Annotated in this window: 56 protein-coding genes, 1 tRNA gene, 1 pseudogene, 1 riboswitch and 1 other annotated feature (2 of these 60 only partly in view); of the genes and pseudogenes, 55 read left to right on the top strand and 3 right to left on the bottom strand. The window is 56.8% G+C overall.

The annotated features are described in order from the left end of the window. The 6 genes and pseudogenes from mutL to rsmA all read left to right on the top strand — a co-directional run. Nucleotides 1–1,427: pseudogene (gene mutL, locus C6362_RS12255) on the top strand (DNA mismatch repair endonuclease MutL) (it extends 768 nt beyond the left edge of the window). Further along, a complete protein-coding gene (locus C6362_RS11690; RefSeq protein WP_106699308.1) occupies nt 1,424–2,233 on the top strand; it encodes a class I SAM-dependent methyltransferase in 810 nt (269 codons plus the stop codon). The pseudogene mutL and the gene C6362_RS11690 overlap by 4 nt, the downstream one beginning before the upstream one ends. After that, on the top strand, nt 2,221–3,159 hold the full coding sequence (gene miaA / locus C6362_RS11685; protein ID WP_014016464.1) for a tRNA (adenosine(37)-N6)-dimethylallyltransferase MiaA: 939 nt from the start codon (nt 2,221–2,223) through the stop codon (nt 3,157–3,159). The genes C6362_RS11690 and miaA overlap by 13 nt, the downstream gene beginning before the upstream one ends. A 241-nt stretch (nt 3,160–3,400) precedes the next feature. Beyond that, complete coding sequence (locus tag C6362_RS11680; RefSeq protein ID WP_173364615.1) at nt 3,401–4,651, top strand: methionine gamma-lyase family protein; 1,251 nt, start codon at nt 3,401–3,403, stop codon at nt 4,649–4,651. Further along, nucleotides 4,644–5,189, top strand: a complete 546-nt coding sequence (gene rnmV, locus C6362_RS11675; RefSeq protein ID WP_014016466.1) for a ribonuclease M5 — start codon at nt 4,644–4,646, stop codon at nt 5,187–5,189. Before C6362_RS11680 ends, rnmV begins: the two co-directional genes overlap by 8 nt. After that, nucleotides 5,190–6,041 carry a 16S rRNA (adenine(1518)-N(6)/adenine(1519)-N(6))-dimethyltransferase RsmA gene (gene rsmA, locus C6362_RS11670; RefSeq protein WP_014016467.1) on the top strand — a complete coding sequence of 284 codons (852 nt, stop codon included), beginning with the start codon at nt 5,190–5,192 and terminating at the stop codon, nt 6,039–6,041. 234 nt (nt 6,042–6,275) lie between these two features. Here rsmA and C6362_RS11665 read toward each other — a convergent pair whose 3' ends face one another. Then, a complete protein-coding gene (locus C6362_RS11665; protein ID WP_014016468.1) occupies nt 6,276–7,856 on the bottom strand; it encodes a DEAD/DEAH box helicase in 1,581 nt (526 codons plus the stop codon). A gap of 239 nt (nt 7,857–8,095) precedes the next feature. Beyond that, nucleotides 8,096–8,342: a binding site (T-box leader), on the top strand. A 76-nt stretch (nt 8,343–8,418) separates the two neighbouring features. On the opposite strand from C6362_RS11665, the gene C6362_RS11660 reads away from it, so the two are divergent. From C6362_RS11660 to C6362_RS11620, 9 genes are all read left to right on the top strand, one after another. Continuing rightward, nucleotides 8,419–10,161: a 2-isopropylmalate synthase gene (locus C6362_RS11660; protein WP_014016469.1), complete on the top strand. Its 1,743-nt coding sequence runs from the start codon at nt 8,419–8,421 to the stop codon at nt 10,159–10,161. Between the two features lie 148 nt (nt 10,162–10,309). Beyond that, a complete protein-coding gene (gene leuC, locus C6362_RS11655; protein WP_014016470.1) occupies nt 10,310–11,569 on the top strand; it encodes a 3-isopropylmalate dehydratase large subunit in 1,260 nt (419 codons plus the stop codon). A 2-nt stretch (nt 11,570–11,571) separates the two neighbouring features. After that, the gene (locus C6362_RS11650; RefSeq protein ID WP_014016471.1) at nt 11,572–12,060 is read left to right on the top strand and encodes a 3-isopropylmalate dehydratase small subunit; all 489 of its coding nucleotides are present in this window, start codon (nt 11,572–11,574) and stop codon (nt 12,058–12,060) included. A 1-nt stretch (nt 12,061) separates the two neighbouring features. Further along, a complete protein-coding gene (leuB, locus tag C6362_RS11645) occupies nt 12,062–13,132 on the top strand; it encodes a 3-isopropylmalate dehydrogenase (protein WP_014016472.1) in 1,071 nt (356 codons plus the stop codon). A gap of 192 nt (nt 13,133–13,324) precedes the next feature. Continuing rightward, nucleotides 13,325–15,595, top strand: a complete 2,271-nt coding sequence (gene topA / locus C6362_RS11640) for a type I DNA topoisomerase (RefSeq protein ID WP_014016473.1) — start codon at nt 13,325–13,327, stop codon at nt 15,593–15,595. Beyond that, complete coding sequence (gene trmFO, locus C6362_RS11635; protein ID WP_014016474.1) at nt 15,585–16,910, top strand: methylenetetrahydrofolate--tRNA-(uracil(54)-C(5))-methyltransferase (FADH(2)-oxidizing) TrmFO; 1,326 nt, start codon at nt 15,585–15,587, stop codon at nt 16,908–16,910. The genes topA and trmFO overlap by 11 nt, the downstream gene beginning before the upstream one ends. Beyond that, nucleotides 16,898–17,449: an ATP-dependent protease subunit HslV gene (gene hslV, locus C6362_RS11630; protein ID WP_014016475.1), complete on the top strand. Its 552-nt coding sequence runs from the start codon at nt 16,898–16,900 to the stop codon at nt 17,447–17,449. The genes trmFO and hslV overlap by 13 nt, the downstream gene beginning before the upstream one ends. Nucleotides 17,450–17,464: 15 nt before the next feature. Then, nucleotides 17,465–18,868: an ATP-dependent protease ATPase subunit HslU gene (gene hslU, locus C6362_RS11625; RefSeq protein ID WP_014016476.1), complete on the top strand. Its 1,404-nt coding sequence runs from the start codon at nt 17,465–17,467 to the stop codon at nt 18,866–18,868. A 12-nt stretch (nt 18,869–18,880) separates the two neighbouring features. After that, nucleotides 18,881–20,107 (top strand): class I SAM-dependent rRNA methyltransferase, encoded by a 1,227-nt coding sequence (locus C6362_RS11620; RefSeq protein ID WP_014016477.1) that lies wholly within the window; start codon nt 18,881–18,883, stop codon nt 20,105–20,107. 40 nt (nt 20,108–20,147) lie between these two features. On the opposite strand, the gene C6362_RS11615 is transcribed toward C6362_RS11620, so the two are convergent. Next, entirely contained in the window at nt 20,148–20,462 is a 315-nt protein-coding gene (locus C6362_RS11615) for a DUF6693 family protein (RefSeq protein WP_014016478.1), read from the bottom strand. 92 nt (nt 20,463–20,554) lie between these two features. Here C6362_RS11615 and C6362_RS11610 point away from each other — a divergent pair. Further along, nucleotides 20,555–20,638, top strand: a tRNA-Leu gene (locus C6362_RS11610). A gap of 12 nt (nt 20,639–20,650) precedes the next feature. Here the strand turns inward: C6362_RS11610 and C6362_RS11880 are convergent. Then, on the bottom strand, nt 20,651–20,821 hold the full coding sequence (locus C6362_RS11880) for a hypothetical protein (protein WP_157868802.1): 171 nt from the start codon (nt 20,819–20,821) through the stop codon (nt 20,651–20,653). A gap of 108 nt (nt 20,822–20,929) precedes the next feature. Between C6362_RS11880 and C6362_RS12350 the strand changes: the two genes are divergently transcribed. The 39 genes from C6362_RS12350 to cbiD all read left to right on the top strand — a co-directional run. Further along, nucleotides 20,930–21,112 (top strand): type II toxin-antitoxin system HicA family toxin, encoded by a 183-nt coding sequence (locus C6362_RS12350; RefSeq protein WP_014016479.1) that lies wholly within the window; start codon nt 20,930–20,932, stop codon nt 21,110–21,112. Between the two features lie 50 nt (nt 21,113–21,162). Beyond that, on the top strand, nt 21,163–21,615 hold the full coding sequence (locus C6362_RS11600; protein ID WP_014016480.1) for a type II toxin-antitoxin system HicB family antitoxin: 453 nt from the start codon (nt 21,163–21,165) through the stop codon (nt 21,613–21,615). Nucleotides 21,616–21,826: 211 nt separating this feature from the next. Continuing rightward, on the top strand, nt 21,827–23,446 hold the full coding sequence (locus C6362_RS11595; protein WP_041647043.1) for an IS1182 family transposase: 1,620 nt from the start codon (nt 21,827–21,829) through the stop codon (nt 23,444–23,446). Between the two features lie 374 nt (nt 23,447–23,820). Continuing rightward, complete coding sequence (locus tag C6362_RS11590) at nt 23,821–24,450, top strand: ECF transporter S component (protein WP_014016481.1); 630 nt, start codon at nt 23,821–23,823, stop codon at nt 24,448–24,450. 206 nt (nt 24,451–24,656) lie between these two features. Further along, complete coding sequence (gene mreB, locus C6362_RS11585) at nt 24,657–25,697, top strand: rod shape-determining protein (protein ID WP_014016482.1); 1,041 nt, start codon at nt 24,657–24,659, stop codon at nt 25,695–25,697. Nucleotides 25,698–25,699: 2 nt separating this feature from the next. Then, nucleotides 25,700–26,620 (top strand): rod shape-determining protein MreC, encoded by a 921-nt coding sequence (gene mreC, locus C6362_RS11580; protein ID WP_014016483.1) that lies wholly within the window; start codon nt 25,700–25,702, stop codon nt 26,618–26,620. Further along, complete coding sequence (gene mreD / locus C6362_RS11575; protein ID WP_014016484.1) at nt 26,617–27,126, top strand: rod shape-determining protein MreD; 510 nt, start codon at nt 26,617–26,619, stop codon at nt 27,124–27,126. Before mreC ends, mreD begins: the two co-directional genes overlap by 4 nt. A gap of 17 nt (nt 27,127–27,143) precedes the next feature. Then, a complete protein-coding gene (gene mrdA / locus C6362_RS11570; RefSeq protein ID WP_014016485.1) occupies nt 27,144–29,045 on the top strand; it encodes a penicillin-binding protein 2 in 1,902 nt (633 codons plus the stop codon). 43 nt (nt 29,046–29,088) lie between these two features. Beyond that, on the top strand, nt 29,089–29,916 hold the full coding sequence (locus C6362_RS11565) for an AAA family ATPase (RefSeq protein WP_014016486.1): 828 nt from the start codon (nt 29,089–29,091) through the stop codon (nt 29,914–29,916). A gap of 9 nt (nt 29,917–29,925) precedes the next feature. After that, nucleotides 29,926–31,029, top strand: a complete 1,104-nt coding sequence (gene rodA / locus C6362_RS11560; protein WP_014016487.1) for a rod shape-determining protein RodA — start codon at nt 29,926–29,928, stop codon at nt 31,027–31,029. Between the two features lie 24 nt (nt 31,030–31,053). Then, nucleotides 31,054–32,943 carry a TIGR03960 family B12-binding radical SAM protein gene (locus C6362_RS11555; RefSeq protein WP_014016488.1) on the top strand — a complete coding sequence of 630 codons (1,890 nt, stop codon included), beginning with the start codon at nt 31,054–31,056 and terminating at the stop codon, nt 32,941–32,943. Continuing rightward, nucleotides 32,918–33,628 carry a TIGR03936 family radical SAM-associated protein gene (locus tag C6362_RS11550; RefSeq protein ID WP_014016489.1) on the top strand — a complete coding sequence of 237 codons (711 nt, stop codon included), beginning with the start codon at nt 32,918–32,920 and terminating at the stop codon, nt 33,626–33,628. The genes C6362_RS11555 and C6362_RS11550 overlap by 26 nt, the downstream gene beginning before the upstream one ends. A gap of 6 nt (nt 33,629–33,634) precedes the next feature. Beyond that, on the top strand, nt 33,635–34,330 hold the full coding sequence (gene cobI, locus C6362_RS11545) for a precorrin-2 C(20)-methyltransferase (RefSeq protein WP_014016490.1): 696 nt from the start codon (nt 33,635–33,637) through the stop codon (nt 34,328–34,330). A 45-nt stretch (nt 34,331–34,375) separates the two neighbouring features. Further along, nucleotides 34,376–35,815 carry an Rne/Rng family ribonuclease gene (locus tag C6362_RS11540; RefSeq protein ID WP_014016491.1) on the top strand — a complete coding sequence of 480 codons (1,440 nt, stop codon included), beginning with the start codon at nt 34,376–34,378 and terminating at the stop codon, nt 35,813–35,815. A gap of 127 nt (nt 35,816–35,942) precedes the next feature. Further along, a complete protein-coding gene (locus C6362_RS11535) occupies nt 35,943–37,589 on the top strand; it encodes a sensor domain-containing diguanylate cyclase (protein ID WP_014016492.1) in 1,647 nt (548 codons plus the stop codon). A gap of 313 nt (nt 37,590–37,902) precedes the next feature. Next, on the top strand, nt 37,903–38,097 hold the full coding sequence (locus C6362_RS11875; RefSeq protein ID WP_041647217.1) for a hypothetical protein: 195 nt from the start codon (nt 37,903–37,905) through the stop codon (nt 38,095–38,097). 216 nt (nt 38,098–38,313) lie between these two features. Further along, the gene (trkA, locus tag C6362_RS11525) at nt 38,314–39,660 is read left to right on the top strand and encodes a Trk system potassium transporter TrkA (protein ID WP_014016493.1); all 1,347 of its coding nucleotides are present in this window, start codon (nt 38,314–38,316) and stop codon (nt 39,658–39,660) included. A gap of 2 nt (nt 39,661–39,662) precedes the next feature. Continuing rightward, nucleotides 39,663–41,117, top strand: coding sequence for a TrkH family potassium uptake protein (locus tag C6362_RS11520; RefSeq protein ID WP_014016494.1), 1,455 nt, complete (start codon nt 39,663–39,665; stop codon nt 41,115–41,117). Nucleotides 41,118–41,127: 10 nt separating this feature from the next. Further along, nucleotides 41,128–42,582: a TrkH family potassium uptake protein gene (locus tag C6362_RS11515; protein WP_014016495.1), complete on the top strand. Its 1,455-nt coding sequence runs from the start codon at nt 41,128–41,130 to the stop codon at nt 42,580–42,582. Between the two features lie 93 nt (nt 42,583–42,675). Beyond that, nucleotides 42,676–42,825, top strand: coding sequence for a hypothetical protein (locus C6362_RS11935; protein ID WP_014016496.1), 150 nt, complete (start codon nt 42,676–42,678; stop codon nt 42,823–42,825). Nucleotides 42,826–42,924: 99 nt separating this feature from the next. Continuing rightward, a complete protein-coding gene (locus C6362_RS11510) occupies nt 42,925–43,974 on the top strand; it encodes a GspE/PulE family protein (protein WP_014016497.1) in 1,050 nt (349 codons plus the stop codon). Beyond that, complete coding sequence (locus tag C6362_RS11505; RefSeq protein WP_014016498.1) at nt 43,965–44,927, top strand: type IV pilus twitching motility protein PilT; 963 nt, start codon at nt 43,965–43,967, stop codon at nt 44,925–44,927. Before C6362_RS11510 ends, C6362_RS11505 begins: the two co-directional genes overlap by 10 nt. Beyond that, on the top strand, nt 44,924–45,973 hold the full coding sequence (locus tag C6362_RS11500; protein WP_014016499.1) for a type II secretion system F family protein: 1,050 nt from the start codon (nt 44,924–44,926) through the stop codon (nt 45,971–45,973). The genes C6362_RS11505 and C6362_RS11500 overlap by 4 nt, the downstream gene beginning before the upstream one ends. A gap of 17 nt (nt 45,974–45,990) precedes the next feature. Then, nucleotides 45,991–46,356, top strand: a complete 366-nt coding sequence (locus C6362_RS11495) for a competence type IV pilus major pilin ComGC (protein ID WP_014016500.1) — start codon at nt 45,991–45,993, stop codon at nt 46,354–46,356. A 4-nt stretch (nt 46,357–46,360) separates the two neighbouring features. After that, a complete protein-coding gene (locus C6362_RS11490) occupies nt 46,361–46,813 on the top strand; it encodes a prepilin peptidase (RefSeq protein ID WP_014016501.1) in 453 nt (150 codons plus the stop codon). Beyond that, nucleotides 46,807–47,232, top strand: a complete 426-nt coding sequence (locus C6362_RS11485) for a hypothetical protein (protein WP_014016502.1) — start codon at nt 46,807–46,809, stop codon at nt 47,230–47,232. Before C6362_RS11490 ends, C6362_RS11485 begins: the two co-directional genes overlap by 7 nt. Next, on the top strand, nt 47,171–47,686 hold the full coding sequence (locus C6362_RS12250) for a hypothetical protein (RefSeq protein ID WP_255411299.1): 516 nt from the start codon (nt 47,171–47,173) through the stop codon (nt 47,684–47,686). Before C6362_RS11485 ends, C6362_RS12250 begins: the two co-directional genes overlap by 62 nt. Continuing rightward, the gene (locus C6362_RS11480; RefSeq protein ID WP_255411298.1) at nt 47,592–48,053 is read left to right on the top strand and encodes a hypothetical protein; all 462 of its coding nucleotides are present in this window, start codon (nt 47,592–47,594) and stop codon (nt 48,051–48,053) included. The genes C6362_RS12250 and C6362_RS11480 overlap by 95 nt, the downstream gene beginning before the upstream one ends. Continuing rightward, nucleotides 48,050–48,484, top strand: a complete 435-nt coding sequence (locus C6362_RS11475; protein ID WP_014016504.1) for a hypothetical protein — start codon at nt 48,050–48,052, stop codon at nt 48,482–48,484. The genes C6362_RS11480 and C6362_RS11475 overlap by 4 nt, the downstream gene beginning before the upstream one ends. A gap of 16 nt (nt 48,485–48,500) precedes the next feature. Continuing rightward, nucleotides 48,501–49,256: a hypothetical protein gene (locus tag C6362_RS11470; protein WP_014016505.1), complete on the top strand. Its 756-nt coding sequence runs from the start codon at nt 48,501–48,503 to the stop codon at nt 49,254–49,256. 12 nt (nt 49,257–49,268) lie between these two features. After that, complete coding sequence (locus C6362_RS11465) at nt 49,269–49,784, top strand: hypothetical protein (protein WP_014016506.1); 516 nt, start codon at nt 49,269–49,271, stop codon at nt 49,782–49,784. Continuing rightward, on the top strand, nt 49,759–50,208 hold the full coding sequence (locus C6362_RS11460; protein WP_014016507.1) for a hypothetical protein: 450 nt from the start codon (nt 49,759–49,761) through the stop codon (nt 50,206–50,208). The genes C6362_RS11465 and C6362_RS11460 overlap by 26 nt, the downstream gene beginning before the upstream one ends. A gap of 34 nt (nt 50,209–50,242) precedes the next feature. Next, nucleotides 50,243–50,420: riboswitch (cobalamin riboswitch) on the top strand. Between the two features lie 125 nt (nt 50,421–50,545). Then, nucleotides 50,546–51,160, top strand: a complete 615-nt coding sequence (locus tag C6362_RS11455; protein ID WP_041647221.1) for a MotA/TolQ/ExbB proton channel family protein — start codon at nt 50,546–50,548, stop codon at nt 51,158–51,160. Between the two features lie 2 nt (nt 51,161–51,162). Next, nucleotides 51,163–51,576 (top strand): ExbD/TolR family protein, encoded by a 414-nt coding sequence (locus tag C6362_RS11450; protein WP_041647543.1) that lies wholly within the window; start codon nt 51,163–51,165, stop codon nt 51,574–51,576. After that, nucleotides 51,573–53,897, top strand: coding sequence for a TonB-dependent receptor plug domain-containing protein (locus C6362_RS11445; RefSeq protein ID WP_014016510.1), 2,325 nt, complete (start codon nt 51,573–51,575; stop codon nt 53,895–53,897). Before C6362_RS11450 ends, C6362_RS11445 begins: the two co-directional genes overlap by 4 nt. Nucleotides 53,898–53,911: 14 nt before the next feature. Further along, complete coding sequence (locus C6362_RS11440; protein WP_014016511.1) at nt 53,912–54,868, top strand: ABC transporter substrate-binding protein; 957 nt, start codon at nt 53,912–53,914, stop codon at nt 54,866–54,868. Beyond that, a complete protein-coding gene (locus tag C6362_RS11435; protein ID WP_014016512.1) occupies nt 54,861–55,859 on the top strand; it encodes a FecCD family ABC transporter permease in 999 nt (332 codons plus the stop codon). The genes C6362_RS11440 and C6362_RS11435 overlap by 8 nt, the downstream gene beginning before the upstream one ends. Nucleotides 55,860–55,862: 3 nt before the next feature. After that, nucleotides 55,863–56,678 (top strand): ABC transporter ATP-binding protein, encoded by an 816-nt coding sequence (locus C6362_RS11430; RefSeq protein ID WP_014016513.1) that lies wholly within the window; start codon nt 55,863–55,865, stop codon nt 56,676–56,678. A 37-nt stretch (nt 56,679–56,715) separates the two neighbouring features. Continuing rightward, nucleotides 56,716–57,671: the 5' portion of a cobalt-precorrin-5B (C(1))-methyltransferase CbiD gene (cbiD, locus tag C6362_RS11425; RefSeq protein WP_014016514.1), read on the top strand. The gene runs 181 nt beyond the window's last position; the window shows 956 of its 1,137 coding nt (coding positions 1–956); its start codon is at nt 56,716–56,718; its stop codon lies beyond the right edge, outside the window.

Here is a 57,671-nt window from a genome sequence, read left to right as displayed (position 1 = left end):
CACCGCATCGTCCATAATCCTTTGATGTTCAAAGCCATCGACAATGCTTATCACGCCATGCTGCCGAAATCGGGCTATCCCTTTGCCATGCTCCATCTCCATGTCGACCCGGCGACGATCGACGTCAATGTCCATCCTGCCAAGACGGAAATCAAATTCTCCGATGAACAAGCCGTTTATCGGGCCATTTACCACAGTATCGTCACGGCCTTGGTGGCCCAGGAAAAGCCCGAAGCCATCGCCAAGACCATCGGTGTCGATGTAGGGGCCGTCCCAAAGGGCGGCCCGCAGGAAAAAGCAACCTCCGTAGGGGCCGTCCCAAAGGGCGGCCCGCAGGAGAAAGCAACCTCTCAGTCCGCTACGCGGACAGCTCCCCTATCAGGGGAGCCTCTTGTGTGGGGCGCCCGCCCGCAAGAGGGTGGCAAAACAACCACCGTAGGGGCTGTCCCAAAGGGCGGCCCGCAGTGGGAGAAAGCAACCTCCGTAGGGGCCGTCCCAGAGGGCGGCCCGCAGCGGACAGCTCCAGCCGGCCCGCAGGAAAAGACAACCTCTCAGTCCGCTGCGCGGACAGCTCCAGCCGGGCTCTCCGTTTGGGCAGCCGGCCTGAACCCTCCTGCGGATGGTCCTGACCGGGCCCAAAAGGGCCTATCAGGGGAGCCTCTTGCGGATGGTCCTAACCGGGCCCAAAGGGCCTATTAGGGGAGCCTCCTGCGTGGGGTGCCCGCCAAGAACGTGGGGGAGCCGATCAACCCAGTCTCTTTTCCCAGGCTTTGGCCCAGCATGGACAAGGCGGCCCGTCAGAGGCGACATCTGTCGTTTCCGAGGCAGGGGCGCCGAAAATCGTCTTTGATGGCGATGACGACGTCTTCATTCCTTTGGGAGAAGTGGCGGACTGCTTCATCATTGCCAAGAAGGGCCAGGATTTATATATCGTCGATCAACATGCCGCCCACGAACGGATCCGCTATGATACCTTTTGTAAGCGTGTCGAACGGATGCCGAGCCAGCAGCTGCTGACGCCGGAGTTCGTCGATGTCGACAGCGACGATATGACGCTTCTGCTGGAACGGCAGGACGTCTTCAACGACCTGGGTTATACGTATTCTGAAGCCGGGCCGACGACGCTGCGCGTGGAAGAAGTACCCTGCGATTTGCAGACCAGCGATATTGCTGATTCCCTGAAAGATATCTGCCTGCTCTTACACGACCAGAAGGAACCGGATAAAGCCATGGTCCGTCATCGTTCCCTGGCCTATCTGTCCTGCCACGGTGCTGTCAAAGCCGGCGACAGCCTCAATATCCGCCAGATGAAACAACTTTTGGATGATTTGTTCCATACGGAAAAACCCTATGTCTGCCCTCATGGCCGGCCGACGATCATCCGCTTTACACCGAAAGAATTAGCCCATTTATTTAAACGGACATGACTCATATGATTTACGTCGTGCCTTCATTGAAGGCCAAAGAAAAATTACAATGTGAAGGGAAGGCCTGGGCCGAAAGCCAGGGCTTCACCTATGTGTTGCGGCACCAGCGGACTATCCAGGACTTGATGGATGAATACGGCGAGGACTTCCTCGTCTATTCGTCGCGGGGACCCCAAATCGACCGTCCGGAAGGCAGCCATTTCTTCAGTCTCAACATGGCCGAACTACGCATCCAGAACTTGCGGAAAGGCCAGCGCGACCATCTCTTGGAAGCGCTGATGGGGAGGGGGTCTTCCAAGCTGCCTATCACCGTCCTCGACTGCACCTGCGGCTTTGGCGCCGATGCGGCCGTTGCTTCTTTTGGCTTGCCTACTGGGTCACGCGTCGATGCCCTGGAGGTGTCACCCCTATTGGAAGCGGTCACATCGTGGGGCTTTTCCCATTTTGTCCACAAGAAAGACGACGTCACGGCGGCACTGCGACGGATTTCTCTGCGCCGTGGCGATTATCGCGATTACCTATTATCCGACGAAGGGCCCGTGTACGACGTCCTCTATTTCGATCCCATGTTCCAGCGGCCTGTCGAGGCGAGCTGCCAGTTCCAGCCCGTCCGGGCCATTATGGAACACGGCGGTCTGACGCGGGACCTGATTGAACGGGCGCTGCAGAAAGCCCGGCGCCGGGTCGTCATCAAGGAGCGGGATTTCCGCCAACTCTGCCGCGATTTCCCGGAAGCTGTTTTATATGGCGGTAAATACAGCCGCATTGGCTATGCCGTATTGGAGTGTGATTCATGGAAAAAGTAATGGCCATCATCGGCCCGACGGCGGTCGGCAAGACGGCGCTCAGTTTTGCCCTGGCCGAACAGTACGGGACCGACCTCATTTCTGGCGACGCCTACCAGATTTACCGCCATATGGATATCGGTACGGCGAAACCGACGGCGGACGAATTAGCCCGCTATCACCATTATTTCATCGATATTGCCGAACCTGACGAGCCCTATTCGGCAGCCCGTTTTTGTGAGATGGCAGGGAGCGCCATTGCCGAAGTCAACGGGAAGGGCAAAGTCCCAATCGTCGTCGGCGGCACAGGGCTCTATGTCCAATCTCTCCTGGAAGGCTACGATTTTCAGACGGCCCGCATGACCGAAGCTGACAAGGAAGCGGCTCAGGCACGCATTGCCTCCCTCGATGAAGGGGCGCTGAAAGACTATATTGTCCGGGAAACGGACTGGCAGCCGCCAGATTGGCACGAGCTGCTTTCCAATACGCATCGCCTGACCCGCTTGGTCAGTGCTATCGAACAGGGCGAAGGGAAGACCTTCGTCCGCGCCGGCAAGGCTCACGGTCTGGTCTATGACGCCTATGTCATCGGTCTGCGCCTGCCGCGGGACGTCTTATATGCCCGCATCGAAGAACGCGTCGACGCTATGATCGCTGCCGGCTGGGTCGATGAAGTGCGGCACTTGTTGGACCGGGGCATCCCGACGGACTGTCAGGCCATGAAGGCCATCGGCTATCAGGAGCTGGCCCTGTATCTCCAGGGACAGATGCCCCTCGATGACGCTGTGGCCCGCATCAAGACCCGGACGCGGCGTTTTGCCAAGCGTCAGCTCACGTGGTTCAAACGCATGCCCTACATCCATTGGTACGAAAAAGACCAGTACGAGGACGAAGCCGCCCTGGCCCGGGCCGTCATCCGTGATATAGACGCTCACTGGAGAGCGTAGGGGCGCCCACGTGGGGCGCCCGCGCGAATCCTGTGCACATCCTGATGAATGAAAGCGAAGAGCAGAAAGCCTCCCCTAATAGGGGAGGTGCCTCGAAGAGGCGGAAGGGTTGTTTTTTCAGAATTCTGCAAACGGTATGAGAGAAAAGCAACCCCTCAGTCAGCAAAGCTGACAGCTCCCCTATTAGGAGAGCCTTTCATTATAAACTAAGCAAATACAGAAAGGAATCATAACAGTGTCTTTGGATTTAGAAGTTTTACGAAAAGAAGCGCTGGCCGAATGTGCGGCCCAGTTTGAACGGATTGATACGATTTGTCTCCATAATACGGCGAAAGTCTTGGCTGCTTATAAGGAAGCCCAGATTTCGTCGTACCAGTTTGCCGGTACGTCGGGCTATGGCTACAGCGACATGGGCCGGGAAAAGCTCGACGAAGTCTTTGCCCGCGTCTTTAAAGCGGAAAAGGCCATTGTCCGTCCTCATTTCGTATCGGGGACCCATGCGCTGGCGACGGTCCTGCTGGCCCTGCTGCAGACAGGCGACCTCATGATGAGCCTTGTCGGCGCACCGTATGATACGATGCAGGGCGTTATCGGCTACGCCCATGAAACGCCCCATTCTCTAAAGGAAAAAGGCGTCCGCTATGAAGAAGTCCCCTTGAAGGACAACGCCTATGATTTGGCCGGTATTGAGGCCGCCGTAGCTGAAAAGCAGCCAAAACTGGTCCTCATTCAGCGTTCTCGCGGTTACAGCACGCGGGCCTCTTTGACGATTGATGATATCCGTTCGATTATTTCTGTCGTCAAGAAGGTCAGTCCGAAGACGATTTGTTTTGTCGATAACTGCTACGGTGAATTTGCTGCCGAAGAAGAACCGATTGAAGCCGGTGCCGACATCATCGCCGGGTCGCTCATCAAGAATCCCGGTGGCGGCATCGCTCCGACAGGCGGTTATATTGCCGGTAAAGAAGAACTGGTCCATGCAGCCGCCGACTACCTGACGGCTCCCGGACTGGGCGACGAACTCGGCTCCTATGCGGCTGGGTACCGCCTCTTTTTCCAGGGCTTCTTCATGGCACCGCACGTCACGGCACAGGCCATCAAAGGCGCTGTCTTCGCGGCAGCTGTCTTTGAAAAGATGGGCTTCAAGGTCTCACCGGCCGTCCAGGATCCGCGAGTCGACCTGATTCAGACCATTTATCTGGAAAACGAACAGAATATGTGCCTCTTCTGCCAGGGCATCCAGTCCTTCTCGCCTGTCGATGCCCATGTCACGCCAATTCCCGACGATATGCCGGGCTATGCCGATAAGATCATCATGGCTGCTGGCGATTTCGTCCAAGGGTCATCTATCGAATTGTCTGCTGACGGCCCAATCCGCGACCCCTATATGATTTATCTCCAAGGGGGCATCGTCTTTGAACACAATGTCCTGGCCATCCTCAGCGCAGCGCAGTACATTGCTGAACATCGGGAAGGAGCCGCTCATGATTAAGGAAGTCCTCGTCGTCGAAGGCCGGTCTGATGTCGCCCGCATCCGGGCCAGCCATATCGACGTCGATATGATTACGACAGACGGCTTCAATTTGAAGCCCCATACGCTGGAACAGATACGCTGTGCCTATGAAAAGCGGGGCATCATCATCCTGACCGACCCCGACCGGGCAGGAGAGCAGATCCGTAAATTCCTGACCGACCGCTTCCCGAAGGCTAAGCACGCCTTCATTCCCCGGAAAGATGCCATTGCCAACAATGACCTGGGTGTCGAACAGGCTTCGCCGGAAGCCATCCGCCTGGCTTTGTCCAAAGTCCGCTGTGCCACGTATGAACCGCAGGAAACCTTTACGATGCAGGACATCGCCGCTGCCGGCCTCAACGGGACGCCGGATGCCGCCGACCGCCGGGCCGAAGTGGGCGCTATCCTGGGTATCGGCTATGGCAATGCCAAACAGTTTTTGAAACGCTTGAATCATTACGGCGTCACCCGTGACGAATGGGACGCCGCTCTCCGTCAGATCCACGAGGTGAAATAAATGAAAGAAGTCGACTTGTCCAATCCCGACGTCGTCCGCTACGTCGTCAAACGCTTTGGCCTGCGCATGAATAAGAAGCTGGGCCAGAATTTCCTCATCCGCCACGCCGTCGTCGACGACATTGCCGACGCAGCCGGCATCGGTGAAGGCGACCCGGTCCTGGAAATCGGGCCGGGTATCGGCACGCTGACCCAGGCCCTGGCTGAAACGGGAGCGGCTGTGACGGCTGTCGAACTGGACGACCATCTGCTGCCCGTCCTCGACAAGACGCTGGAACACTATGACAACGTGCGCGTCGTCCACGGCGATATCCTGCGCATCGATATCGAAGAAGTCATGAACCACCAGCCCTTTACGGTCTGCGCCAATTTGCCATACTATATTACGACGCCGATTATCATGAAGCTCCTGGAACAGAAGCTGCCTATCAAGCGCATCGTCGTCATGGTCCAGAAGGAAGTGGCTGAACGCATGGTGGCCGAACCAGGCCATAAGATTTACGGCGCCCTGTCCGTCTCGGTCCAGTATTATACGAAGCCTCAGATGCTTTTTGAAATCTCACCGAAATGCTTCATGCCGGCGCCGGAAGTCACGTCGGCCGTCGTCTCCATGGATGTCCGCCAGAAGCCGCCTGTCGATTTGCTCGATGAAAAGCGCTTCTTCCAGGTCGTCAAGGCCGCTTTCCAGCAGCGCCGCAAGACCTTTGCCAATGCCTTGAAGAATACGGGCATGAGCAAGGAACAGATTGTCCAGGTACTGGAAAAATCCGGTATCGACGGCAAGCGCCGGGGCGAAACCCTGTCCCTGCAGGAATTTGCCGACGTCGCCAACGCCTGGGACGCGCTGCAGTAAGCATGAAAAAGCCTCTGACGTCATACATGAAGCTTTTTTTTCACGTTTGCCGTTTGCCGTGGGGCGTTTGTCGTAATGGAGCAAGCCGCAGGTCAGCGTAGGGGCGCCCATACCGGGCGCCCGCGCGAATTCTGTGAACAGCCTGTGCTGTATTTGTGCAGATTTTCGGCAAACGAATTACGCCAAACGAACCACAAAAGGAGCTGTCGCTTTGCGACAGCTCCTTTTTTCACATCAATCCTTAAAATAAGGTTTGAATACGGAACGGTTCGGTTCTTTATGCTGTTTATTTTCACGGCGCTGGTTGTTGCGGGAATTATTGCGGTTGTTGTCCCGATTCTTGGGAGCGAAATGGCGGCGTCGTTCACCGCGGTGTTCACTGTTGCCTTCACCGTCGTCTTTGCGGTTGCGGCGGTCTCCCCGGCGGTCGTTACGGTTGTAGCGGCGGTTATTGCGGTCGCCGCGGTTGTTGCGGCTGCGGTGGACGCGGAGCGGGGCTTCTTCGGTGATCTTAACTGGCGTCGTGTCCGGTTCTTTCGTCAAGAGCTTGATGGCAGCAGCTACGAGAGCAGCCGAGTCGTAGTTGGACAGGAGTTCTTCGGCATTTTCTTTGTACGTCCCGAAATTGCCTTCTTCTGTCGTCGTGATCAGGCTGCGGATGGCTGCCTGCTGGGCGCCTTCCAGGGCTTCCGAGAAGGTCGGTGCCTTGCGGCGGGTGATGCGGCGCTTGATGAGCCGTTCGATGGTCCGCAAGTGTTCCATTTCGCGGGGAATGACGAAGGTCGTCGCTTCGCCGCTCTGGCCGGCACGGCCGGTACGGCCGACGCGGTGGACGTAGCTTTCCGGGTCCTGAGGCAGGTCGTAGTTGAAGACGTGCGTGACGCCGCTGATGTCGAGGCCGCGGGCGGCAACGTCTGTAGCGACGAGGATGTCGATGGTCTTTTCACGGAACTGGCGGATGACCGTGTCGCGCTTCGCCTGGGTCAGATCGCCGTGGATACCTTCGGCGGAATATCCACGCTTCTTGAGGGCTTCCGATACTTCGTCGACGCGGCGCTTGGTGCGGACGAAGATGATGGCCAGGTCCGGTTCCTGCAGGTCCAGGAGACGACAGAGGATGTCGAATTTTTGGCGGTCCGGCACTTCGATGTAAGACTGTTCGATGAGGTCCATCGTGACTTCTTTGGCCTTCATGCGGATGATGAGCGGGTCGTGCAGGAACGTTTCGGCCAGCTGTTGAATCGGTTTGGGCATGGTAGCCGAGAAGAGCAGGGTCTGGCGCGTGTTCGGCGTAGCGGCCATGATGATGTTGATGTCATCGATGAAGCCCATGTCCAGCATTTCGTCGGCTTCGTCGAGGACGATAGTCGTAATGTGACTCAAATCGATGGTGCCGCGTTTCATATGGTCGATGAGGCGGCCCGGCGTAGCGACGATGATCTGCGGGCATTTGCGCAGGCGGCGCAGCTGGCGTTCCATATCTTGGCCACCGTAGATCGGCAGGGCCTGGATGTTGGTGAACTGGGCCAGGTGGTTCAGTTCTTCGGCGACCTGCATGGCCAGTTCACGCGTCGGCGACAGGACGACGGTCTGGATATCCTTGGACGGTTCGGCTTTCAGGATTTTTTCCAGGACCGGGATGCCATAGGCAGCGGTCTTACCCGTACCGGTCTGGGCCTGACCAATCATGTCGCTGCCGCTCATGGCGACAGGAATCGATTCAGCCTGGATTGGCGTCGGTTCTTCAAAGCCCATTTCGTTGAGAGCGCGGATAATGACTTCGCTAATATTCAAATTTTGGAATTGTTCTAACATGTACTTCCTCCTTGTTGTGTAACTTATTTATTATAGCATTAATCAAGGGAAAAAGATAGGGGCGGGAGTATAGGAGAAGACTTGCATAAAGATAAACGTTAAACCTGGTTTTACTGGTTTTTCTTAAATAAAGTACCACGTTTAAGCTAAAAATATTCGGAAAAGTTCTGGAAAAATCCTTGCAAATTACAAAAGGGTATGATAACATACAAAGCGTCAACAGACAAACAATCCAAAATAAAAATGCGTTGAAGAGAACTAGTAAGTTCCGGAATGTTTCCAGAGAGCTGCCGGGTGGTGTGAGGCAGCAGCGGCACGGAACAGAACTCATCTCTAAGCAGCTCGCTGAAACAAAAGGAGTAGGTGGAGCCGGGGCCTGGCCGTTAACAGACAGGAGGGTATCGACAGTTGTCCGTACCTGTAGAGAGCCTATCTTCGGATAGGAATTAGAGTGGTAACGCGTAAGTATAATCTTTCGTCTCTTTGAGACGGAAGATTTTTTTATTTTGATTGTGTAATGATTTATTTTAAATTTATTTCATAATCATAGGAGAGATGCAGTATGAAAAACGTAGAACATTACAAAAAAGGTTACTTTATGCCCCCCGCTGTCGATATGTCCTGGACACAGAAAGAATATCCCGATAAAGCGCCGATTTGGTGCAGCGTCGATTTGCGCGATGGTAACCAGGCCCTCATCATTCCTATGAGCCTTGAAGAAAAGATTGAATTCTATAAAGTCTTAGTCGGTATGGGGTTCAAGGAAATCGAAGTCGGCTTCCCGGCTGCTTCGGAAACGGAATTTGAATTCCTGCGCTACTTAGTTGATCACGATATGATTCCTGATGATGTCACGGTCCAAGTCCTGACCCAGGCTCGCGAACACATCATCCGCAAGACCTTCGACGCCCTGAAGGGCGTCAAGAACGCTATCGTCCATGTTTACAATTCCACGTCCTTTGCCCAGCGCCAGCAGGTCTTCCGCAAATCGAAGGAAGAAATCAAGCAGATTGCCGTTGACGGTGCGAAATTATTACAGCGCCTGACGGACGAAGCCGGTGCCAACTTCCGCTTTGAATATTCGCCGGAAAGCTTCACCGGTACGGAACCGGAATATGCGTTGGAAGTCTGCAATGCCGTCCTCGATGTTTGGAAACCGACGGCTGACCGCAAGGCCATCATCAACCTGCCGTCGACGGTACAGATGTCCATGCCTCACGTCTTCGCTTCGCAGATTGCCTATATGTCGCAGAACTTGAAATACCGGGACAACGTCATCTTATCGGTTCATCCCCACAATGACCGCGGCACAGGCGTTGCCGATGCTGAAATGGCTATGCTCGCCGGCGCGGACCGCGTTGAAGGGACCCTGTTCGGCAATGGTGAACGGACGGGCAACGCCGACATCGTCACCATCGGCATGAACATGTATGCCTTAGGCGTCGATCCGGGCCTGGATTTCTCCAACATGCCGAAACTGGTGGAAACATACGAACGAGTGACCCGCATGCATGTCCATCCACGTCAGCCTTATGCCGGCCAGCTGGTCTTCGCCGCTTTCTCCGGTTCCCATCAGGACGCCATCGCCAAGGGCATGCATTTCCGCCAGGAAAACAACGAACAGTACTGGACCTGCCCGTATCTGTACATCGACCCGCATGATGTGGGCCGCACGTACGATGCCGACGTCATCCGCATCAACAGCCAGTCCGGCAAGGGCGGCGTAGGCTTCATTATGGAACAGAACTACGGCATCGATATGCCGAAGAAGATGCGCGAAGACTTCAGCTACTTCGTCAAGGAAGTTTCGGACCACAAGCATCAGGAACTGAAACCGGCCGAAATCTACGACGTCTTCCAGAAGAATTACCTCAATGCCGAAACGCCGCTGAAAGTCGAAGACTTCTCGCTCAAGAAGAAAGGCGACAAATGGGTCGGCAAAGTCCTGGTCCGCGCCAATGACGAAGAAGTCGTCCTCGAAGGGGCTGGCAACGGCCAGCTGAATGCCGTCAGCAACGCTGTCTGCAAAGCCTATGGCATCGAATTCAGCAACCTCGTCTACAGTGAACACGATTTGGACCGCGATTCTGATTCCCGCGGCATTGCTTACTTCGGCCTGACTGATAAAGCCGGCCATACGACCTGGGGCGCTGGCGTCGATACGGACACCATTACGGCTTCCATCTTCGCCTTCATGACGGCTATTAACCGCATGGACGGCATGGCCCAGCGCGTCAAGTTCCGGGCCCTCAAGTCCACGCCGGATACGATTACGGCCTTCAAAGCCACGTCGGGTCAGCATTAGAGTTTGATGTTTGGTGTTTGAGGTTTGATGTTTGATGTTTGACGTAAAATCACTTACATCAAACATCAAACCTACCACATCAAACTCAAGCATGATAGAAACTTAGCTGTATTAGATTTTAGTGACATATTAAGGAGTGTATATACATATGGGTATGACGATGACGCAGAAAATCCTGGCAAAACATGCCGGCGTCGACTCGGTGAAACCGGGTGATTTAATTACTTGTAATCTCGATATGGTCCTGGCCAACGATATTACGGCTCCTCCGGCCATTGCACAGTTCAATAAGATTGGCAAGCCCGTCTTCGATAAGACGAAGATTTCCCTGGTTCCAGACCATTTTACGCCGAATAAGGATATCAAGTCGGCCGGCTTGGCCAAGATCGTCCGCGATTTTGCCAAGAAGCACGGCATTACGCATTACTTTGAAGTCGGCCGCGTCGGCATTGAACACGTCCTCCTGCCGGAACAGGGCATCGTCGCTCCGGGCATGTTGACCATCGGTGCAGATTCCCATACCTGTACGTATGGTGCTCTCGGTGGTTTCTCCACAGGCGTCGGTTCGACGGACTTAGGCGTTGCCATGGCGACGGGCAAGGCCTGGTTCAAGGTCCCCGATGCCATCAACGTCCACCTGACGGGCACGAAACCGGACGACATTACCGGGAAAGACGTCATGCTGACCCTTATCGGCATGATCGGCGTCGACGGTGCCCTCTACCAGTCCCTGGAATTTACTGGCGAAGGCGTTGCCGCCCTGGATATGACCGACCGCTTCACCATTGCCAACATGGCTATCGAAGCCGGTGCCAAGAACGGCATTTTCCCCGTCGATGAACAGACCATGGCCTATGAAAAGGGACGCGTCCCCGATGGCTACGACATCGTCACGGCCGACGAAGATGCTCATTACAGCCGGACTGTGGAAATCAACTTGTCCGAATTAAAGCCGGTCGTCGCCTTCCCGCATTTGCCGGAAAACACCAAGGTCATCGGCACTTTCGGCGACATCAAGATCGACCAGGTCGTCATCGGGTCCTGTACCAATGGCCGTCTGGAAGATTTGAAAATCGCTGCAGATATTTTGAAAGGCCATAAGGTCCATCCTGATGTGCGCTGCATCGTCATTCCCGGCAGCCAGCACGTCTACATGGAAGCCATGAAGGCCGGTTATATTGAAACCTTCATCACCGCCGGCTGTGCCGTTTCGACGCCGACCTGCGGCCCCTGCCTGGGCGGCTACATGGGCATCATGACGGCTGGTGAAAAATGTGTCTCCACGACGAACCGCAACTTCCGCGGCCGCATGGGTCACGTCGACAGCGAAGTTTACCTGGCTGGTCCTCAGGTGGCCGCAGCCAGTGCGATTCTCGGCAAGATTGCCGCACCGAAGGAGGTCCGTTAATCATGACATTAGAAGGAAAAGTATGGCGCTACGGCGACAATATCGATACAGACGTAATCATCCCGGCTCGTTATTTGAACAGCTTCGACCCGAAGGAATTGGCCACGCACTGCATGGTCGACATTGACGAAACTTTTGCCGGCAATGTCAAAGAAGGGGACATCATGGTCGGCGGCCACAACTTCGGCTGCGGCTCGTCCCGTGAACACGCGCCGATTGCCATCAAGGCTTCGGGCGTTCCCGTCGTCATTGCGGCCAGCTTCGCCCGCATCTTTTACCGCAACGCCATCAACGTCGGCCTGCCGGCCCTGGAAATCGGCGACGACGTCGAAAAGATCAAGGCCGGTGACATCCTTTCCATCGACCTCAGTACGGGGAAGATCATCGACAAGACAACGGGCGATACTTTCCAGGCCCCGCCGCTGCCGGGTTTCATCCAGGATATCGCCCAGGCTGGCGGCTTGATCAATTACGTAAAGGAGTCTAAGTAACATGGCTAAACATATCGTCGTCATCCCCGGCGACGGAATCGGGGAAGAAATCACGGCAGGTGCCGTCAAAGTTTTACAGAAAATCGATGAAGTCTGCCACATTGGCCTGACTTTTGAAAAGAAACCGGCTGGCGGTACGGCTTATGACCTCTGCGGCTCGCCCTTGCCGGAAGATACGATTGAAGCGGCTAAGAAGGCCGATGCCATCCTCTTCGGCGCCGTCGGCGGCGACAAGTGGGATAACGTCGACCCGAAACTGCGGCCCGAACAGGCTGTCTTAGGGCTGCGCAAGGCCTTGGGACTCTACGTCAACCTGCGTCCGGTCAAAGTGCCGGAAGTCCTGGCTGAATATTCGCCGCTCAAACCGGACATCGTCACCGGCACGGACGTCCTCATCGTCCGCGAACTCGTCGGCGGCATCTACTTCGGCGACCGCTGCGAATCGGAAATCCACAACGGCGTCGAACGCGCCTGGGACCTGGAAAACTACAGCGTCCCGGAAGTACAGCGCATCAGCACGTTTGCCATGAAAGCGGCTCAGAAGCGCCGTCATAAGGTCACGTCCGTCGACAAGGCCAACGTCCTGGCTACGTCCCGCCTGTGGCGCCGCACGGTCATCGACGTCGCCAAGGACTATCCCGATATCGACTTGAATCATTTCTACGTCGATAACTGCGCCATGCAGCTGGCCCTCAATCCGAAACAGTTCGACGTCATCGTCACGAGCAACCTCTTCGGCGACATCCTCAGCGACGAAGCGGCCGTCCTCGGCGGTTCCATCGGCATGATGCCGTCGGCTTCCATCGGCGAAATGACCAGCCTCTACGAACCGATCCACGGTTCGGCACCGGACATCGCTGGCCAGGGCATTGCCAACCCCTGCGCGACCATCCTCTCGGCAGCCATGCTCCTGCGCTACTCCTTAGATGAAGACGTAGCGGCCGACAAGATCGAAAAAGCCGTCGATGCCGCCTTAGCGGACGGCTGGCGCACACCGGACCTCTATAAGGAAGGCTTTAAGAAAGCCGATACCCAGAAGATGACCGATGTCATCATCAGCAAAATTCAATAAATCGTTTGGCTGCAAACTGCTAACTTAATACTCAAAAAGGAGCTGTCACGATGCGACAGCTCCTTTTTTGCACCTATATTATAGTATTAAAGAGAGTCACACCTTGAAAGGTAGCGGCGAATAGTGTATGATGGAAAATAGTTTAAGTACATTTTCAGATTTCGTGTACAGCGAGAGGCAGGATGGAGATAGATGTTAGAATTTCCGATTAAACGCACGATCATTATTGATGATTCCAAAAAGAAGAAGCGAGGCCGCAAGAAAAAAGGCGACGGTGAGAAGACCGTCATCCACGGCACAGTCAATCTGCCCAAGAAGGAACCGCTGAAGAAGCTGGATCCGCTTCCGAAGAACGCCAAGAACCTGGTCATCGTCGAATCGCCGGCCAAGGCCAAGACGATTGAACGCTTTTTAGGCAGCGGCTATAAGGTCATGGCCAGCCGCGGTCACCTGCGCGATTTGCCGCGCAATCAGTTCGGTGTCAATATCGAAGACGGTTTTGTACCGACGTATACCAATATGTGGGATAAGCGCAAGCTCATCGAAGACTTGCAGAACGAATACATCCGCTCGAAAAAAGTCTATCTGGCAACGGACCCGGACCGCGAAGGGGAAGCCATTTCCTGGCATTTGGCCCATTTGCTGGAAATCGATCCGCACGATAAGTGCCGCATCATGTTCCACGAAATTACTAAGAAAGCCATCCTCGAGGCCATCAAGGACCCGGAACCAATCGATTTGAAGAAAGTCGACGCCCAGCAGGCCCGCCGCGTCCTGGATCGCATCGTCGGCTATAAATTGAGCCCTCTCCTGTGGAAGAAAGTCTGCAAGGGCCTCAGCGCCGGCCGCGTCCAGTCCGTCGCCGTCCGCCTCATCTGTGAACGGGAAGAAGCCATCAAGGCCTTCGTACCGGAAGAATATTGGACTGTCAGCGGGACCTATACGACGGAAGACGGCCTGACGTTGCCGACGGAACTGACCAAGATCGACGGCAAGAAGGCGGAAATCCCGACACAGGAGGCAGCCGAAACCATTGCTCACGACTTGACCTGGGAAAGCCGCGGCGAAACGCACGACCCCGATATGATTGTAAAAGTCGAAAAGCGCAAGCGCAAACGCCAGCCCCAGCCACCGTTCACGACGTCGACGATGCAGCAGGAATGTGTCAGCAAGCTCAATTTCGGTGCCAAGAAGACCATGATGCTGGCTCAGCAGCTCTATGAAGGCCTCGATATGGGCGACCAGGGCCATGTCGGCCTCATAACCTACATGCGTACAGACTCGGTCCGCATCAACGACGACATGGTCCAGGCTGCGCGGGAATTCATTACGTCGAACTATGGCGAAGAATATATCCCGGAAAAGCCCCGCGTCTACAAGACCAAGCAGACCAGTCAGGATGCGCATGAAGCTATCCGTCCGACGTCGCTGGAACTGACGCCGTACAAGGTGTCGGAATTTCTGTCCCGCGACCAGCTGCGCCTGTATACCCTCATTTGGAACCGCTTCCTGGCCAGCCAGATGGAATCGGTCGAAACGGAACACATGGCCATCATCATCGAGAGCGGCCGCTATGAACTGCGGGCTGCCGGCTACAAGGTCCTGTTCAAGGGCTTTACGGAACTCTATGAAGACGCCAAGAAAGATAAGACTCTGGCTGAACTGCCGCACATTTCGGCGAATACCGTTGTCCACAATCAGGCGGTCACGCCGCAGCAGCATTTCACTCAGCCGCCGGCCCGCTATACCGAAGCCAGCCTGATCAAGACGCTGGAAGAAAAGGGCATTGGCCGGCCGAGTACGTATGCGCCGATCATGGATACCATCCAGAACCGCAATTACGTAGAAAAGAAGGACAAACAGTTCGTCCCGACAGAACTGGGCGTCATCATCGTCGATTTACTGAAAAAATATTTCGCCCAGATCATCAACGTCGGCTTTACGGCCCACATGGAAGAAGAACTGGACGCCATCGAGCAGGGCCAGGATACGTACCGTCACGTCTTGCAGGAATTTTACGATATTTTTAAGCCGGAAATGGACGAAGCCGAAGAAAAGATGGAAAAGGTCACGATTTCCGGCCAGGATTCAGGGCAGGTTTGCGAACTCTGCGGCGCGCCTATGGTCTATAAATTCGGCCGGTTCGGCAAGTTCCTGGCCTGCTCTAATTTCCCGGAATGTCGCAATACCAAGGCCATCGTCGAAGACCTGGGCATTACTTGTCCCAAGTGCGGCAAGGGGACGCTCATCAAGCGCAAATCCAAGCGGGGCCGCGTCTTCTACGGCTGCAGCCAGTATCCGGAATGTGACTTTGTCCTCTGGAACCAGCCTGTCGACAAGAAATGTCCTGTTTGCGGCAGTATCATGATTGTCAAACATTATAAAAAAGGGCCTGATAAGATTTTTTGCAGCAATGCAGAATGTGAAAACCATAAAAAAGGTGAGGTAGTGAATGAAGAATAGTGTCTTAATCATCGGTGCCGGTCTGGCCGGTTCGGAAGCTGCCTGGCAGCTCGTCCGCCGCGGCGTTCCAGTAGAACTCGTCGAAATGCGGCCGGTCAAATCGTCGCCGGCACACCATACAGAATATTTTGCTGAACTCGTCTGCAGCAACTCCCTGCGGGCAGCCAATATCGAAAACGCCGTCGGCCTCTTGAAGGAAGAAATGCGTCGTCTGGGCTCGCTCATCATGGACGCAGCCGATACGCACCGCGTCCCGGCTGGCGGCGCTCTGGCCGTCGACCGCGTCCCTTTCAGCCAGTATGTGACGGAAAAACTCAAGAATCATCCTTTGGTCACTATCCGTCATGAAGAAGTGACGGAACTGCCGGATGACCAGATCTGCATCGTCGCCAGCGGCCCTCTGACCAGTGACGCCCTGGCCGATACCATCCGCCGCCTGACGGGGGAAGACTATTTCCATTTCCACGATGCCGCAGCGCCTATCGTCGCCGTCGACTCCCTGGACATGACCAAGGTCTACCGCGCGGCCCGTTACGGCAAGGGCGGGGCAGACTATCTGAACTGCCCCTTTACCAAAGAAGAATATGAAGCCTTCTGGCAGGCCCTGACGACGGCTGAATGTGCCGAACTCCACGAATTTGAAAAGGACGACAGTGTCTTTGAAGGCTGTATGCCTATCGAAGTCATGGCTGGCCGTGGTATCGACACCATGCGCTATGGCCCGATGAAGCCGGTCGGCCTGGAACTGCCCGGTACGGGTGAACTGCCTTATGCTGTCGTCCAGCTGCGCCAGGATAACGGCAGTGCTACGCTGTACAATATCGTCGGCTTCCAGACGCACCTCAAGTTCCCCGAACAGAAACGGGTCTTTTCCATGATCCCCGGCCTGGAACACGCCGAATTCGTCCGCTACGGCGTCATGCATCGCAATTCCTACATCAATTCGCCGGAACTGCTTTTGCCGACGCTGCAGCTGCGCAAGCAGCCGAACCTCCTCTTTGCCGGCCAGCTGACCGGCGTCGAAGGCTACCTGGAATCGGCAGCCATGGGCCTTTTGGCCGGTGTCAATGCAGCCCGCCTCCTGCAAGGGGAAGACGGATTGACCTTTTCCAGGCGTACGGCCATGGGCGGCCTGAGCCAATATATCTCCAGCGGCCCGAACGACCATTTCCAGCCGATGAATATCAATTTCGGCCTCATGGAACCGCTGGGCATCAAGAAGCGCATGAAGAAGAAAGAAAAGAACGCCCTGCTGGCTCAGCGGGCGCTCGATGAAATCGAACAAATGAAGGGGGATTACCCATGTCTGAATTAATGTCTACTGAATTCCACGCTACTACGATATGCGCCGTCCAGCGCGACGGCAAGACGGCCATTGCCGGTGACGGCCAGGTCACGATGGGCAACGCCGTCATCATGAAGGGGACGGCCCAGAAAGTCCGCCGCCTTTACCACGGTAAGATTATCAGCGGCTTTGCCGGTTCTGTCGCCGATGCGTTCACCTTATTCGACCATTTTGAAGCTAAATTGAACGAACACAACGGCAACCTCGTCCGCAGCGCCGTCGAACTGGCCAAGGACTGGCGGTCCGACAAGATTCTCCATAAATTGGAAGCCCTGCTCCTGGTCGCTGACAGTCAGCGTATCCTGCTCATTTCCGGCAATGGCGAAGTCATTGAACCGGATGACGGCGTCTTGGCTATCGGTTCCGGCGGTAACTACGCCCTGGCTTCGGCACGGGCCCTTCTGCAGAATACGGACCTGTCGGCCCGGGATATCGCTGAAAAGTCCCTGCATATCGCAGCGGACATCTGCGTTTACACCAACCACAATGTCATTGTCGAAGAAATCTAAGAAAGAGGTATTTCCATGGAAAAAACAGAATTGACGCCAAAACAGATCGTGGCGGAACTGAATAAATACATCGTCGGCCAGAGCGAAGCCAAGAAATCCGTTTCCATCGCCCTGCGCAACCGCTGGCGCCGCAAACGCCTGAGTGAAGACATGCAGGATGAAATCATCCCCAAGAACATCCTGCTCATCGGCCCGACCGGTGTCGGCAAGACAGAAATCGCCCGCCGCCTGGCCAAGCTCGTCGGCGCACCGTTCATCAAAGTCGAAGCGACGAAATATACGGAAGTCGGCTATGTCGGTCGCGACGTCGAACAGATGATCCGCGACCTCGTGGCCAACGCCATCCGCATGGTCCAGGAACAGGAAAGCCAGCGCTATGAAGAAAAGGCGGAAGAAGAAGCCAACAAGCGCATCCTTCAGGTCTTCTGGCCCAAGAAATCCATCAAGGAAAAGGTCAAGAACCCGATGGACGTCTTCTTCAGCAGCGACGATGATGAAGAAGATACGCCGGAAGAACCGAAGCAGCTCGAAGAACCGAAGTCCGACCGCCGCCAGAAGATGTTTGAAGATATTTGCGCCCACAAGATGGACGACCGGGAAATCGAAGTCGAAGTGGCTGAACAGAACCAGGGTTTCCAGGGCATCCTGACGGGCAATTCGACGGAAGAACTAACCAATAACTTCCAGGAAATGCTGGGCAGCATCATGCCGAAAAAGAAGAAGAAAAAGAAGATGACCGTCGCCAAGGCCCGGGAAATCTTCAAGGAAGAAGAATTGGAAAAATGCCTGGACATGGACATCATCGTCGATAAAGCCATCGAAGCGACAGAAGAATCGGGCATCGTCTTCATCGACGAATTTGATAAGATCGCTGAAAAAGGCCACGCCAACGGGCCGGACGTCTCCCGAGAAGGCGTACAGCGCGACATCCTGCCCATCGTCGAAGGGGCCACGGTCAATACGAAATACGGCCCGGTCAAGACGGACCACATCCTCTTCATCGCTGCCGGTGCCTTCCACGTTTCCAAGCCGAGCGACCTCATTCCGGAACTGCAGGGCCGCTTCCCGATCCGCGTCGAACTCCAGTCCTTGACAGTCGACGATTTCCGCCGCATCCTGACTGAACCGAACCAGTCCCTGGTCAAACAGTACAAGGCCCTCTTGGAAACAGACGGCGTCACCCTGGAATTTACCGATGACGGCATCGACGCTATTGCCGAATACGCATACCGCGTCAATTTAGAAACGGAAAACATCGGCGCCCGCCGGCTGCACACGATTTTGGAAAAAATCCTCGAAGACGTAGCTTATGAAGCACCGGACATCGACGAAAAACACATCGTCGTCAACAAGGGATTCGTTTCGGGCAAACTGAACGACGTCGTCCAGAACGTCGACTTGAGCCATTATATTTTATAAAACGGGGGTACTATGAACCGACCTTATGCAAAATTAACGATTACGAAAAAAGGGGAACGGGCCGCCCGCAGTGGCCACCCCTGGGTATATGGGGAAGAAGTGACCCATGTCGAAGGCACGTATCAGACCGGGGACATCGTCGACGTTTACAGCGATAAGGACCGCTATCTCGGGACGGGCTTTGCCAATGATATTTCCAAAATCCGCGTGCGCATCGTGTCGCGCAATGCCAACGACCGCTTCGATGAAGCCTTCTGGCAGCGCCGGGTCAAGTACGCCCTGGATTACCGCAAGACCGTCATGGGCGATAAGGACTTTGCCTGCTGCCGCCTCATCTTCGGCGATGCCGACGATATGCCGGGGTTGACAGTAGACCGCTACAACGATGTCCTCGTCGCCCAGGCCTTGTGCTACGGCATGGACCAGGTAAAACCGGTCATCTTCAAAGCCCTCGTCGATGAATTGGCTGCCATGGGCGTCACCATCCGCGGCATTTACGAACGGAATGACGTCAAGGTCCGTAAACTGGACGGCATGGAAGAGTATAAAGGCTGGTATGAAGCGGACTTCCTGCCTCAGCCGGGCAGCGTCTTGACGACAATCGACGAAAACGGCATCCTCTATGATGTAGACGTCGAAAATGGCCAGAAGACGGGCTTCTTCCTGGACCAGAAATACAACCGCCTGGCTGTTGCCAAAATCGCCGCCGGCAAACACGTCCTGGACTGCTTCACCCATACCGGGGCCTTTGCCCTCAATGCGGCCAAGGGCGGGGCAGCCAGCGTCACGGCTGTCGATATTTCCCAGGAAGCCGTTGACATGACTAACGAGAACATCCGCCGCAACGGCTTGGAAGCCATCGTCACGGCCAAGCAGGCCAACGTCTTCGACCTCTTGACCGACCTGGCCGACCACAAGTGCCACGACTATGACTTCATCATCCTCGACCCGCCGGCCTTCACCAAGTCGGGCCATACCGTCCGCAACGCCATGCGGGGCTATAAGGAAATCAACTTGAAAGCGATGAAACTCCTGCCCCGCGGCGGCTATCTGGCGACCTGCTCGTGCTCGCACTTCATGCGCGACGATCTGTTCCGCCAGATGCTCCACGATGCCGCCAAAGACGCCGGCGTCCGCCTCCGCCAGATTGAAGGCCGCCAGCAGTCGCCGGACCATCCCATCCTCTGGAACGTTCCGGAAACGAATTACCTGAAATTCTATTTGTTCCAGGTCGTATAGTGTTAAAAAGGCGCTGCCTTCGTGTGACAGCGCCTTTTTTTTATTCTGCGAAATGCGTATGTTTGACCCGCCAGGCTGTCATCTTGTTGAACAGCCAGAAGCCATAGATGCCCAACGTGATGAGAGTGAAGAACCACCATTTGATGTAGCTGCCGAAGAGCTGCAGACCTGTTCCATCAAAAGTGAGACGCTGGCCGTCGATGATCGTATTGCGGCAGATCCAGCGGCGGAACATGACTTCGCCCCAAGGGTAGGCGATTCCGAACGTACAAATCGTAATGATGACTAAGATGAGGCCATAGCCGATAAATCCGAGTACAGACCCTTCAAATTTCGATTCCCTTTGTAATAACATAACAAGCCTCCTTTATGATATGTATAGAAATATGATACCATATTTTTTGTTTGACCAATAGGAGGAAAGCATGGTAAAATAAAAAGGTACTTGCGAGTGTGGCGGAATGGCAGACGCACCAGACTTAGGATCTGGCGCCTCACGGCGTGAGGGTTCAAGTCCCTCCACTCGCACCAATGGGACAACCATCACATTGAATGATGGTTGTCCTTTTTTATTGACCCCATAGTATCTGGTGCGTTTGCCCCCCTTTTTGACCCCGCGACAGGGCAAAGTTTAATGGTTCGGCCGTAAAAATAATGACGTTTGCCGTCGATGGTCAGAGAGACTTTGTAGCGGCCATCAGGTCTTTTTTTCATAAAAATCGCCCCCTTTTTAAAAATGAAAATAAACTCAAAAGGTGTTTTTTTGTATTTACAAATACACTCAGGAGGTATATAATATAATTAAAGAAAGGGGGTTACAGAATGAAGAGGTCGGAGCTGTTAAAGATCCTTAAAAAGAATGGGTGCAAGTTGATTGGGCATGGTGGAAATCATGACCTGTATTACAGCCCGATAACGGGAAAGCAATTCCCCGTCTGGCGGCACAATAAGGACATACCGTCAGGAACTATTAAAGCTATTTTTAAACAGGCTGGTATTCAGTAAGGCAAGGGGAGAAATCCCCTTGACCTGATTCATATAAAAAGGAGGACGTCATGAGCAAATATATTTTCCCAGCTACATTCCAATGGGATGAAAAAGACAAAGTATATTACGTAAATTTTCCGGATGTAGACGGCTGCTTTACCGATGGCGCAACCTTGACCGAAGCAATGGAAAACGCAGACGATGTGTTGAATTTAATGGTTTGGAGTATGGAACAGCAAAAGCAGGCTATACCCGAACCGACACCGCGGGATAAAGTAAAAGTACCGGAAAATGGATTCGTTAATTTAGTGGTTGCTGATACCGACGCATATCAAGATGTCATTGACCGGGAAAATAATCCTATCAAGTACGCGCGCAAGAAAGCCGGATTAAATGTAAAAGGATTGGCTGAACTCTTAGGGGCGCCTTATCGTACGGTCCAGGAATGGAATGCCGGAAATCGGATGCCGCCCAAATGGGTACAGCGTTTGATTATCGAAAAAATCGAAGCAAATATGTAGTAATTACCCGCTGTTGAGCAATATAGACAGAGTGTTTAAGGAGATTGCTTTAAATTTAAAAATATCTACATCAAACATCAAACTTTCAACTTCATACTCAAAAGGGGCTGTAACAGAATAGCCTCATCTAAAAAATGGACTCAGTTATCTGAGCCCATTTTTTTTAAGCAAAAGAGGCCCCAAAGGGCCTCTTTGCTGGTATAATTATTGTATGCCAAACAAAATCAACCACGTAAAGTATACCAAAACTTACACTCCGAGGCAACTCGTTTTGCCATTGGATTATGGCATTTCACTAGAACAAGATCGGTTGGTTTGTATCGTAGATGCATTATTAGAAAGGTTGGATTATTCAGCATTACAGCATCTCTACTCTGTTAAAGGCAGAAATCCTAAGGTACCGCCCAAGATCTTGTTCAAAGTGAGGGTCTTTGCTGCAGCCCAGGGCGTATATTCCCTGCGCAGTATCAGCGAACAATGCCGTGTCAATATAGAATATATGTGGTTGCTGGAAGGGTATCCGGCTCCCAGCCACATGACGTTTGGCCGTTTCTTTCACCGGATTCCCATAGAAGTGCTCCGCCATTTGTTTGCCCAGTTTGTGCATCAACTGTCTTTGCTGGATTCCGTAGATTTTACAGAATGGTATATTGATGGGACCAAGATGGAAGCCAACGCGAACCGCTATACGTTTGTCTGGCGCAAGCGAGTGGAAAAAGGGATCGCTAAGCTAAAGGAAAAACGGCGGCAAATCCAGGAACAGATGCTAGCTTTCACGGGCATGGATACCTGTACACTGGATGACGATGAATTACTCCGGTCTGCCGCAGACGTATGCCAAGGAAACGGCATCACATTCGTGCAAGGGTCTGGCCACCGAAAAACAGTCGAACAAAAACTATTTGAAGAAGTGGCAGCCATCCGGGAGAAACAGCAAGAATATGATGCCCACCTGACCATACTGGGCACACGGAACAGTTATTCCAAGACCGATCCCGATGCTACATTTATGCGCATGAAAGAAGACCACATGAAAAACGGGCAGCTGAAGCCGGCCTACAATCTTCAGTTAGCCGTACAGTCTGAATATATTATCGGACTGGGTCTATTCCCGAATCCAACAGATACCCGGACCTTGATCCCGTTTTTGACGGCATTGGAATCAGAGTATGGAAGACTGGCAGATCATATCGTGGCGGATGCCGGATATGACAGTGAAGAGAATATGGACTGGATAGAAAAGAAAGGAAGCACGGTATGCATCAAGCCACGGGAGTATGAATACCGGAAGACGTCTGCCTTCAAGAAAAAAATCGGGCACCGAAGCAATATGGCCTATGACGCAGACAGCGATACCTATACCTGTGCCAAAGGAAGGAAGCTGCATTTCATAACGGAAAAAAAGCAGCGCGATAGGGCCAGCGGATATGAACGGACCGTACGAATTTACCAATGTGAAAACTGTCAGTATTGTGGAAAACGGAATCAATGCCAGCCGACCCGTACAGGAAAGAAACCAACACAGAATAAAATGGTACAGTACAATCCTTACTACCAATCCTTATTGGACAGGGACTACGACTTCATTCATAGTGAAAAAGGAATCCAGTTGCGGATTAACCGCTCCATACAGATAGAAGGGGCGTTTGGAACAGTAAAGGGAAACTACGAATACCGCCGAGTGAGACATAAGGGAAAAGAAAGTGTAGAAAAGGAACTGTTGTTCATGGCATTCGGCTTTAATCTGAGAAAATACCGAAGTCGCCGGGATACGGACCGATTACAACAACACTATTTAGAAAAAGAAGAAACACATACAGTAGCCTGCTAAAAAAAGAAAAAACAGCAAGGCTTATTAAAGTACGCCTAAAAACAGATAGCTGGCATTTTTCACGAAAATGAAAAATGCCAGCTATTGTGTTAGTTATGGGAAAGAAAGAAGACTGCAACAAAATGAGCTAAAAAGCTCATTTTGTTACAGCCCCTTTGCATTATGCTCGTGTAAAAATTCACAATATTCCCAATTGCTATTGGCAAGGCCTGGCTAAATATGATATACTACGCGTGACACAGAAGGCAGGTTCTTTTTCAGCGCCGGATTGGTACCGGGAACGGGCGGATACTGGCGCGGACCGGCCGTGTTTTTGTGTCTGTTTGCTTGTTTGCGACTTGTATCTTGCGAGAGAGCGAGAACGGAGGAAAATCATGGGAAAACAGAATGCAGCTGGCACCATGCCGGCACAGCGCACTTTTTTGTCGATCCGGCAGTTGACAGTTGCCGGTTTTTTGTCGGCCATTACGATTTTTTTAGGTCTTACGGGCTATGGCTTCATTCCGCTGGTCATCATGAATGCGACGATCCTTCATATTCCGACGATTATCGGCAGCCTGACGGCAGGCCGCAAGGTCGGCATGATTGTCGGCTTCATGTTCGGCATTTTTTCTTTTATCCGGTCTTTACAGGCGCCAAGTGCCTTGCTCTTGTTCGCCGTTCAGTATAACGTCGTTGCCGATGCCTTCATCTGTATCATACCGCGCATCCTCATCGGCGTCATTGCTTTTGAAATCTATCGTCATCTGAAAATCCGCGAAGTATGGCGTATTGCCATTACGGCAGTCTTGACGACGGTCTGCCATACGATTCTCTTCCTCGGGTCCTTTACGGCCATCGTCGGCGTCCCCTATGCTGAAGCGCAGGGTATTCCCTTCATGAATGTCATCAACATCATGCTGGGCATCACGGCCGTCAATGGTATCCCGGAAGCCATCGTATCGGGCCTCATCATCACTCCTATCGTCATGGCCTTGCACCGCGCCGGCTTGAAAGTCGCGTAAGGGACGGGGCGCGTGGCTGTTTCGGCTGTCATGCACATGTGGGGGTAGCTGCTAACCACTTAAAAGGGTCTGTCGCACGTGCGACAGGCCCTTTTTTCCATTCCCTGAAATTAGTTAATGCGAAAAGGGGCGCAATGTGATAAAATATGGAATTGATGACTGTTCAACTAAGACAGAATATGCGAAAGGAATAGAAAGGATTTGTTATGGCTTCGATTTTTTCTCCATTAACTAAAAATATAGGGATTGATTTAGGGACGTCTACAACCCAGGTCTATGTGGAGGGCCGGGGCATCGTCCTGTCTGAACCATCGGTCATGGCGACGGACGAACGGAACAGCAAGATCATTGCTGTCGGCCGGGCCGCCGAAGACTTGTTATCCCGGTCACCGGAAACGGTGAAGCTCCATCGGCCGCTGGTCCACGGCGTCATCGCCGATTACAGTGTTACCCGGACCATGCTGGGGTATATCCTCAGCAAGTGCGTCCGCAGTGTCCAGCGCCTGCGCATTATGATCGGCGTGCCGTCGGCAGCGTCGAATGTCGAGAAGCGGGCCGTCATGGAAGCGGTCTACCAGGCCGGCGCGAAAGAAGCCTTTTTGATCGAAACGGCAGCGGCGGCTGCCCTCGGCGTCAACCTGCCCGTCTATGACCCGGTCGGCAACATGGTCATCGACATCGGCGGCGGTACGACTAATGTGGCCATGCTGTCCCTGGGGGGCATCGTCGTTTCCAAGTCGCTCCACTTGGGCAGCCTTGATTTCAATGCGGCCATCAAAGATTATCTGCGCTATCAGTACGATATCGTCACGGACGATACGACTATCGAGGAAATGAAAGTGACCAATGGTTCGGCGATCCTGCCTTTAGAGGACCGGGGCTATTACTTCATGGGCCGCGGCCTCGACGACGGTCTCCAGCGGGAAATGGCCATCAAATCGAGTGAGCTCTACCACGTCATCGGCAAGCCCCTTATCAAGATCCTCGACCTGGTCAAGGATGTCCTGCGGGAAACGCCGCCAGAACTGGCAGCGGACATCATGGAACACGGCATCGTCCTCACCGGCGGCGGCGCCAAGCTCAAGGGCCTGGACCAGCTCTTTACGCAGGAACTGGGCGTGCCGGTCATGGTGGCCCCGGAACCGGAACTGGCCGTTGCCAAAGGCACGGGCATTGCCGTCGCGGATCGTGATAAGTTATCGGCCCTCGTCGAAGGGGCTCAGCGTATATATAGGAGGAGATTTTAAAATTGTTTTCGTTCGGTAAAAGAAGCGTCGTCTTCGTACTCATCTTATTCATCGTCATTGCGCTTGTCGGCTGGGCCTGGCGCCAGCGCGATTCCCTGCCGTTCATCACCAAGCCGCTGATGACGATCATGTCGCCTTTTGAATACGGTGCCAGCCGCGTCATGGACTCCCTGACGTCGAGCATCCACATTGTCGACATCAGCCTGAAAAACCGCATTGAATGGGAATCGCTGGAAAAAGAAAATGCCGACCTCAAGAGCCGGACTGTCGACTACGATGAAGTCGTAGCCGAAAACGACCGCCTGCGGGCGCTCCTCAATTTCAAATCGTCCCACAACCAGTACCAGCTTCTGGCTGGGTCCGTCATTTCCCGTGACTATGGCACGTGGACCAATACGATGATCATAGACGTCGGCAGCGGTGAAGGCGTCGAAAAGGATATGCCTGTCATCACGCCGAGCGGCGTCGTCGGCTTCATCAGCGATGTCTATCCTCATTCGGCTCGGGTCCAGCTCCTGACCGACCCGCGGACGAGCATCGGCGCCATCGTCCAGCGTCCGGAATCGCGGGTGTCCTCTGTCGTCCGCGGTAACGGCAACGTACCGACGGAACCGCAGTTCGTCAACATCGCCAAGGACGCAGATATCCTGGAAGGGGATACACTGGTCACGTCGGGCTTCGGCTCTATCTACCCGAAGGGCCTGCCCATCGGTACCATCGTGTCGATCCATCAGAATGAAAATGATTTCGTAAAATATGCCGTCATTCGTCCCAGCGTCGATTTCTCCAAACTGGAAGAAGTCTTCGTCATCTTGAAGTCGGCCGACACCGGGTCTTATGAAAAACCGGAGGTTACGCCGAAACTCGTACCGCAGACGAATCGCGACAAAGTAGAAGGGATCAAAGGAGCCGCAGCCTTATGAAGAAACTGAACTGTATCATGACGGCTTTCATCGTCTTCATTTTGCAGAGCGCTGTCCTGCCTTTTATGTTTAACGGTGTGAGCCAGCCGAACCTCATCTTCGTCTTCGTCGTCCTCATGGCCCTCCATCACGGACAGCGCATCGGCATCATCACGGCCCTGCTGGGCGGCTTTTGTCAGGACGTCATCATCGGCAATTTCTTTGGGATGCACCTCCTGGTCTACCTCATCGTAGCCCTGGTCTGCAGCTACCTGGGCCGGGATATCGACAAGGACCAGTGGGTCCTGACGCTGCTCATCGTCCTGGGCGCGACGGAAGTCGGCCTGGCCCTGACCTGCGGCTTCCTCTTCCTGGCCGGCCAGTACATCAATATTGCCGCCTACTTATTGGAATTCAGCATACCCATGCTTGTTTATCACGGGATCCTGGCCCTGCCCGTAGACCACATCGTCTGGCACTTGCGCCGTGAAGATGCTTTTTACGGGTTTCCCGGCTATCGCTGGTAAATGAAGGAGATTAATTTATGCTTGAAGCGTTACTGAAAAAGAAAAATCAAGATGGCCGCTTCCGGTATCTCTACTGGATCATCATCGTGATTTTCATCATACTCGTCAGCCGGCTGGTCTATTTACAGCTCTTTGCCGGCGAATATTACCACACTCTGGCCGAAGGGAACCGCCTGCGGGCTATTCCTATCGCAGCGATGCGCGGCATCATGTACGACCGCAATGGCCAGATCCTGGTCGGCTCGCGGCCGAGCTTCATGGTCACGTATGTACCGCCTAAAGAAGGCATGAGTGACGAAGAACTGCAGAAACTGGCAGGCATCCTCAACATGCCCGAAGATAAATTGCGGGAAAAGGTCCAGAAAGTCAAGAGTTCCTATGTGCCGACGGTCCTGGCCAATGATTTGACCCAGGATATCGTCACCAAAATCGAAGAACAGCGCAATGACCTGCCTGGCGTCTCTGTCGACGTCCAGCCGATCCGCTATTATCCTTATAAGATGATGGCCGCTCAGGTTTTCGGTTATGTCGGTCAGATCGATGAAGAAGATGCCAAGCGCCTGAAAGGCGTCGAAGGCGTGTCCAACATCACCCAGATCGGCCGGGCCGGCCTGGAAGCTTATTATGACGACCTCCTGCGCGGCAAGGACGGCGGCCGTCAGGTCGAAGTCGATGCGGCCGGCAGCCCGGTCAAGGAAATGGAACGGAAGGAACCCGTCGCCGGCCATAATATGCACTTGACCATCGACCTCTACCTGCAGCAGGCTACGGAACGGGCCATGGACCGCCAGATTGCCAATGGCATCGGCACCCACGGCATCGCCGCCGTCGCCGTCGACCCCAACACGGGCGCTGTCCTGGCCATGGCCAGCCGCCCGGCATACGACCCGAACTGGTTCACCCGGGGCATTACGGAAAAGGAATGGTCCCTCATCAACGACAATCCCAACCACCCCATGGAAAACCGCGTCATTGCCGGTGAATATCCGCCAGGTTCGACGTTCAAGCTGATCACAGGGTCGGCCGCTTTGGAATTGAAGAAAGTCACGCCTGATGAAATGATCTTCGACAGTGGCCGTCACTGGTTAGTCGATATGCGCAACGCCGGTGGCGAAGCCCTGGGCTGGATCAACTTCGTCGAAGCCCTGGCTAAGTCCGATAACGTATACTTCTACGAAATGGGCCGCCGCGTCGGCATCGACGAACTGGCAAAATACGCCCGCATGTTCGGCATGGGCAAGAAAACGGGCATCGCCCTGCGCGGCGAAGCACCGGGCCTGGTCGCCAGTGCGGAATATAAGAAGAAGAATTTCCACGATGAATGGTACCTCGGCGATACGTTCAACTCGGCTATCGGCCAGGGCTTCCAGCTGGTCACGCCGCTCCAGGCGGCTATGATCGTCAGCGAAGTCGCCAACGGCGGCATCCAGTACCGGCCGTTCATCGTCAGCCGTATCGACAATCTCGACGGCACGCCATATAAGATCTTCGCACCGGAACAGGTCGGCACCTTGTCCGTATCCAAATCGACGCTGGACCTGGTCCGCGAAGGGATGCGTAACGTTGCCGAAGAATCCGGTACTGCCGGTTCCTTGTTCGCAGGCTTCCCGATTCAGGTCGCCGGCAAGACAGGGACGGCGGAAAACTTCGGCGGCACGGACCATGGCTGGTTCGTCGCCTATGCGCCGTATGAACATCCGCGCATCGTCATCGCCGTCCTGACGGAACAGGGCGGGTTCGGCTCCCTGTCGTCCGGCCCGATTGTCCGTTCCATGCTGGAAGCGTACTTCCACGTCGGCGAATATGCCGAAGGCGCACCGAAGGATAAGGACAAGAACGGCAAAGATAAAAATACTAAAGCCGATAAGAACACCCACGATGGGAAGGGTGACAGTCAGCACGACAGTGATGACCGGTAAGCGCCGGTGACGGCTGCATCCCATCAGAAAGGAAAGTGATTTCATGTCCCAGCTCATCGCCATCGCCTCCGGCAAGGGCGGCGTCGGCAAGACCTTGATCACGGCGGCCCTGTCCGTCCTCTTGCAGCGCCGGGGCCATCGCGTCCTGGCGGCCGATGCTGATATGGGGCTGCGCAACCTGGACCTGCTCTTCGGTCTGGACGGCGCTATCCATTACGATGCCAGCCAGGCGGCGCGGGGCAAGTGCCTGCCCGGCCAGGCCCTGTTGACGGTCGTGCCGGGACTGGATTTCCTGCCGGCCAGCCAGAAACGGACCTGGGAGCGGGTCGATATCCCGTCGTACCAGTATGTCCTGGAGTCGCTATCTGCTTCTTATGACTATACGCTCATCGATTGCCCGCCTGGCCGCGATGGCGCCTATAAGGCGGCGACGGCCCTGGCCGATGACATCTTGTTCGTCGTCGGACCGTCGCCGTCGTCGCTGCGCGATGTGTCCAGGCTCATGCAGTATTGCGACCGGCAGAAGCGTTTTCACTACGATGTCATCCTCAATAATTTTTACGCCGACGGCCTCATCACCGCCGATACGGCCCAATCGTGCTTGCAGACCGGCCACCTCGCCGGTCTCTTGCCGCATGATGAAGGCATCGACCGGGCTGCCGGAGAAGGGCGGATTGCCAGCGTATCGGAATCGCTGCCGTTCTGTCAGGCCTTGTCGGCGACGGCAGACTGGCTGGAAACGGGGCAGGCCATCGACACGGCCGCGTTGACGGCCTTACTGCCGAAGCAGCTGGCCCGGCCTGTTTCATCGGGCCTGTCACTGCGCCGCCGTCGTCAGGAATGTCAGAATTGGCGCCACTATCGTCGATAGGAGAGAGAAATGTTTATTCAACGCGAATGGAAAAACTTAGATAAAGTCCTGCTCATCGTGAGCTTCCTCATCGTCTGCATCAGCCTGTGTATCATCGGCAGTGCGACGCATATCAACAAAGGGGCCATCAATTACGACTTCGTCGCCAAGCAGGGGGCGGCTTTCGTCGTCGACTTGATGATCATCCTCTTTTTCAGCCGCTTCGACTATGCGAAGCTGAAAAAATACGCAAAACCCCTGTACATCATCAACCTGCTCATGCTGGTCGCCGTCATGTTCGTCGGCACGTCGGCCCTGGGGGCCCAGCGCTGGATCCAGCTCGGTCCGATTACCCTGCAGCCGTCGGAATTTTCCAAGCTCATCATGATCATCTGCACGGCGTCCATCCTCAGCGACCGCGTAGGCCAGCTCAATACGTGGCGCCAGGTCCTGCCCATCGGCCTCTATGTCGGGATTCCGTTCCTGCTTGTCTTGAAACAGCCTGACTTGGGGACGAGTCTTGTCTTCCTGGCCATTACCTTTGGCATGCTCTTCGTCGGCCGCATCAAGATGTCCCTCTTGCGGAATGTCTTTTTGGCCGGCGTCGTCCTGGCGCCTGTAGGCTGGCATTTTCTCAAGGATTACCAGAAGTCCCGTATTACGGTCTTCCTCAATCCGAATGCCGACCCCTTCGGTGCCGGTTACCATATCATCCAGTCCAAAATCGCCATCGGTTCGGGCATGCTCTTTGGCAAGGGCCTCTTCCAGGGGACCCAGAGCCAGCTGAACTTCCTGCCGGAAAACCACACGGACTTCATCTTTTCCGTCATCGGTGAAGAACTGGGCTTTTTGGGTTGCGTCTTTCTCTTGTTCCTGTATTTCATCCTCGTCTATCGCGGCCTGATGATCGCCAAGGACTGCAAGGACAGCTTCGGCATGATGTTGGCGACCGGCGTCGTGTCCATGTGGGCTTTCCAGATACTGGTCAACGTCGGCATGACCTGCGGCATCATGCCGGTCACGGGGATTCCTCTGCCGTTCATGAGTTACGGTGTCAGCGCCTTGACGACCAATATGATGGGCCTGGGCCTGTTACTGAGTATTTACATGCGTCAACAGACGATGATTTTTTAACCCGCCGTGAAGGAGGAAACTAATTTGTCACATCCCGTGGAGATCGATCCGATTTTATTGAGCAAAGTCAGCAAGCCCGCCCGTTATGTCGGCGGCGAATGGAACAGCGTCGTCAAAGACCACGACGCCGTCAAGCTGACCGTTGCTTATTGTTTCCCTGACGTCTATGAAGTCGCCATGAGCCACCTGGGGCTGCGCATCCTCTATGCGCTCCTCAATGAACGGCCCGATGTGGCGGCTGAACGGGTCTATGCGCCCTGGCCGGATATGGAAGAAGTCATGCGCAGTCAGGGCTATCCGCTCTTTTCCCTGGAAACGAAGACGCCTGTCCGCGATTTCGACATGGTCGGCTTTACCCTCCAGTACGAAATGAGCTTCACCAACATCCTCAACATGCTCGACCTGGCCGGCATCCCGCTCTTTGCCAAAGACCGCGGCGACGATATGCCCCTGGTGGCAGCCGGCGGTCCCTGTGCCTATAACGCCGAACCTTTAGCCGATTATATCGACGTCTTTTTCCTGGGCGAATCGGAAGAATCGACGCAGGTCCTGGCCGATACGATCATCGCCTGGAAAGAGCAGGGGAAGCCTGGCGGAAAGAAGGGCCTGTTGAAACAGCTCTCCCAGCAGCCGGGCAACTACGTGCCGTCTTTCTATGAAGCCCACTACGATGACAACGGCGATTTCCAGGGCCTGACTGTGACCGAACCGGGGGCACCGGCAGAAATCGAGAAATGCGTCGTCTCCGATGTGGAACACGTCTTTTTCCCGACCAAGCCTATCGTCCCTAACATCGACATCGTCCACAACCGGGCCGTCCTGGAACTCTTCCGCGGCTGCAGCCGGGGCTGCCGTTTCTGTCAGGCCGGCATGCTTTACCGGCCGGTCCGGGAAAAATCGCCGGAACACCTGGCGGACCTGGCCAAACAGATCATCGCCAATTCCGGTTACAATGAAATTTCCCTCATGAGTCTCAGCTCGGCTGATTATTCGTGCCTGCCGGAACTGGTCGACCAGCTCCTGGATGAATTTAAGGGGCAGAAAGTCAGCGTCAGCCTGCCGTCACTGCGGGTCGACAGCTTTTCCGTCGACATCGCCAAGAAGGTCCAGCAGGTCCGCAAGAGCGGCCTGACCTTTGCGCCCGAAGCGGGGACCCAGCGCCTGCGCGACGTCATCAACAAGGGCGTCACCGAAGAAGATTTGCTGGCAGCCTGTGAAAATGCCTTCCAGAACGGCTGGTCCACGGTCAAGCTCTACTTCATGATGGGCTTGCCGACGGAAACCGATGAAGACCTGGCCGGCATTGCCGATTTGGCCTATAAGGTCCTCAATTTGTACCGCAAAGTGACCCACAAGAACAACGGCAAGGTCACGGTTTCCGTATCAAGCTTCGTGCCCAAGTCGCACACGGCCTTCCAGTGGTTCGGCCAGCTGCCCATCGAAGAAATCGAACGGAAACAGCAGTACATCAAGGGCCTTATCAACGACAAGCACATTTCCTATCACTACCACGACGCCAAGACGGGCCGCCTGGAAGCGACCTTCGCCCGCGGCGACCGCCGTATGGGCAAAGTCCTTTACCAAGCCTGGAAATTGGGCTGCAAGTTCGACGGCTGGACGGAAATGTTCGATTACGATATGTGGATGAAGGCCTTCGACTTGGCCGGCATCGACCCCGATTACTACGCGGCCCGGACGCGCAGCCTCGACGAAGCCCTGCCCTGGGACCACCTGAGCAACGGCGCTGCCAAGACTTATTTGAAACGTGAATGGCAGAAAGCCACGGTGGCTGAACTGACCCACGACTGCCGCCGCCTGCCCTGTACGGGCTGCGGTGTCTGCCCGCACCTGGGCGTATCCATCATCGACAGAAAGGAAGGGGACGACCATGGAAAGACTACGTTTAGCTGTTAAGAAGGACGGGGCCCTGCAGTTCCTGTCGCACCTGGATTTTGCCCGGGCCGTGCGCTACGTCATTATCCGGGCCAAGCTGCCCATCTGTTATTCCGAAGGCTTCAATCCCCATATGAAGCTCAGTTTCGCCTCCGCCCTGGGCGTCGGCGTCTCGGCCGATGTGGAATACCTCGACATGGAACTGGCGGAAAAACTGCCTGTCCCCGACGTCATGGAACGGATGAACGCCATGTCGCCTAACGGCTTTGCCGTCCTCGACGGCAAGTACGTCGATGCCAAGGCGCCGAAGTTGATGGCCATTGCCAACTACGCCGTCTATACCCTGCGCGGCCCGCTGACGGAAGACCTCAGCCAGGACGGGCTCAATCAGATCCTGGCGAAGTTCAACGACGCGCCCAGCGTCCTCTATGAAAAAGTATCCCATAAGGGCAAGCACCGCGTGCGGACCATCGACGTCAAGCAGCACGTCGTTGAAGCCGTCCACGGCAACGTCAAAGAGGGCAATGTCTATTTGACCGTCGGCATCTACCAGACCGGCGAAGGGGCCATCAAGCCGTCCCAGGTCTGGGAAATATTGGGTCATGAATTTGGCCTGCCCATCCATACGGACATGATGCTGGCCCGCCGGACGGGCATCTTCGTCCGCAAGGAAGATGGCAAGAAATATTCATTATTCGAGGGATAACATAATATGAAAGGAACACTGTACTGCGTCGGCGTCGGCCCGGGCGATCCGGAACTGCTGACCCTGAAGGCGCTGAAAATCATCCGCACCTGTCCCGTCCTGGCCGTACCCCAGAGCCGGACAGGCGTCGTCACGGCCCAGGGCATCCTCATGAAAGCCCTGGACGGCTGTGGCATTACCATCGACGACAAGACCGTCATCGCCATGGATTTTCCCATGACCCGTGACGACCAGGTCCTGAAGGGCGCTCATGAAAAAGCGGCGCGCCGCCTCATGGACGAACTCGACGAAGGCCGCGACGTCTGCCTCATCACCCTGGGCTGCCCGACGGTCTATGCGACCAGTATCTACGTCCACCGCCTGCTCCGCCAGGCCGGCTATGCGACGGAAATCGTGCCCGGCGTGCCCAGCTTCTGTGCCGTCGCAGCCGAGCTCCAGCAGCCGCTGTGCGAAAAAGATGAGGCCCTCATCGTCATCCCCGGCAATCATAAGCACCGCCGGGACCTGCTGGCCCTGGACGGCAGCAAGGTCATCATGAAGCCGTCCGGGAAACTGGGCCCTATCCAGGACGAGCTGCGGGACTTGCAGCTCCTGGACAAGACGGCCATGATCGAGCGCTGCGGCCTGCCGGGAGAAACGGTTTATGAAAAAGCGGCCGACGCCAAAGATACGGGCTATTTCGCCGTCTTGCTGGTGAAATAATCCGGGCCGGAGTTATGAATTTGTCCGCACAGGAGGAATGAGAAGATGAAAACAATCATAGGCAATGTCATGCCAGAAGAAACGCGCATGGCGATCCTGGAAGATGGCCGTCTTCGCGATTTCGCCGTCGAACGCAATGACGACATGCACATCGTCAATCATATCTACAAGGGGACGATCCAGAACATCCTGCCGTCGCTGCAGGCCGCTTTCGTCAACATCGGCCGCCACAAGAATGCTTTCATCTATATGGGCGATATGTTCCCGCGGGCGGCGTCGAAAGAGGAAATCCAGCAGATGCACCTGTCCATAGGTCAGTCGGTCCTGGTCCAGGTCATCAAGGACGAACAGGGCATGAAAGGACCCAAAGTCACGACCAATGTCAGCCTGGCCGGCCGTTATGCCGTCCTCATGCCGACGGTCGATTATATCGGCGTCTCTAAAAAAATCCGCGACGAAGAAGAACGCAACCGCCTGCGCCGCATCGTGTCGGAAATCAAGCCTGCCGGCATGGGCCTCATCATCCGCACCGTCGCCAAAGGCGTGTCCCGGGAAGAACTCTTAGGCGACTTGAAGTATCTCCTGGGGACCTGGGACAGTATCTGCCAGCGCTATAAGCTGGCCCGCAAGCCGACTCTCTTATATCGCGAAGCCGACCTGGTCATGCGCATGATCCGCGACCATTTTACGGCCGACGTCAAGCAGGTCGTCGTCGACAGCCGCGAGGCTTATGAACGGATCTGCCAGGTCTTCCCGGATCCGGCCTGGCGCAGCCGCGTCCGCTTTTACGAAGGCGCCGCGCCTATTTTTGAACACTATGGCATCGAAGACAGCCTGAAAGGCCTAATGTCGCGCATCGTGCCCCTGCCGTCAGGGGGCAATCTGGTCATCGACCATACGGAAGCCCTGACGGTCATCGACGTCAACAGCAGCAAGTATACAGGCAACGGCTCGACCTTGCAGGATACGATTTTCCACGTCAACAAGGAAGCCGCCGTAGAAATCGCCCGCCAGCTGCGCCTGCGCGACATCGGCGGCATCATCATCATCGATTTCATCGACATGGCCCAGCCGACGAAACGCGACGAGATTTTGCAGATCCTAACCCGCGAGACGGCCCTGGATTGCACCAAGACCCGCGTCCTGGGCATGACGGCGCTGAATCTGGTGGAAATTACCCGCAAGAAGGCCCGCCAGAGCCTCTATCAGGTCCAGTTCAGCCCCTGCGATGTCTGCGGCGGTTCGGGCGTCCTCTATTCGCCGGAAACCGTGGCCATCCAGATTATCCGCCGCCTGCGCCACCTGGCCGGGAGCCATCATCTGCAGGGCGACGTCCTCATCGAGGCGCATCCCGATGTCCTGGCCCTGCTCAAGGATAAGAAGCGCAAAGCCGAATGGGAACGGGAACTGAAGCGGACCCTTTATTTTGAAGAATCGCACCACCCAAATCGGGAAGTCTTTTCCATCTTGTCCTATCAGCCCTGACAGCACCGTGGCTGGCAGGACAGGTGTCGTAGAAATGGCTTGTACTTCTGCCTGTCTTATACTATAATTAATACAAAGTATTACGGATAGCTATATATAGTAGACATAGGGAGAGGAGGCGGTTGTGATGCAGACGATCCGCTCGCGATTCCTGACTATCATCTGCGGCGTGTCGCTGACGCTGTCCATGGTCTTTGGCGCCCTCGCTGTCATTCTCGTCGATCACGATGAAACCATCATTGCCGCCAGGACGCTCAATGGTCAGGCAGCTCATGTCTATACGACGTTGAACCCCATTTTCATCCAGTCTGAAGATATCGTCCATTACATCGGCAACACGATCGAACACGAAGTCAAGGACCCGCAGGAACTGCGCGATAAAGCGTATCGGGACCGCTTGGAAGACAAGGTCCGGCGGTCTTTTTATAATGCCATCAGCGGTATCGACGGCGTTCAGGGTTATTATCTCCACTACAATGAAGATATATCCGGTACGCCCGACGGCTTCTGGTATGCCCGCCGCAATTCGCGCTACGATTTTACGATTCAGCCGATTACGCCGGTCAAAGCCTATGGAGAAAAAGCCGTGAACCGGACGAACTGGTATTACCGGCCTTTGCGGACGAAACAGGCCCAATGGCTCGAACCGTATATCAATGGTAATAACGGCGTCCGTATGATTACCTATGTCATGCCTATCTTCGTCAAAGGCCAGTTCGTCGCCGTCGCCGGCGTCGACATCGATTTCAACGTGCTCTGCGACGTCGTCGGAGCCATGAAAGCCTATCAGGATGGCTATGGCTTTTTGTTCAAAGATGGGCAGACCGTCTATTTCCATCCCGATGGCAAAGGCATTGAGCCTGATTTTAATCCGGATTTTATGATTCTCCAAAACGGTGACCTGCTGCAGCGGTCGGCAACGGAACAAAAGCTGATCCATTACGAGTATAAAGGCATACCCATGGCCTTAGCCTTCACCACTTTTCGTAATGGTATGAAACTGGCCATTACAGCGCCGGCCGATGAAATCTACGCCGGCCGCCGGACGATGATCTTCCTGGTCCTGGCCATTACAATCGTCGTCGGCCTGGGTTCGACCATCCTAGCTGTGAAGGCGGCCGACCGCATCGTCCGTCCTTTGCAGGATATCAGCGCAGCTGCCCGCCGCCTGGGCCGCGGGGAATACGACCAGCATCTGACCTATACCGGTCACGATGAAATCGGCAGCCTGGCCAGCCACATGAACGATACGATGGAACGGATGCGAAACTACGTTGGCGCCATGCAGAAACAGGCCTATCAAGATGAACTGACGTCTGTGAAGAACGTTGCCGCTTACGATAAGAAGGTATACGACCTGAATCAGAAAATCTCCGCCGGCCAAGCTGCCTTTGCCGTAGTCATGGTCGATTTGAACCAGCTCAAGGAAGTCAACGACCGCTTTGGTCATGAAAAAGGGAACATCGCTTTGCAGACTTTGTGTCGGGCCGTCTGCCGCCTTTACAAGCACAGTCCGGTTTACCGCATCGGCGGCGACGAATTCGTCGTCATCCTCGAAGGCGAGGACTACGATAACCGGGACGCTTTGTTCCAAAAAGTCCAGGCTTTCGAACGCATCCGCGATTTGAAAGCCGCTCAGCCGTGGACCCAGATTGCCGCCTCGGCCGGTATGGCCGTCTACGACAAGAACTGCGATGCCACGTATCAGGCCGTCTTTAACCGGGCCGACGCCAGGATGTATGAAAAGAAACAACACCTGGCCCCGCGGTCGTAAAGGCGGAAAACCGTGTCCTTTCCTGCTGGGTCTGTGTTACCATCAAAGAGAAGACTGGCAGACAAGAGGAGGAGAAGCGTTATGCAGGCCGCTTTTGCTTCCTGGGATTACCGCCGTTTCCGGCCTGCTGTAGCGGCGCTCTTAGCCGATGGCAGGATGGCCAACGCGGATGTGAATGGAGCATACAACATACTCCGTAAAAGTAAGCAGAACTTCGATTTCGAGGGACTGTGTAAGGGGCTTTTGGACAGCCCTTTGAGAATTCAGTCCGGTCTTCTTCATCGCCAAGCAGCTGGGCTTCCAGATTCTCGCCTTGACGGCCCATCAGGAGGGCGGTTTCATCCGCAAGTATTTCCCTGTCGTCTACAGCTGCCGCTTCGCCGAAATGGCCAACAAGAAGGGGAAAGTCCTGGTACCGGATAAGGAAATCAAGACGGCCTTTTTTGAAGAACACCATCCCGAAAGCTTGGCCCGCCTCGACGAATACGAACAACTGGGCCTTTTCTAAGGGCTAGGGCGGTAAAAGGGAAAGATGTACAAAAACGATAAAATGTGATACTATTTGTAGGGGCTGGAACATGGTGGTTTGCGCCGTCATGTGGAGCCCCTTTTTTCTTAATGTTTGAAGTTTGACGTTTGAAGTCTGAGGTGATGCTTTTAAATTTTCACCTTCGTACATCAAACATCAAACTTTCAACATCAAACTTTTAAGGAGGTCTTTCCTTTGCGTATTGTTGTCGTAGGGGCTGGCAAACTGGGGTACAGTATTGCCGAGCTGTTATCGAATGAACAATTCGACGTCGTCGTCGTCGACCATAATGAAGAACGGCTGGAAGTCGTCAAGAATAATCTCGATGTGTTGACGGTCCTGGCCAACGGGGCCAGCCCGATCACCATGAATGACCCGGACATCCGCGGTGCCGATATCCTCGTCGCCTGCACGGCCGTCGATGAAGTGAATATGGTGGCCTGCATCATGGCCAAGAAGCACGGCATCAAATATACGGCAGCCCGTATCCGGGACATGCAGTTCCTGTCGGAAGCCAAGGATTATCTCAAGCAGAATTTCGACATCGACCTCATGCTCAACCCGGAAATGATTACGGCCCGCGAAATCAACCGCATCCTCATGACGCCGGCAGCGCTCAACGTCGAAGATTTCGCCAATGGCAAGGTGCGGCTTTTTGAAACCAAGGTTCGCCGCCATTCGCCGCTCATCAACATTCCCTTTAAAGACATGAACATGCCGCCGTCTATCCTGGCAGGCATGATTTTCCGCGACCACCGCATGATCATCCCTCACGGCGATGACTGCCTGTTTCCGCGGGACAATGCCTACTTCATCGGCGATCCCAAGGCCATCGAGAAATTCAGCAAGAACTTCGTTCCCAGCGATACGAAAATGGTCGAACGGGTCATCATCATCGGTGCCGGCCGGACCGGCCGCTTTCTGGCGCCCATGCTCGATAAGGAAGGCATCAAGGTCAAGATTTTCGATAAAGACCGCGAACGCTGCCGTCAGGCGGCAGAACTCTTGGACAATGGCCTGGCTATCTACGGCGACGGTACGGATATCGACCTGTTGGAACAGGAAGGCATCGCCGATGCAGACGTCGTCATCTGCCTGACCGATGACGACCGGCTGAACCTCATGCTGGCCCTCATCGCCAAACACCTGGGCGCCAAGAAGACCATCGTCCGCGTATCGCGCATCGAATACAGCGACCTCATGGAAAAAGTCGGCGTCGACATCGTCTTGTCGACGCGCCTCTTGTCGGCCAGTGAAGTCCTGGCCTTTGCCCGCCGCGGCGGCGTCGTCTCTGTTTCCCTCCTGGAAGGGGCCAAGGCCGAAGCGGTGGAAGTCATCGTACAGGACGGGGCTCCCGTAGCCGGTAAACGCCTCATGGATGTCCGCCTGCCCAAGGAATGTCTGGTCTGCGCCTATGTCCGCGACGGCGAAGCCTATATCCCCAATGGCCAGTCTGTCCTCATGGCCGGGGACCGGATCATCCTCTTCATCCAGACCGAGTACTCCAAGAAGGTCATGAAGTACTTCAAAGGCAGGGAATAATCATGAACCGCAGTATCGTCTTTTATCTCGTCAGCCGCCTGGCCCTGATCAATGGCCTGGCCCTGGTCATTCCCATGCTGGCTGCCTGGTGGTGGGGCGAAGCGGGGCTCCGCTATTTTGCTCCGGCCCTGGCGGCTGCCTTGATGGTGGCGGCGTTCTGCCAGTACCGCGGCCGCCATCACAAGCGCCACCTGGGACCGGGCGAAGGGGCCTGGTACATGGTATCGGCCTGGGTCCTCTTGGGACTCCTGGGCATGATTCCCTATGTCATGGCCGGTATCTTTGCGTCGCCCGTCGATGCCTTCTTTGAAAGTGTGTCGGCTTTTACGACGACGGGGACGTCATGCCTGGCTGATGGCGGGGCAGCCCTGCCGCAGTCCCTCTTGTTATGGCACAGCCTCATGGAATGGCTCGGCGGCCTCAATTTCATCCTCATGCTAGTTTCGGTCATGCCCCAGGTCAGCGGCTGTTTCGGCCTGACCCTGTCGGTTCACCAGAGCGTGGCCTTCAGTCCCATGGTCGCCCGCATGCAGGAAGCGGCCCGCCAGGCCGGACGCATCTACCTGGCCATTACGGCCTTTTCCATGCTCCTGTACTGGCTGGCCGGCCTGCCTTTGGGAATGGCCATCAACCAGGGGTTCATGACCATGTCGACCAGCGGCGGCGACGCCCTCTTCGATTTTTCCCGCTATGACAGCCTGGCCCTGGAAGCCGTCGGTGCCGTCTCCATGCTCCTGGCCAGCGGTAATTTCCTGCTCTACTGGAAGGGCTGGGAACGGCGCGATTTCAAGGGACTCTTCAAGGATGCGGAGCTGCAGGTATTCCTGGCGGTCCTGGTGGCCGCAGGACTCGTCGTGTCTTTCCATTTATGGCGTTTCGGCGTCTATGACGGCTGGGACAACCTGCGCTACGGCTTTTTCCAGGTCCTGTCCTTCAGCAGCACCAGCGGGTTTGCCTCGGCATCGTATCAGGACTGGCCGGAATTTGATAAATACGTCCTCTTCGCATTGGCCTTTGTCGGCGGCTGTATCGGTTCGGCTACGGGCGGCCTCCGGGTCATGCGCTTCATGGTCCTCTTTAAGATGGCGGCTCAGGAAATGCGCCGGACCCTGCATCCGCATATGGTCATTTCCCTGAAGGTCGACGGCGTCCCTGTCGACATGAAGATCATCAGCCGCGTCCTCAGTTATTTTTTCCTGTTCATGGCGACGTTTTTTGTTTCCATGCTGATCATCTCTTTGTCCGGCGTCACGCCCATGCAGGCTATGGGCATGGCCGTCGGCTGCCTGTCCAGTGTCGGTTCGACGATGGACCTCTTTGGCGTAGCCGATGTCTCTGTCTTGCCGGCATGGACTAAGATTTATTGCAGTTTCCTCATGATTTTAGGACGCGTCGAAATCTTTTCCTTCCTCGTCGTCATCCAGACCGCATTCGGGTATCTGCGGCGGCGCTGGTAGGAGGTGCATCATGAATATACGGATTATTTTATTCGTCTTGGGGAAATTGGCCCAGGCCTGCGGCCTGGCTCTGATGATTCCCTTTGTTGTCGCCCTTTTTTATGGGGAAAGCAGCCTCATGGCGTTCCTGGTGGCCATCGTCATCAGTCTCTTCCTGGGGCGCCTGTTCATGGGGCAGGGCCATCGGCCGACCGACAGCCTGACTGTCCGCGAAGGCGTGGCCATTACGGCCCTGGGCTGGATCATGATTACCTTGCTGGGGATGATTCCCTATGCCGCCGGCGGCTATTTGTCCGTCCTGGACAGCATCTTTGAATGTATTTCCGGCCTGTCCGGCACGGGGGCGACGGTCATCGACGACATCGAAGGCCTGCCGGCCAGCCTGGTCCTCTGGCGGGCCCTGACCCACTGGTTCGGCGGCTTGGGCATCATCGTCATCTTCATCGCCGTCTTTCCGCAGTTCGGCAAGGGCATCGTCCACATGTTCAACGCCGAAAGCACGGGTCCCCGGTCGGACCGGACCTTGCCGCGCATCAAGGAAATGGCCAAGGCCCTGTTTACGGTGTATGTCGCCTTTACGATTGTTTCGACGCTTGTCTTCATGCTCTGCGGCATGCCGTTCCTCATCGCCGCCGACCATGCCTTCGCGACCATCGCGACGGGCGGCTTTTCGCCGTATAATGACAGTGTGGCCCATTTCCACAGCCCCGTTATTGAACTGTGTCTTTCTTTCTTCATGCTCATCAGCAGTGCCAACTTCGGCATGTACGTCGCCGCTTGGCAGAAGGGCTTTAAAGTCATCCTGGACGACACGGAATTTCGCGTCTATCTGGCCATCGTCGCCGTGGCGACGGCGGCGATGAGCCTCGACCTCGTCTTAGCCCAGCAATGGGATGGCGTCGAATCCCTGCGCCAGGCCTTTTTCCAGTCCGTGTCCATTTCGTCGTCGACGGGGTTTGTCTCCAACGACTTCGACCAGTGGCCGGTCTTCTCGAAGTTCATCCTCCTGGTCTTGATGTTCGTCGGCGGCTGCGCCGGTTCGACGACAGGCGGCCTGAAGGTCACGCGTATCATGCTGCTGGTCAAGACCCTTGCTGCCATCATCCGTCAGAAGATGCATCCCAACCTGGTCCTGCACATCCGTTCCAATGGCGAAGAATTCTCGATGGACCTCATTTATGGCGTGGCCAGATTCTTCTTCGTCTATACCATGCTCGGCGTCCTCTGGACGTTCATCCTGGTCTTTGACGGCGTGGCCATCTTCGATGCCATCGGCCTCAGCGTATCGACGATGGGCAGCTGCGGACCGGGCTTCGGCCAGTTCGGCGCGACCGCGACTTGTTCGGCCCTGCCGCCGCTCAGCAAGGTCGCCCTCTGCTTTTCCATGCTCATGGGCCGGCTGGAAGCCTTTCCGGTCCTGGCCATCCTCATGCCGTCTTTCTGGCGCCACCGCAACAGCTGGTAATTGGGGGGAATCCCTTGCATGAGACTATCCCTTTGCCGTATAATAAAGACAATATTATCGTTACTTTATCTTTTATCAAAGGGGGAATTACCTATGAGTTTTTGGGAACAAATGGCGAAGACCATCGATGCAGGCGAAGAAAAAAAGAAGAAGGAAGAGCTCTATCAGAAGACCTTCCATGAATTAGCGGAAAAACTCAGTGAAATCCGCAACAAAGAAACGCAGGACGAAGCGGAAGATTAAGGAATCCTTAAATTTTCCGATTTTCCATTAGAGAACGATTAAATTTTGTCAGACCGTCTCCTTTCCATGCTATGCTAGCTATGGAAAGGAGATTTTTTTATGGACGTAAACAAGTTATTACAAGACGCCCTGGCCGCCGGGGCCAGTGACATCCACATCGAACCCATGGACGACGCCGTCCGCATCCGCTGGCGCCGGGACGGTGTCCTCTGTCAGGCCGGGTGTCTCCACAAAAGCAGCCTGGAGAAACTGGTGAGCCGCATCAAAGTCCTGGCCGGCCTGGATATTGCCAACCGCCGCCTGCCCCAGGACGGGCGCATCGTCTGGAAGGATGGGAATCGCCGCCTGGACCTGCGGGTCAGTACACTGCCGACGGTACGCGGCGAAAAGGTCGTCATCCGTATCCTCGACGGCCAGCGCATCCCCCTGGACCTTTCGGCCCTGGGCATGGATGACCAGGCTCGGCGCTGCCTGGAAAGACTCATCCGCTGCCGCCAGGGGCTCATCGTCATCTGCGGCCCGACGGGCAGCGGCAAGACGACGACCCTCTACGCGGCCCTCCATGAGATCCAGGATGATTCCGTCAGTATTGCGACCTTGGAAGACCCGGTGGAAATTCTCATGGAAGGCGTTTCCCAAAGCCAGGTCCAGGCCAAAGGGGGCATGATGTTCCAGGACGGCCTGCGGGCCTTGCTGCGCCAGGACCCGGATATCCTCGTCGTCGGCGAAATCCGTGACAGCGAGACGGCGCGCATTGCCGTGCGGGCCGCTTTGACGGGACACGTCATCTTCAGCACCCTCCATGCGCCGAGTGCCGTCGAGGCCGTGGTCCGCCTGATCGATATGGGCATCGCCCCGTATCTGGCGGCCGATGCCCTGGCGGGCGTTGTCTCGCAGCGCCTGGTTCGGCGGAAAACCAAAGCAGGGACTTATGAAGGCCGCTTCTGTCTGTGTGAAGTCGTGCCGGCCGGCCGTCATCTCCGCACGGCTATCCGCAGCCGTGCCGGCGTCGCTGCCCTGACTGAAGCGGCCCGGAACGATGGGGCTGTCCTCCTGACCGATGTCATCGCCCGGGTCCTGGCGGCCGGCTGGACCGATGAACAAGAGATACGCCGCATCTGTGAAGGTGGTGAGGCCCGATGGACGTAACGGCACTGATGGAAAAGGCCATCGGTCAGCAGGCGGCGGACCTTCACTTGCAGACGGGGCGGCCGCCCATGCTTCGCCTGGCCCAGGGCCTCTGTTCCTTTCCCGGTCCGCCGTTGTCCGAAGACGACGTGCGCTGCCTGCTGCACGCTGTCGGCTGGACCCGGGACGAAGTGGGGGATGGCGCCTTTTCCTGGCGCCGGTCCCTGCGCTGCCGCCTCCATGTCTGCCGGGAATACGCCGGCCTCCACGCGACGATACGCTTCCTCTATCCCCTGGCGTCCCTGCCGCCGGATGGCGACGGGCCCCTGCTGGAGCGCCTCAGCCGGCTGACACAGGGCCTGGTCCTGGTCTGCGGTCCCACGGGCAGCGGCAAGACGACGGCCTTGTGGCGCATCTTGCAGGCCATCAATGAACGGCGGCCGTGCCACATCATCACCTTGGAAGACCCTATCGAATACGTCGAAAAGGGCAAGGCCTCCTTGATTACGCAGCGCGAACTGGGAACGCATTTCCCGGACTTTGCCGAGGGCATCCGCCAGGCCCTGCGCCAGGACCCGGACGTCATCCTCATCGGTGAGATGCGCGACCGGCCGGCCATGGATGCGGCCCTGATGGCCGCTGAAACGGGGCACTTCGTCTTGTCGACGCTGCACACGCCGTCCGCGGCCCAGGCCGTGAGCCGCATTGCCGGGGCTTACAGCGGCGATGCCCGGCAGGAAGTCCGCTACCGCCTGGCCATGGTACTGCAGGCCGTATTGGCCCAGCGCCGGCTGGAAGGGCAGGGGCAGGTCGAAATCGTCCGGGAGATCCTCGTGCGCACGCCGGCCGTAGTCCAGCTCATCCGCAACGGCAAAGAATATCAGCTGCCGACGGTCATGCAGACCGGTGCCGCTGCCGGTATGCGGACGATGGACCAGGCCCTGCGCCGCTGCCGGGCCGGAGGGTCCTTATGAGGCGCCGGACCGCGCGGCTGCCCGTGACCTTGCTGGCCTTTTTCTTTCGCCAGCTGGCAACCCTCGTCGGCAGCGGCATCCCGCTGGTCCAGGCCTGGCAGCTGCTGATGGCCGACATGCCGGGCCGCTATCGCCGTCCGCTCCATCTGGCGGCCTTGCAGATGGAGCAGGGCGTCTGTCCGTCCCAGGCCATGGACCAGTGCCGGGCCTTCCCCGAGTTGGCCTGCCGCCTCATCCGGGCCGGCGAACAGACAGGGAACCTCGAAGGACTCTGCCGTGTCCTGGCCGATTTCTATGAAACCAAGGGGAAGGAGCGGCGCCTCCTCGTCCAGGCCCTGGCCTATCCGGCCTTCCTGCTGGTCTGCCTGATCCTGCTGACGGCAGGGGCGTGCCTTTTCATCATCCCTGTCTTTACGGATATGATGGACCAGATGGCCGTCCCCCTGCCAAAAGGGACGCAGTATCTGCTGGCCGCCATGGGCGCCTTGCGCCATTACGGCATCTATGGCCTGGCCGGGCTGACCGTCGGCCTCCTCGTCCTGCGCTGGGCCTGGCAGCAGGCCGAATGGCGGCTGGAACTGGAACGGCAATTTTTCCGCCTGCCCTGGCTCCAGACCTGGGTCCTCGTCTGGGCCTGGCAGCGGTTCAGCCAGATCCTGGCCGTCCAGCTGGCCGGCGGCATCCCCTTGCTGGACAGTCTGCCCGAAGCCGCTGCCGTCGTGCCGTCGCGCCTTTTCCGGCAGTATATCCTGCAAGCCCGGCTGCTGCTGGAACGGGGCTGTGCCTTCAGCCAGGCCGTCCACGCCGGCCGTTTCGGCACGCCTTATGTCGAAACCATGCTGGCCGTCGGGGAAATGACCGGCAGGTACGATGAGGCCCTGGCATCGATTTCCCGCTATTACGGCAGCCGCCTCCAACAGCTGGCCGGCCGGCTGCAGCGCTGGCTCGGGCCGGTCGTCCTCTTGCTGACCGGGGCTTTGATGGGCTTTTTGATTCTTTGTTTCCTCTTACCCCTGCTGGATATGGCATCCAGCGTTGTGACTTGATGAAAGGAGTTTTTACTATGCAGACTCGCAATGGTTTTTCTCTGTTGGAAATGTTGATTTGTGTATCCCTGGTCCTCATTTTCGCCTCCTTTGCCGTACCGCGCTTCTCTTCGGCGACGAAGACGGCCCAGGAAGCCAAGGTACAAGCCGATATCCGGACCATCAGCAATGCTGCCGCCCTCTATGAAATCGACCATGGCGTCTTTCCGGCTAGTATCGACGACTTAGTGACCAAGGACAGCGATGGCAAGCAGTACTTGCAGTTCAAGCCGCTCACGCCGGACAAAGGGGAATATCAGATAGCCGATGGCGTCGTCTCTGCCGACTATAACAACAAGCATTTTTCGTCCGATGCGGCGTCGGCCCAGGAAGGGAAGGGCTGAGCCTATGGAGTGGCCTGAACTGTTCCTCTGGTATGGCACGGCCGCAGGCTGTACGGCCTGGATCTGCTACACCGATATCCGGCGCTGCTGGATTGCTGACGCTCCCGTCCTGGCCCTGGCCCTGGGCAACGGCCTGGCCGGATATGCCGGCTTAGTGCGCCCGTTTTGGCCGGTCTCTGTCGGCGTCGCCGCCTTTTTCCTGGTCCTCTATGGCCTCTGGCCCGGCGCTATCGGCAGCGGCGACATCAAACTGGCCCTGGCCTTGTCGCCGGGCTGCCCCGACTGGGGCGCCTGGGTCATGCTGGTCGCGTCCTTTTGCCTGGCTGCACCGGCCGCCTTGGTGTATCGGCGCTGGAAAGGGGCCTCTGTCATTCCCTTCGGCCCGTTCCTCCTGCTGGGCTGGTGGCTGGCCCAGGGGCCTTTCCCGTCGTGGTGGCCAGGAGGCTGGCTATGGTGAAGGGAAACGGCTTCCTCAGCCTGACCGGCTTGATGCTGGCTGCGGGATTGCTGGTGCTGTACCTGGGATTGTGCCTGACCGGGAGCCAGCGCAGCCGCAGCCATCAGGCCGTCGATGGCCTGGCGCGGGAAATGGCCCTGGATATGCAGCAGGTCCGGCAGCGTTGTGTCGGCAACAACCAGGGCAGCGGCCGCTGGAAACTGGTCCTGGAAGGGGACCGCTACGTCCTCCAGGAAGGCTACGTCCGGATCAAGGAACGGCCTTATCCGCCAGGCCTGCAAGTGACGAAAGGAGATGTGTGCTTTGATGTCGATGGCCGTCCGCAGCATACGATGTCTGTGGTCATCACGGCGCCCGATGGGGCTTATGAGCGCTCCATCGTCGTGGCGGCTCAGACCGGGCGCATCCGCCTGGCCTGAAGCCAATGGCTTCTTGTTCTTCGCCGACGGCCTGGCTGGCCTGCTCATCGGGGCCTGTCTGCTCATGACGGCCCTGGGCCTTTCGCTCCAGGCCAGCCAATGGCATCAGCAGGCCCGGCAGCGGCAGCTGGCCGCCATGGTCTGCCGGCAGGTCATGGAAGCCTGGAAAGGCGGCTGTCCGCCGCCCAGTCGCGTCGTCTTGGAGGGCCGGTCTTATGAAGTGGTTTCTCAGCAGACCGAACGGGATGGCGGCCTGATTTTACGGTATGTAGAGGCAGGTGATGACCATGGGCTCCGTGTTTCCTGCCGGCTCCTGGCGCCGGAAAAGACTGGAGAAGAACGGCTGGATTCTCTTAGACGTGCTCCTGGCCTTGGGCCTGTCCGCCCTGACCCTGACGGCCCTGCTGCCCCTGGCCGGACAGACGGCCCGGCTGGACCGGCGCTGTCAGATTGAAGAAGCCTTGCTGCGGCAGCACGTCAACGTGGAAGAAACGCTGTTCCAGGCCCTGCGCTACGGCCAGGAGGTGGAAGTGGCGCCGGCGGAGGTCCGGTTCCACACGTCCCAGGGCACGGCCAGGGGCTTTGCCGTCCGCCATCAAAGCCTGTATGTCCGCCTCAGCGATGGCCGCTATCAGCCCCTGACGGGCGGCGGCAGTACGGTGAAAGGCCGTTTTCTAGCCATCCTGCCTCTCGACGGCCAGCCCTTTTTCTCCCGGACAGGCCGGGCTGTCCAGGTCGCCTTCCTCCTGAAAGAAAAGCGGAGCGGCCTGTCCCGGCCCGTGCAGTTTGCCGTATGGCCTTTGAACGAAGGTGAGCTATGAAAAAACGAAACGGTTTCTTTTCTTTTTCTATCGTAACCGTGGCCCTGCTGGCTTTGAGCCTGTCCCTGACGGCGGCGTCCCTGGCGTGGAAGCATTTCCAGATGGCCCGGACTTACGAAGAAACGGTGCGGCTGACCTATTTAGCAGAAAGTGCCCTCCATGAAGGCTGGGACCAGCTCTGCCGGCATCCCGATGATTTCCTCCAGGGAAGGCCTATCCCCGTGCCGCAGGCAGAAGGCCTGGCTTCTCAGGGAGAACAGCTTTCCGTGCGCTGCCGGTATCAGCCGGCCGGTGCAGTGGCCGGTGGTTTCTTGAAGGCCCAGGCGGCCGTGCCAGACTCGGCGGTCCAGCAGACGTGCGGCCTCCGCTTCGAGGTCCGTGCCGATGAGCAGGGGCGGCCTGTGCTGCACCGCTGCCAGTATGTGAATTAACGAGAGAGGTGAGCGTATGTGGTGGCAACAAAATGCCTGTTTGTGGCTGAATGGACAGTCTGTCCATCTATTAAAGACGAAACGGACCTGGTATGGAGGCGTCGCTTTCCGCCAGGGTCACTGGGATTATGAAGCGAAGCGGGACCCGGACTGGATGGGCCGGGAAACTGCAGTACAGGCCTGTCTGCCCGGCCTCCTGCGGCGCTATGGCCTGGCCGGCTGGCACCTGCGTCTGCTTCTGGGCGGGCCGGGCGTGCTCTGGAAACGCCTGTCCCTGGGGACGCCGGACCGACAGGAAGCGGATGCCCTCATTGCCGGGGCCGGCCTGGTCAGTGAGGAAGGGCGGGCCTATGCCTTCGAGGCAGCCTGTCCGGCCAAAAGCGATGGCGGCCTTTATGACTGGACCGTCGGGGCCTATCCCAAGGAAGGTGTCGCCGCTATCTGTAAGGCCTGCCATGATGCCGGGGCTGTCATCCGGTCCATCGATTTGCTGCCCGCTTTCCTGGGACGCCTTTGGCCTTCCGGTACGGGGACGCTGGTCTTCCAGGAAATGCCGGATAGACAGCAGCACCGGATCCGCCTGAAAGATGGCCTGCCCCTGGCTTATGAGGTACAAGCGGTTGTGCCGCCGGCGGACCTGCCGCCTTTCCGCTGGCTTCCCGAAGGGGCCGGTGCGGAAGACTGGCAGCCGGCCAGGCCGAGTCCGGCTGTTCGCTGCCTGATGGAGGACTGCCAGCTGACCCAGGCCACGGCCATGCTGGCTTTCTTATGAGGAGGGATGATCATGAAATGCAATCTCTTGCCCTTGGGATACCGCCAGCAACACGGGCTTTGGCAGCGGCCGGCCTGTCTGGGCTTGCTCCTGATGCTGACGGTCTGTTTGGGGGCAGGCCTCTTTTTCCAGTACCAGCTGCACCGGGAAAAGGCCTATTATACGGACTGCCTGTACCCGCTGCAGCAACAGATACGGCAGGGAAACGAAGCAATCCGCCGCGGCCAGGCACAGGTGGAACGGGCTGCAAAGGAGCGGCCGGCTGGCCCCTTATCGCCGTCCCTGATGGTGGCTTTGGCCGGGTCTAAGCCGGAGGGACTCGCCGTCGAAAAGGTCAGCAGCCGGTCCGGCCGGGTCGTCATCGAAGGCCGGACGGCCTCACCGGATACGCCGCAGCAGTGGCAGCGGTCCTTGCAGCAGCAGGGCCTCGGCCAGGCGGCCGTTGCCAGGATGAAGCCCGATATGGGCCAGGGGATTCCCTTTGCGCTGGAGGTGACCTGCCGTGAAGGCGTGGCGAAAACGGGTTGACTGGCAGCGGGCCTTTCCCATCCTGGCCATCCTGACCGTGGGAGCCGCTCTTTTTGCCGTCTCGTCGTATCAGGCCTGGCAGGGATGGCAAGGCGTCCATCGCCAGTTAGCGCCGTATGCCCGTTCGTGGCGGCCGCGGCCGGTACCGGCGCCTGCTGGCTGTGACGGCGTCCCCGATGTAACGGCCTCCCTGGCGGCCCGGGACATCCAGCTCCTGTCGTGGCAGCAGTCGGGCCGCGAAGCCGGCCGGCAGACCCTGGTCCTGGCCGGTACCTTTGCCAGTCTCCTGAGCTGGATCAATGATTGGCCCGCCGTCTGCCCTCAAGGGACTTGCCAGATTCTCCAATGGGAGAAAAGCGAGACCGGAAGCGTCGTGACCGTTGAAGTCACGACGGCCGGAATGGCCGGCCAGGCCCTTCATTGACAGTCTGACGCCGGGCATGATATAGTTATGTTTGTAAGTTTGAAGTAAGTCAGGTGTCACAGACTCAATAGAGAAGCCGGTCCGATGCCGGCGCGGTCCCGCCGCTGTAGGGTGGAGCCAGGCTGCAACGACGTCACTGTACGGAGGTATGGGAAGGCGCAGCCAGGGCCATGAAGCCAAGCCAGAAGAACTGCCTGACGGATAATCACCGATAGACCTGCGAGCGATGGGAAGGAGATTGTATGGAAAGTTACTTGGAGGAGCTGTCAGCTAAAGGCGGCTCCTTTTCTATTTGTACCTCTGTTCGGCGCTTCGCCAGGCCGGACAGGAGGTCATAATGGAAGCGATTTTACAGGGATTTCAGTTATTTCAGGCAGGCGGGCCGGTCATGTACCTGCTCCTGGCCTGTTCACTCTTCGTCGGCTATATTGGCATCGAACGGGTTTTGTTCTATGGGAACATGGACGCCGGGAAGGCCTTTGCCGAACAGTTCTATACGCAGATGAAACTGCGGCGCTGCGACCAGGCACAGCAGCTGGCTGCCGGATCTCATGGCGGACTGCCCCTCATCTTGCAGGAGGTCTTCCAGGGCCAGGCTGGGCCTGACGTCAAGGCCTTCGTCGAGATGCAGTCGGGCATCTTCATTGCGAAATTGCGCAACCGCCTCTATTATCTGTCGGTCATCGTCACCATGGCGCCGCTCTTGGGGCTTTTGGGGACAATCAGCGGCATGATTCGCGCCTTCAGTGTCCTCAACATCCAGTCCGGCCAGGCCATCGCCATTACCGGCGGCGTCGGCGAAGCCCTCATCGCCACGGCTTTCGGCCTCTGCGTGGCCATCCTGGCCCTGGCCGTCCACGCCTATTTCACGCAGCGCCTGGACCGCATCATTACCGACATGGAACTGTGCTTTTCGGCGCTGGAAACGATGGCTGAGAAAGTGGGGCAGTGACCATGCAATTACGCAATCGCCGCCAGTTCGAGCGGCCTTCGATTATGATTATCCCCATGATCGATATCATGTTCTTCCTGCTGGTCTTTTTCATGATGACGTCCCTGTCCATGGTCGACCTGCACAGCCTGGGTGTCCAGCTGCCGCGGGCTTCGGCTGCCCAGGCCCAGCCGTCGGCGCCGTACGTCGTGACCTTGAAGACTGACGGGTCGTTGTGGCTCAACGGTCAGCCCGTCCAGGAAAAAGAACTGATTGCCTCCGCCCGGGATCAGCAGGCTCAGGACAGCGCGTTCTACGTCGTCCTCTGTGCCGATCGGGGCCTTGATTACGGCCAGGTCGCCGATGTCCTCGACGATTTGAAGCGGGCCGGCATCACCCGTATCGGCCTGGCTGCTGAGAAAGGGGACCAGCCGTGAAGCCCTGGAAGGGGAAACGGGGACGCATCGCTGCCGGCGCCTCCGTATCGCTCCACGCTGCCGTCTACCTGGCCCTGGCAGCCGGTGGTTTCTTTACCTTGTTCCAGCAGTATACGCGTCAGGCCGGCGTGACCGAGGTCATGGTCTACAATGCAGAAGATCTGGCCGGTGCCGGCGGCCGTGATGCGGCAGGGAGCGATGAGGACCAGGGCGGTGCAGCTGACCTGGACAGCAGCGCTGGAGTATCGGGAACCCTGACAAATGGGGAAGCCGCTTCGCCTGGTTTGGACGAGGTGGGAACGGCTGCCGATGGGCTGACCTATGAGGTTATATCGCAGGCCAGCCGGGAAAAGGCCGCTTCGACAGGCTCCGGGACTGTCTCCCGGCCACCCGCCTTGGCAGGGAAGCCCCAATCTGCCAGCCAATCCGGCCGGGACTCGGGCGGTACGGTACGGGCTGCCGGGCCGGGGAAGAACGAGGCAGCCGCTCCGGCTGGGACTCTCCAGGTACCCGATGCCGTCGCCGATATTCTTGACGCCTTGCGGAAAAAATTTCCCATAAAGTTATCGGAAGCGAAGATAGTTCCACCCACACCGGCCATCCCGCCCAGCCAATCGAATACGACCGTCATTACGGCGGAAAACATGGAAGCCCACCAGGATACGACGGTCCAGCAGGCCCTGCAGCGCGTCACGGGCGTAACGGTCAACGAAATGGTGCCCGGTATTTCCTCGTATGTCAAACTCAATGGCGACGACCGGGTCCTGATCCTCGTCGACGGCCAGAGCCTGGCTAACGCCCAGGGTTCCGGCTATGGCCGGGGCAGCGTCGATTTGGCCAGTCTGCCCGGCATCGGGGCCATCGACCACATCGAAGTCACCAAGGGCAGTGGCTCCGTCCGCTACGGCAGCGGTGCCGTCGGCGGTGTCATCAATATCGTCACCAAGAAAGGGGACCGTCGCGAATCGTCCCTCGATGCCTATACCGGCTCCTGGGGGATGCACGGCTACACCCTGACCGACAGCGGCCGGGCCGGTGCGACGAGCTGGCTTGTCAGCGGCAGCCTGGAACAGCGGGAGTACTATGCCTTTCCTCACGGGGCCAATACGGACCATTCCCGCGGCGACATCGCCAAGAAGTCCTTATCCTTGCGGCTGGACCAGGACCTGACGGACCAGACGTCGCTGACGGTGAAAGCCTATCATCAGGACTATCACGGCCACGGTTCGACGTATAAAGCCGACCCGGCCGGCTGGTACCTGACGGCGAATAAGCCCATCGACCGGCTGGTCAACGACTACAGTGTGACTTATCATTTTAAGAAGCAGACAGCCCAGCCGGGTTTCCTGCGCTATTTCAATGATTACCAGCGGACGTACTGGTCCAACCATTATTTCACCCGCACCCAGGGCCTGGAATGGCAGGATAACTGGCAGCTCGGCTCGCATCAGCATGTGACGGCCGGTGCCGAATGGACGGAAGACATGGGGACCAATTATGAAGCCCATTATATCGACAAAAAACGTCATAATCAGGCCTTCTATGCCGAAGATGCCCTGACCTTCGGCAAGTTCACCGTCACGCCGGGTCTGCGCTGGGATAATAGCAGCACGTACGGCGTTCACCAGACGCCGCGCCTGGCCATGAACTATAAGGCCAATAAGGATTTCAACGTCTATACTTCCTGGGGCCGCGTCTTCTCGCCGCCGCGCCTGAACGACCAGTTCTACATTACCTCGACGTCGCACGGCAACGAAAACTTGCAGCCTGAAGAAGGCTATACCCAGACCCTGGGCTTCCAGTATCAGGCCGGTCCCAAGACGAGCCTCGAAGGCAGCATTTTCCACAGCAATTTGGAAAACGTCATCCGCTGGAACCGCACGTCCAGCTACTCGGAAGCGGAAAACCTCAACGAAGAGGACAAGCGGGGCTTTGAGCTGACGTGGAAGCAGAAGGTCAACGACAAGTGGGATTACGAAGCGGGTTATTCCTATATCCATACGAAAGTGGACCAGGGCAAGGGCGACGGCCTCGTCTACGACATGTCGTACAACCAGCCGAACGGCTATCACGCCGGCGTCCATTACCACAGCGGTAAATGGCAGGCTGGCGCCGATATGACTGCCGGGACCGGACGCAACGATACGTATTACCGCAATAATTCCTATGTCGTCTGGAATGTCAGCGCGTCGTATTCGCCTGATGCGGCGACGACGATGTATGTCAAAGTCAACAACCTCAACGACGAGGCCTATGATCTGTACCATAATTATCCGACTGCCGGGCGCAACTGGCAGGTCGGCGTGAAGAAAAAGTTTTAGGAGGTGCCTTTACGGTGAAAAAAATTTGTCTGCTCATCGTCGCTTTTTGCCTGCTGGCTCTGGCAGGATGTGCGCCGCAGAACGCAGCTACTCAGGGCGGCAGCTCATCTGGAGCCTATGCCGTCGTGACCGACGATAGGGGGACGGTTGTCACGTTGCCTGAGAAACCGCAGCGCGTCGTCGTCCTGTCGACGTCACTCCTCAATTTTGCCGCGGCTGTCGATGGGGACCTGGCCGGCCGGTCGGCGGTCAAAGCGGAAGATGCGTCCCTGCCGGCGAAGTATCAAGCCGTGCCGGATGTCGGCCCGGTCTACAACGTGAGCCTGGAAAAGGTCCTGGCCTGCCAGCCGGATTTGGTCATTGCCAGCGCCGACCACCATGCGAAATTGGCGGCCCAGCTGGAAGAAAGCCATATTCCCGTTTTGGTCCTCAAGACCAAGACCTATGACGACGTCAAGCGCAACCTCGATATCATCGGCAAAGTATACGGCAAAGAAGACGCGGCCAAGGCCAAGGAAGCCGAACTGGACCAGGCTGTCCAGGCCATCGCCGATGCCGTACCGGCTCAAGGGAAGCGGGTCGCCATCATCCACGCTACACCCAGCTCGGTCAGCGTCGAACTGCCGTCGAGCATTGCCGGCGATATGGCCCAGCTCCTGCATTTACAGAATATCGCTGCTGATGCCGCGACGGATGGCCAGACGACGCGCATCCCATACAGCATGGAAAGCCTGGTCCAGGCCGACCCGGACGTCATTTTCCTGACCTCTATGGGTTCGTCGGATAAAATCGAAAAGCGCATCCAGGAAGACATCAAGGGCAATCCGGCCTGGGCGTCCCTGTCAGCCGTGAAGGCCGGCCGGGTCTATGTCCTGCCGGAAAAATATTTCCTCCTCAATCCGGGCCTGGACTATCCGAAAGCCGTCGCCTATATGGCCCATTTGGTCTATCCGGAGGCCGTTCATGAATAGTGTCGCCAGCCGTCACCGCACGCTTTGGCGCTGGCTCGTGCTGGGTGCCTTTGCCGTCCTGGCCCTGTCCGGCCTGATCCTATCCATCTTGCAGGGCGTTGCGGCGATTACGCCGGTTGACGTCATCCATATCCTCTGGCAGCCGTCGGTCCGGACGGCCGATCAGATTATCTGGAATATCCGCCTGCCCCGGACCCTGACGGGGGCCCTGGTCGGGGCGAATCTGGCTTTGTCCGGCGCTATCCTCCAGGCGGTCATGCGCAATCCCCTGGCCGACCCGCATATCATCGGCATTTCATCCGGTGCCGGCCTGGCGGGCATTGTCGTCCTCATCGTCTGGCCGGCATACCTCTTCTGGATGACGCCGGCCGCCTTCCTCGGGGCCATGGCGGCAGCCGTCCTCATTTATCTCCTGGCCTGGAAAGACGGCATCCGGCCAGTGCGCATCATCCTGGCTGGTGTCGCCGTGTCGGCCTTCCTGGGCGCTATCATTTCGGGCATCCTCATTTTTTACAGTGATCGCGTCCACGGCGCCCTGTTGTGGATGGTCGGCGGCCTGGCTGCTAGCAGCTGGAAAGACGTGACGACGATTCTGCCGTATACGGTCATCGGCTTGATTCTGTCGGGAATCGGGGCCTATTACCTCAACCTGCTCCAGCTCGGCGACGACATGGCCCGCAGCCTGGGCCTGTCTGTCGAAGGCGCCCGTCTGGGCCTGACGGCGGTGGCTGCCCTGCTGGCGGCTAGTGCCGTCAGCGTCGCCGGCCTGCTGGGCTTCGTCGGCCTCATCGTACCCCATATCGTGCGCCTCCTGGTCGGGTCCGATTATCGCTATCTCATCCCGGGGGCGGCTATCCTCGGCGTGGCGACGGTGACCTTGAGCGATACGGCAGCCCGGCTGATCCTGGCGCCGGCTGAATTGCCCGTAGGCATCATCATGGCTTTCATCGGGGCGCCGTTTTTCTTATTTCTCTTGCGGAAGGAAGTGTGAGTCATGGCTGATGCCATTACGGTCCGGAATCTCGTCGTCTGCCGCGGCCGGCGGACAATACTCCATGATTTCAGCATAGGCCTGCCCAAGGGGAAGGTGACGGCCATCATCGGCCCCAACGGCTGCGGCAAGAGTACCTTTCTCAAGGCCGTGAACGGCATGATTCCCGTCGTCGGCGGTTCTATCTGCCTCGGTGGCCGCGACGTCCATGATTTTTCCCGAAAGGCCTTGTCGCGGGAAATCGCCTTTCTGACCCAGACCCATGACGTGCCGCCGGATGTGACTGTCCACGAGTTGGTGCGGATGGGGCGCTTTCCCTACCGCCGTCTTTGGAGTGGCTCGCGACGGGAAGACCGGGACGCTGTCGAAGGGGCTATCCGGGCCGTCGGCCTCGAAGCCCATGCCGGCCAAGCCATGCAGCACCTGTCCGGCGGGGAACAGCAGCGGGCCTGGCTGGCCGTCCTGCTGGCCCAGGATGCACCCATCCTCTTGTTGGACGAACCGACGACGTACCTCGACGTGCATCATCAATTGCGCATCCTCGACCTCCTGCGCCGCATCAACGAGCGCTGGCAGAAGACCGTCGTCGTCGTTCTCCACGATATGAACCAGGCCTGGCAATATGCCGACGAAGTGGTCGTCATGAAAGACGGGAGACTGGTCTGCACCGGACCACCTCAGGCCGTCCTCACGCCAGAACGCCTGTGGGATGTTTTTGCCGTCCATACGGACATCGTCACCACCTGTGATGGCCGTTCGGCGATTGTCGTCTTGCGGAGTGATGTTTCACTTCAAACTTCAAACTTAGGGAAAACGTGATAAGATTTGTAGAGAGATAGGAAGAGAGAATATTACCATGTCATTATTCACTGTCAAAGAGGGGAAGAAACTGCGCTGCGGCTATACGACCGGCTCTTGTGCCGCTGCGGCAGCCAAGGCGGCGGCCATGATGGTCCTGACCGGGCGCCGCGTCGATGCCGTGTCGCTGCAGACGCCGCAGGGGACCGTGCTCCAGCTCATCCCGGAAGACGTCTCCTTCGGCCCGCAGTCGGCGACGTGTGCCATCCGCAAGGACAGTGGCGACGACCCGGATATTACCGACGGCATGTTGGTCTACGGCACTGTCGAAAAGACGCCTTCTGGTCTGAGCCTCATCGGCGGAGAGGGCGTCGGCCGCGTGACCCAGCCCGGCCTGGCCTGCGCCGTCGGTGATTGGGCCATCAATCCCGTGCCGCGCCGCATGATTACCGAAGCCCTAAAGCAGGCTTGCCAGCAGTGCGGCTATACCGGCGGCCTGCGCCTGACTCTGTCCATTCCCGATGGCCAGCGCCTGGCCCAAAAGACCTTCAACCCGCGCCTGGGCATCGTCGGCGGCCTGTCCATCCTGGGGACATCGGGCATCGTCGACCCCATGAGCGAACAGGCCCTGGTCGATACGATCCATACAGAAATGGATTCCCGCCGCGCTGCCGGCCAGGCTCATTTATTGGCCTTTTTCGGCAATTACGGCGTCGATTTCAGCCGGGACCATCTGGGCCTCGACGTCAGTCCGCGCGTGACTATCAGCAATTATGTCGGCGAAACCCTAGACTACGCCGCCTATAAAGGCTTTTCCGACGTCCTTCTCATCGGACACATCGGAAAACTGGTCAAAGTCGCCCAAGGCATCATGAATACTCATTCGCGCTATGCCGATGGCCGGACGACGCTGTTGGCCCTGGAAGCGGTTTTTGCCGGCGCTTCCCGTGAGGTGGCCCAAAAGATCTACGACAGCCTGACGACGGACGAAGCCGTCCGCCTGCTGAAAGAAAC

The organism is Megasphaera elsdenii DSM 20460, from assembly GCF_003010495.1.
Taxonomy (GTDB): Bacteria; Bacillota; Negativicutes; order Veillonellales; family Megasphaeraceae; genus Megasphaera; species Megasphaera elsdenii.
This window is presented reverse-complemented; position numbering and strand designations above follow the sequence as displayed.

Coding starts and splice junctions, on each gene's coding strand:
- C6362_RS11465 (WP_014016506.1), top strand. CDS start 49,269: ATGAAATGCAATCTCTTGCCCTTGGGATACCGCCAGCAACACGGGCTT.
- C6362_RS11935 (WP_014016496.1), top strand. CDS start 42,676: ATGAGTTTTTGGGAACAAATGGCGAAGACCATCGATGCAGGCGAAGAA.
- C6362_RS11550 (WP_014016489.1), top strand. CDS start 32,918: ATGGAAAGACTACGTTTAGCTGTTAAGAAGGACGGGGCCCTGCAGTTC.
- C6362_RS11535 (WP_014016492.1), top strand. CDS start 35,943: ATGCAGACGATCCGCTCGCGATTCCTGACTATCATCTGCGGCGTGTCG.
- C6362_RS11510 (WP_014016497.1), top strand. CDS start 42,925: ATGGACGTAAACAAGTTATTACAAGACGCCCTGGCCGCCGGGGCCAGT.
- rodA (WP_014016487.1), top strand. CDS start 29,926: ATGTTTATTCAACGCGAATGGAAAAACTTAGATAAAGTCCTGCTCATC.
- C6362_RS11475 (WP_014016504.1), top strand. CDS start 48,050: ATGAAAAAACGAAACGGTTTCTTTTCTTTTTCTATCGTAACCGTGGCC.
- mrdA (WP_014016485.1), top strand. CDS start 27,144: ATGCTTGAAGCGTTACTGAAAAAGAAAAATCAAGATGGCCGCTTCCGG.
- hslU (WP_014016476.1), top strand. CDS start 17,465: ATGGAAAAAACAGAATTGACGCCAAAACAGATCGTGGCGGAACTGAAT.
- C6362_RS11540 (WP_014016491.1), top strand. CDS start 34,376: ATGAAAACAATCATAGGCAATGTCATGCCAGAAGAAACGCGCATGGCG.
- C6362_RS11615 (WP_014016478.1), bottom strand. CDS start 20,462: ATGTTATTACAAAGGGAATCGAAATTTGAAGGGTCTGTACTCGGATTT.
- C6362_RS11600 (WP_014016480.1), top strand. CDS start 21,163: ATGAGCAAATATATTTTCCCAGCTACATTCCAATGGGATGAAAAAGAC.
- topA (WP_014016473.1), top strand. CDS start 13,325: ATGTTAGAATTTCCGATTAAACGCACGATCATTATTGATGATTCCAAA.
- C6362_RS11500 (WP_014016499.1), top strand. CDS start 44,924: ATGAGGCGCCGGACCGCGCGGCTGCCCGTGACCTTGCTGGCCTTTTTC.
- leuC (WP_014016470.1), top strand. CDS start 10,310: ATGGGTATGACGATGACGCAGAAAATCCTGGCAAAACATGCCGGCGTC.
- C6362_RS11455 (WP_041647221.1), top strand. CDS start 50,546: ATGGAAGCGATTTTACAGGGATTTCAGTTATTTCAGGCAGGCGGGCCG.
- rsmA (WP_014016467.1), top strand. CDS start 5,190: ATGAAAGAAGTCGACTTGTCCAATCCCGACGTCGTCCGCTACGTCGTC.
- C6362_RS11505 (WP_014016498.1), top strand. CDS start 43,965: ATGGACGTAACGGCACTGATGGAAAAGGCCATCGGTCAGCAGGCGGCG.
- cobI (WP_014016490.1), top strand. CDS start 33,635: ATGAAAGGAACACTGTACTGCGTCGGCGTCGGCCCGGGCGATCCGGAA.
- C6362_RS11565 (WP_014016486.1), top strand. CDS start 29,089: ATGTCCCAGCTCATCGCCATCGCCTCCGGCAAGGGCGGCGTCGGCAAG.
- C6362_RS11620 (WP_014016477.1), top strand. CDS start 18,881: ATGAACCGACCTTATGCAAAATTAACGATTACGAAAAAAGGGGAACGG.
- C6362_RS11430 (WP_014016513.1), top strand. CDS start 55,863: ATGGCTGATGCCATTACGGTCCGGAATCTCGTCGTCTGCCGCGGCCGG.
- miaA (WP_014016464.1), top strand. CDS start 2,221: ATGGAAAAAGTAATGGCCATCATCGGCCCGACGGCGGTCGGCAAGACG.
- C6362_RS11515 (WP_014016495.1), top strand. CDS start 41,128: ATGAATATACGGATTATTTTATTCGTCTTGGGGAAATTGGCCCAGGCC.
- hslV (WP_014016475.1), top strand. CDS start 16,898: ATGTCTGAATTAATGTCTACTGAATTCCACGCTACTACGATATGCGCC.
- C6362_RS11660 (WP_014016469.1), top strand. CDS start 8,419: ATGAAAAACGTAGAACATTACAAAAAAGGTTACTTTATGCCCCCCGCT.
- C6362_RS11650 (WP_014016471.1), top strand. CDS start 11,572: ATGACATTAGAAGGAAAAGTATGGCGCTACGGCGACAATATCGATACA.
- C6362_RS11485 (WP_014016502.1), top strand. CDS start 46,807: ATGGTGAAGGGAAACGGCTTCCTCAGCCTGACCGGCTTGATGCTGGCT.
- rnmV (WP_014016466.1), top strand. CDS start 4,644: ATGATTAAGGAAGTCCTCGTCGTCGAAGGCCGGTCTGATGTCGCCCGC.
- mreB (WP_014016482.1), top strand. CDS start 24,657: ATGGCTTCGATTTTTTCTCCATTAACTAAAAATATAGGGATTGATTTA.
- C6362_RS11490 (WP_014016501.1), top strand. CDS start 46,361: ATGGAGTGGCCTGAACTGTTCCTCTGGTATGGCACGGCCGCAGGCTGT.
- C6362_RS11590 (WP_014016481.1), top strand. CDS start 23,821: ATGGGAAAACAGAATGCAGCTGGCACCATGCCGGCACAGCGCACTTTT.
- C6362_RS11450 (WP_041647543.1), top strand. CDS start 51,163: ATGCAATTACGCAATCGCCGCCAGTTCGAGCGGCCTTCGATTATGATT.
- C6362_RS11665 (WP_014016468.1), bottom strand. CDS start 7,856: ATGTTAGAACAATTCCAAAATTTGAATATTAGCGAAGTCATTATCCGC.
- C6362_RS11470 (WP_014016505.1), top strand. CDS start 48,501: ATGTGGTGGCAACAAAATGCCTGTTTGTGGCTGAATGGACAGTCTGTC.
- C6362_RS11880 (WP_157868802.1), bottom strand. CDS start 20,821: ATGAAAAAAAGACCTGATGGCCGCTACAAAGTCTCTCTGACCATCGAC.
- C6362_RS11495 (WP_014016500.1), top strand. CDS start 45,991: ATGCAGACTCGCAATGGTTTTTCTCTGTTGGAAATGTTGATTTGTGTA.
- leuB (WP_014016472.1), top strand. CDS start 12,062: ATGGCTAAACATATCGTCGTCATCCCCGGCGACGGAATCGGGGAAGAA.
- C6362_RS11520 (WP_014016494.1), top strand. CDS start 39,663: ATGAACCGCAGTATCGTCTTTTATCTCGTCAGCCGCCTGGCCCTGATC.
- C6362_RS12350 (WP_014016479.1), top strand. CDS start 20,930: ATGAAGAGGTCGGAGCTGTTAAAGATCCTTAAAAAGAATGGGTGCAAG.
- C6362_RS11690 (WP_106699308.1), top strand. CDS start 1,424: ATGACTCATATGATTTACGTCGTGCCTTCATTGAAGGCCAAAGAAAAA.
- mreD (WP_014016484.1), top strand. CDS start 26,617: ATGAAGAAACTGAACTGTATCATGACGGCTTTCATCGTCTTCATTTTG.
- C6362_RS12250 (WP_255411299.1), top strand. CDS start 47,171: ATGGGGCTTATGAGCGCTCCATCGTCGTGGCGGCTCAGACCGGGCGCA.
- trmFO (WP_014016474.1), top strand. CDS start 15,585: ATGAAGAATAGTGTCTTAATCATCGGTGCCGGTCTGGCCGGTTCGGAA.
- C6362_RS11435 (WP_014016512.1), top strand. CDS start 54,861: ATGAATAGTGTCGCCAGCCGTCACCGCACGCTTTGGCGCTGGCTCGTG.
- C6362_RS11595 (WP_041647043.1), top strand. CDS start 21,827: ATGCCAAACAAAATCAACCACGTAAAGTATACCAAAACTTACACTCCG.